Raw genomic sequence first — 57,671 nt, 5'->3', positions numbered from 1 at the left:
CGATTTTTCGCCAATTATCGGTGACAGAAATTCATGCTTTTCGTCAACAACAGGGAATTTCTCCAGAAACCCTTTGTTTATTAAATGTTGGTAGTAATCATCCACGTAAAAATCTTTCCACCATTTTACAAGCACTAAAAATAGTGAAATCCCAAGGATTACTATATAAATTTTGGAAAGTCGGTTCTGATTTTACAGAAGTGCAAAAACAATTTATTTCCAACCACAAACTAGAGGATAATATTCATTATCTAGGACAACCAAATAAAGCCCTTCTGCTCAAATTGTATAATGCAGCCGATATTTTATTAGCACCATCGTTACACGAAGGTTTTGGCATTACATTAATTGAAGCAATGGCTTGCGGAACACCCGTAATTACCTCCAATACCTCCGCAATGCCAGAAGTAGTCGGAAATGCAGGTATACTAGTAAATCCAACTAATCCGGAAGAAATTGCATCAGCCATTTTCTCCTTACACCATGACCAAATATATTATCGCAAATTAGTGACAGAAAGTTTATCTAGAGTCAAAAATTTTCACTGGGAATTTATTGCTGAAAAAATAGCTTTTACCTACGAAAAAGTTATCATGAATCAGGTGTGATGTGATATGAAAATACTTATTTCTGCTTATTCCTGTGAACCTGGTCGTGGTTCAGAACCAGGTGTTGGTTGGAACGTTGCTAAAGAAGTTGCAAAATATCATCAAGTTTGGGTATTAACTAGACCAGATGAAAGTAAAGCAATCATTGAAGCTGAATTAGCACGTCATCCAATTCCCAATTTAAATTTTGTTTACTTTACCCTACCATTTTGGCAGAATAGTTTACGCTGGGGGCAATCGGGGGCAATTCAAATCCATTATTATCTCTGGCAAATTCAAGCCTATTTTGTTGCTCGCAAATTACACCAACACCTTCACTTTGATTTAACCCACCATGTCACCTTTGTCAAATACTCTAATCCCAGTTTTCTCTCCCTTTTACCCATACCCTTTATTTGGGGTCCAGTGGGAGGTGGTGAATCCGCACCAAAAGCATTTTGGCAGGATTTTAGTTTGAGGGCTAAGGTATATGAAATAAGTCGAAATTTCATGCGTTGGTTGGGAGAAATTGACCCCTTTGTAAAAATTACTGCCACAAAAAGTTGTTTAGTTCGTGCGACGACTGAAGATACAGCAAAACGTCTTCAGTATCTGGGGGTAAAGAATATTCAAGTAATTAGTGAATCAGGTTTACCAAAGCAGGAAATTATTAGTTTAGGTAAGTATCCAATCCCTAATGAACGGGTGACAAAATTTATGAGTATGGGTAGACTACTACATTGGAAAGGCTTTCATTTAGGAATACGCGCTTTTGCGACAGCTAATCTACCCAATAGTGAATATTGGATTTTAGGTGATGGACCAGAGAGACAAAGATTAGAAAAATTAGCAATTGAATTAGGAGTGAGAACAAAAGTGAAATTTTGGGGTCGATTACCCCGTTCCCAATCTTTAGAAAAACTGAAGGAATGTATTGCTTTAATTCATCCCAGTTTGCATGATTCTGGTGGTTGGGTATGTTTAGAAGCAATGGCAGCAGGTCGTCCAGTCATATGTTTAGATTTAGGAGGACCAGGTGTGCAAGTGACATCAGAAACTGGTTTTAAAATCATAGCAAATACTCCAGAACAAACAGTACAGGACTTAGCAGTAGCAATCACTCGTTTAGGATATGAACCCCAGTTGAGATTAGAAATGGGTCAAGCCGCTAAAAATCGAGTTCGAGAGTTATTTGACCAGGAAAAAATGGGTAGAAATTTAGCCCGGCTTTATCAACAAATTGTTGAACAATATCATCAAAAAATGCAGTTAGAGAATACAGGATGTAGAATACAGAATACAAAGTAAAAAATTAAATTTTCTGTGAAGTGAAGCTAGAAGTCGGGTTTTGTCGATAAATTTATTTACTTTAGCCATAGATACTATTTCTCAAAACTCGATTTCTTTTTTTGATAACTATTTCAGTCAAAAAACAAAAAATATTAATCATGAATATTCTCAGTATTCACAATCGCTATCAAATTCGAGGAGGGGAGGATGAATGTCATCAAGCTGAAGTTAACTTACTCGGAAAAATGGGGCATCAAGTAGATGTTTATATAGAAGATAACTGGCAAATCCATAATTTAACTAATTTGCAAAAAATTCAAAAAACAATCTGGTCAAAACAAGCATACCAAACAGTAAAAAATTATCTCAAAAAACAAAAATATGATGTAGTTCATATCCATAATTTTTTCCCCTTGATTTCTCCTTCAATTTATTATGCAATTCAAGCTGAAGGTATACCAATAGTTCAGACATTACACAACTATCGTTTACTATGTCCCAATGCTCTATTTTTCCGTCAAGGTCGTGTTTGCGAAGAGTGTCTGGGGAAAAAAATTCCCTATCCCGGAATAATTAATGGTTGCTATCGGGATAGTAAAATCGCGAGTGGATGCGTAGCTACCATGCTTTCAATACATCATGCATTGCAAACATGGAAACAGAAAGTTAATACCTATATTGTGTTAACCGAATTTGCACGTCAGAAATTCATTACAGGTGGTCTTCCTGCTGAAAAAATCGTTGTCAAACCCAACTTTATCGAAGATTCTGGTCTGGGTGCAGGAAGTGGTAATTATGCTCTATTTGTTGGCAGATTATCACCGGAAAAAGGTATAGACACCCTACTGACAGCTTGGAAGAACCTCAGCGATCGCATACCCCTAAAAATTATTGGTGATGGACCCCTAGCCAGTCAAGTCCAACAAGCAGCAAACCAGCAAAAATCCATCGAATGGTTAGGACGCAAACCCATCGAAACCGTACATACCTTGATGGGAGAAGCCAAATTCCTAGTATTCCCATCCCAATGGTACGAGACTTTCGGCAGAGTTGCCATCGAAGCTTTTTCCAAAGGGACACCAGTGATTGCTGCAAATATCGGTGCGATCGCTGAACTTGTCACCCACGGTAAAACGGGATTACTGTTTCAAGCGGGTGATTCTCTAGACCTCACTAAAAAAGTTGAGTATTTCCTGACCAATCCCACTCAAGTAATTCAAATGCGTCACACCGTCAGAAAAGAATTTGAACACAAGTATACAGCTACTCAAAATTATCATTTATTGATGGATATATACGCTCAGGTATGTAATTTAAACAACTATTAATCTTATTTTAAGACGCTCATCAAAATGAACACACTATTAAATCTTTCCCTCAACAAACAACCATTACTCAAAAATTCCCAACTAATTATCATCGCTTTTGCTACCGCATTCTTCCCTCGCATCATCAACACTATCGGCTTACCAGCAACAATTAACTTTATCCACTTCGCTCTAGTTCCCCTATGTTGTGTGATAGCAATTTTGACTACTAAAATTAAGTTGAAAAAACAAATTTTTTTCTGTAAATCTCTTCTGACCTGTCTATTCTTATTTTTGATACTTATAACTATCAGCGCTTTACTCAATCAAGCAGGCATTATCAATATCATTTTGTCATTTCTCTTGCTCACGGAACCCTTTATTCTCTTGCTAGCAATCATCTGCCTACCCATATCTACCACAAGTCTAGAAAATTTCCGAAATTGGATTATTTATTTTGGTATTATTAATATTGTTTTAGCCCTGTGTCAACATTTTTTGATTACCACTGGACTCCTTCCCGTCACATTCATGCAACCAGAAGATAATGTTCAAGGTGTATTTTATCTATCCGGTTCAGGTCACGTTGTCAGTGCTTCTGTTTCCATGTCCTTAGCTTTATTTAATTTTAGTAGCTACAATAATCAATCTTTATTGATTAAGATTAGTATTTTTGTTGCAGCTTGTATGCAGCTTTTATTTGCCGATGCCAAGCAAGTTATAGTCGTATGGTTAGCTGCTTGGTTAATGTTAATACTAATTAAATCAAAAGACTTAAAGACAGCTTTACAGTATCTAATTGCCGCAATAATAGTTATTTGGAGTCTCTGGTGGTGTATTGATAATTTGCCAATATTTTCAGCATTTAAAGCTTGGATTAGACCAGAAATATATGGCTTGAATGGAGTTGCTACCCAACTAAAAACTGCCCCATTCCGAATTATTCCTACATACTATCAATCATCCTGGAATTGGTTATTTGGTCTTGGTCCAGGTCATACAATCGGTCGATTAGGAGGATGGATGCTTCAAGATTATGCATCCTTATTACAACCATTAGGTGCAACAGTTCACCCAGCAAGTTTAGCAGTTTGGCAAACCTATATTGGTCATTGGTTGGATTCCACTTTTTTTTCTCCCTTGTGGGGTTGGGCTGGAATTTGGGGTGATTTTGGTTTACTGGGTTTAGCTGCTTATTTAGGCATCATAATTCTGATTTGGCAATATATTTGTAACGATGATTTTTCTCGATTTACAATTTTGACAATGATGATTTTCGGTTTAATTTTAACTCAAATGGAAGAGCCAGGCTATATGCTGTCGATGACAACTTTCATTGGTTTGAAATGGCATGAAAATCAAATCCATCGCCATCCCTATTTATCATAAACGTATCAAGATTATAGTCTCTTGTGTAGGTGTAGTATTCGCGTGGGGAAGGTTTATACCCAACCAAACAAGAAAATAACTCATTCCTACTTCCTACTCCCTATTCCCTACTTTCTAATCAGGGATGAAAAAGTATAAAAATCAAACCGTTAATTAAGGGTGACAACTCAGTCTTTATAAATCCAGAGTAATGCTCGCAGCACATACTCTTTTTACTTGTTAATTCAACCAACTCAAATTTTTATCCCCATGATGAATTCAGAAATTTCTTCCCCATCCCATACACATCCATTCCCTGAAAATGAAGAAGGTGGATTAAACCTAGGACAGGTTTCTGCAACTTTACGTCGTCGTAGTTTATTAATTATGGGAATTACCGGAATAGTTGCTGCGGGTGCGGTCATTAAAGCAGAACAAGACCCGTTAGTATACCAAGGTAAATTTGAAATTCTCACTAAACCATTTTCCGCAGAAAGTCAGGTGACAGCAAATGTTCCCCAATCCCTAGGTAGTATAGGTAGTAATCAACAAGTTACACTTCCTCCCTCATCAGAAAACGATATTAAAACGACTATCAAAGTTTTGCAAAGTCCAGGTGTTCTTTCTTCAGTTATCCAAAAACTCAACTCCCAATATCCCGATTTAAATTATGAATCCCTACTAGAGAACTTAACCATTGTGACAACAGAAAAAAATATCCTAGAAGTTGAGTATAGGTCTGAAAATCAACAGCAAACACAACAAGTTATTCAAGCTTTAGCCCAAGCGTATCTGGATTACAGCTTGAAAGAACGTCGTGCAGATATTGAACAAGCAATTCAATTTGTTCAAGCTCGTATTGATGAAGAAAATGGACTCAAATCTCAAGTTGAATTATGGCAAAATAAATTGGCAATTTTTCGCCGTATCAATAATTTAGTCGAACCGGAAAAAAAGGTTGCTGAAGTTTCTAGTCATATTGCCTCTTGGACACAGCAACAATTAGAAAATAAGGTGCAACTAGAGCAAATGCTTGCTCAATATCAAAACTTGCAGCAGGAATTAGCTCAACAACCTACAGAACGAGCGGGTAATTCTGTACTTTCTGCAAATACTCGTTATCAAAAGATTCTGGATGCAATTCAAGAAATCGAAATAGAACAAAAAAAATCATCGGCAGTGTTCACAAATATAGTCCCGACGATTCAGACCTTAAATCAGAAAAAAGCTAACTTACTACCCATGTTGCAAGCAGAAGAACAGCGAGTTTTACGAGATTTTCAAAGTCGAATTGCTGAACTGGAAGCACGAGATCAATCTATTCAACAGAAAATTAATGCCCTCAATAGTTATTTAAAAAGATTAGCAACCCTAAGTCGAGACTATGACCGAATTCAGCAAGAGCTAAAAATTGCCAATGATAATTTGAATCAATTTTTAGCTAAACGTCAAGCACTGCAAATTGAACTTTCCCAAAAACAACAACCTTGGAAATTACTTAACCCCCAAGCAGTGGAACCAGAAGCTTTTGAAGTAGAGGGTCTATCACCGAATGCAAAAACAAATCTTGCCTTGGGAGGAATGCTGGGTTTACTATTAGGAACAGGAGCGGCTTTATTAATCGATAAACTTAGTAATCTTTTCTATACGACTAAAGATATTAAAGAGGTGACAACTTTACCTTTATTAGGGGTGATTCCACTACAAAAGGAATTACAAAATTCAAATATCAAAGACCAATCTTTCAAATTGCCGCAGTTTTTTGAAGTATTTCGCTCCCTATACACAAATATTCTTTTACTTGGTTCCGATAGTACCATCCGTTCTTTAGTTATTAGTTCCGCAACCCCAGGAGAAGGTAAATCCACCATTGCCATTCAATTAGCTCAAGCAGCAGCAGCAATGGGACAACGAGTATTGTTAGTAGATGCGGATTTACGTTTTCCGACATTACATAAACTAGTTGGTTCGATGAATATTCAAGGTTTAACGGATGTAATTTCCCATGACCTAGATTGGCAAAATGCTATCGAAAAATCACCGCAAGAAGAAAATCTGTATATTATTTCTGCCGGACAAATTCCTCCCGACCCCATTCGTTTGCTTGCATCACAAAAAATGCAGGATTTAATGGATGAATTACAAATTAATTTTGATTTAGTTATCTACGATACGCCTAATTTATTAGGTGTGGCAGATGCAAATTTATTGGCAGCCCATACAAATGGGATGATACTAGTCACGGAATTAGGTAAACTTAAGCGTACCCTATTTCAACAAGCCCTGGAAGAATTACAGATAGCGGGTACACCAATGTTAGGGATTGTTGCTAACAAATCTAAGGAAGATATTCCCGCAACTTCTATTTATTATCGACAGTATTATCAACAAAAAATGAGTGTAGAAAAAGTGGAAATGAATGCAGAGATTAGTAGTAGTTAATATTAATTTCACTGAATTCACTATTAGATTAAGCACAGGCATATATTTCCTCTAATTTTTTCTGTGCTTTAACTTTCACTAATCTTGGTAATTTACAGCTATTTGCAGACGGAGATATTCTCCTTCGACTTACTCCTAAAACAGGCATTTCTTGCCAACAATTGCGACAAAACCAGTACGTTTCGCCTCTGCGAACATGTTGCAGTAATACATCAGAACAGCAAGGACAGTAATTCATAGATCCCCCCTAACATTTCCACCAGCTTTGCTCCACTGGTTTGTGATGATTTCACCATATTGGGGGAATGTGAGGAAGTTGTGAAGATTGTGATTTTCTGCAATTAATAGCAATAAAAGTTTACTTATGTTTACTTTTCGCTTAATAAGTTAGGTACGCAAAATTATTTGATACATTTTCTTTACCTGCATCCCCTGCTCCCCTCAATGTATCAACAGTAAAGTAAAACAAATGAGATGCTCCCCTGAAATCAGCATGAACAGGAACATATTTCCGATTTACTAGTAGTCGAATGAAAAGGCGATAATCACCGGTGCTGAAGCGTTGTTAATTGTCTCCCAACCGCCTTGATTTTGGGGATAGGATGTGATTGATACTGCCATATCAATCAACAAGTTAGGTTTAGGCATAGTTTTGAGCTAAAGCAACAGCTCGACGGACAGCAGCATCTGCGTTAATCAAACCATGACCATAGAAGCGGTCGTATCCAGGATTACCCAAATCATAGGCAGTTTGGGAAATGATATCTTTAATTTGGGTGGCAGTAAAATTACTATTTGCGCTCCAGACTAAAGATGCAATACCAGTCACCATTGCCGTTGAGGCAGAAGTTCCATTAAACTTATCGTGGTAGCTATGGACGAATTGACCGCTACCATTACGATTGGAGGTTGCAGCGATAAATTCACTGGGAGCCATTACCGTGAGGGGTCTATTACCAGCATTAACATTCTCATCGGTAGTGTAATTAGAACCCCACCAATTGGTATAGTTAATGCGATCGCCTGGGGTTTTGGCGTTTCCATACCAATCGGTTCGACCCCAAACAGAACCAACAGAAATTACATTACCATAGGATTGGGCCCAAGCTGCGGGATTCACAATACTGCTAGTATTACCGTTTCCTGCGGCCATGACGAATAACACATTACTTTGGTTATTGGCCACAAGTTGACGGAACGCATCGGAATCACCACCTGACAAACTCAGGTTAATCACGACCTTTTTCCCTTGACCGATGGCATTGTCGATAATTGTTTGGGTTCCACGAGCTAAATCGTAGTCATTACCATTTCCACCCAAAACATCAATATGCCATAGGGGAGAACCCCAATTTATCCCGGCAATACCGATATTATTATTAGCAGCAGCACTGATGGTACTTTGAACCCGTGTTCCGTGGGAAAAATCCGTCGATTCATCAGCAATATTATTGCCATCCCAACTCGTGGGACGCAAATCTGGGTGAATGGAACCATCTGCGGCAAATCCCAATCCAGAATCTTGGATACCAACGAGAATGTTACTTGTCCCCGATGTGAATCGCCAAGCATTGTGGACACCCGTCATGTGAAGGTTCCACTGCTGGTTAAATTTTTCATCGTTGGGAACAACAGTACCCTTGATACCCACACCCGTGTTCGTGACACCAACATTATAGGTAGTTAAATCAATCGTAGTATCGGTAAACTCAATCCGTTCAATCCCTTCAAACAGAACTTTGCCACCATTATTCAGGGTAATTGCATCAAACATCCGGTTTCCATTACCCGGATTATAGGCTACACCACCTCCAGTCGCGATCGCCCAATTAAAGTTGACTTGATTGGAACTAATTCCCGCAGTTCGGAAATTGAGGGTATCCCGACTACCATTACCAAAATCTACATTACCGTTACCGGAAAAAATCGCTTGACCAGTTGTTAATTCATAGGTAAAAGTATCTGCACCTAAAGTTCCCACCCGCGTATAAGATATAGAACTTTCCGCAACAGGAATACTTGCTGGGGGAGTGCTACTGTCTGTGGTAATTGTATCTGTAGTATTTGTATCTGTGACTGGTTCTAACCAATCATCCCTTCTACGCGCTCTCCTCCCTCCTACACTTGCAGCTTGGGGGATACCACTGGAAATTTCCACGGGGGAAATTTCCACATTCAATTGATAATTAGTTTGAATATTGTCGTAGGAAAATACACGGATGTAGTAAGTACCTACCCCTAATTCCCGATTAATAAATTCATTGCGACGATCAGGAGCGCGAGAAGCTGCTATCACCTCCCCGGTATCAACTATACCATTCCCATTCCCATCGCGAATTAACTCAACATCCGCATCAGCCCTTAATCCACTTAGTTTTAGATTTAAACTACTACGGGCATTTAAGCTGAATCTGTAGTTATCTACTGGCTCCAACGGATTGATGCTTTCCGTAAAAACACTTACCCTTTGAGATGGGTTAACCTCGATTGCTGAACTAAGTATGTTCCCCGGAACATTAGATGACATATATTAGACCTTGATACGGGCAATACTTCTTATATCAAAATCGATAATTAGTTCCTTTGCGAACAAAAAAAACGTAAAGTTACAAAATTAACTAAATAATTACAGTCCATTCACGTAAGCTTTAAAGAAGGAAATATTTGACCAACTCGAATATGTCGTGCATGGAAAGGGAATGGGGAGTAGGGAGTAGCTCTACCACATAAATTCAAAATTTTAGTGAAATGGTATCAGAACTAATGCGATGGATTACCATAGCAATCCGTTAAGGATTTGTAAAATCTTACATATAGGGTTGTTGACTGTTAACTGTTGACTGCCATAGGCATAGGCTCTACGAGAAGTCTTACCCTAGGGTACAGCCAAAACCGATATTTTTCACAACTGAAATCGGATTGCGATAGATTACGAATATGGGAGTCAAAAAAGAGTAGCGACCAAATTTCAGTTTCTTCCCCTTCTTGGCAAAAATCAAACACGAGAGTGAAGCTTGTGGAGACAAAATTCGCTATCTTGAGGGTGATAAGGCCAGGTGTGGTGGAGTTGGTTAGATGCCAGAATTATTAGAACAATTGAAAGAATTAAACCCCTGGATCATGGCGGTGGGATTGAATACACTATTGTTGGTAGTCGCTGGGGTTGCACCCAAAAAACTATTGACAACGGCTGGTTTAGTTCATGCTTGGGTGCTGGGGGTGTTAATTTGGGGAACCTTGGGTTGGCCAGGATACGTAGTAGTGATGTTTTATTTTCTGGTTGGTTCCTCAGTGACAAAGTTAGGTATGGCACAAAAAGAAGCCGAGGGAATTGCGGAGAAGCGTTCCGGAACTAGGGGACCAGAAAACGTTTGGGGTTCCGCTTTTGCCGGTGCAGTGTGTGCTGTGGGTGTAGGTTTAGTAAAAGCGGGATGGGTGGAGTCTGTGATACCAGTCTCGTTATTATTACTGGGTTATGCAGCAAGTTTTGCCACCAAATTGGCAGATACCACAGCCTCCGAAGTGGGAAAAGCCTACGGAAAGCGAACTTATTTGATTACAACCTTGCAACCCGTACCTCGTGGAACCGAAGGAGCAGTAAGTTTAGAAGGAACACTAGCAGGAATTGGGGGAGCGATCGCGATCGCAATTGTGGCTTGGGGTGTAGGATTAATTGATATCTGGGGAATCGTTTGGTGTGCGATCGCAGCTTTTATTGCCACTAACATTGAAAGTCTCATCGGCGCTACATGGCAGACAAAATATACATGGCTGACCAATGAGTTGGTTAATGTGATTAATACCTTAATTGGGTCAATTACCGCAATTATACTTGCTTATATTGGAATGCTGGCTTAAAGGTGGAGGGAGTAGGGAGTAGTCCGTGGAAATGAGCTATTTTCTCGTTTTCTTGTGTCCAAGCGACATGGGGGACTAGCTGGAAGGTAGAAATTAGGGAGCGGGAAAAACCACTTCCATACATTCCGGTGTCAGCCATACATCTAGACTACTCCCTGTTCCCCATTCCCTTCCTGATTCAAGTAAGCATTGTTACTTGAAATCCCTGACAATCCCAAGTTGTCGTTTCCAGTCATCAGGGCTTAGTATAGCAATGACTCAATCCTTAGCACATACAATTGTACCTCTAGAAAATTAGGCAACAAATGGAATTAATAAAATTATCTTATTGCTACATATAACTTTCGTTAAAACGTAAACCCAACCAAAACCAACAGCTATTACGTAGCGAGCTTCCCCATAGCCGGAATTACGTAGACGCGTAGCGGCTTGCCGTAGGCTATTACGAATTACGAATTGGTATTAAAACACTCTTTGTCGGCAGAAAAATTAGTATAATTTGTGGGCGTATTTTTACGTATCTAGTTCATGGAATCTTTATCTTTTTTAACCGTTGACGAACAGGCCATTTCCGTAGGACAAGCTGTCAAATACCTACAAGCTTCCGGCAAACTAGGTCAATTTATCGGCGATATCCTGCGACAATATGTGATTGAACAGGAAATTAAGAATCGGGAGGATTTAGATATTAGTCCGGCTTTGACAGAGCAAGCGATTGTGGATTTCCGTTTAAAAAACCAATTGACAGAACCAGCTAAATTCCAAGAATGGCTGAAAAACAATGGTTTAGCCTACGATACTTTTCATGCATCGGTGGCTTTTGGTTTTAAACTGGAAAAACTCAAAGCGGCAATTTCCGAGCCAAAACTCCAAGAGTATTTTATCGAACGGAAAATTTTCCTGGATCGGGTAGTATTATCACGAATAATTGTTGCAGACCGGGAGTTAGCGGAAGAATTGCAAGCCCAAATAGAAGAGGGAAATAGTTTTGAGCAAATTGCCCGGGAATATTCGATTGCGGATGATAAAGTGGTCAACGGGATGATGGGACCAGTAAGTCGGGGAACTCTACCGGATGTGTTACGTGCCAAGGTTGATGTGGCTAAACCCGGTGATTTAATACCCCCTTTAGAACTAGATGGACGATTTGGATTGTTCCGTGTTGAACAATTCCTCAATGCCTCCCTTGAAGATAACCAATTAAAGCAAGCATTACAAAACGAGTTGTTTGAGAAATGGCTAGCAGAGAAGATCCAAAAGCTTACAGTCAAGCTGCAAGTGAATTAAACGCGGTTGATGGTGAAGAACTCCGAACCCAGGTGCTAGCATCTTTGCCGTGGGAGGAACCCCCTTTTCGCTGGTTGACCAATGACCAAAAGCAGCAGTTTCGTACCCAAGCCGAAGTTTGTCGCTATGGTTTAGGGGAAAAAATCTGGAACCAGGAAAATCGTGGGTTTTTGTTTTTACTGGTTGCGGGAAAGGTACGTGTCCGGGATGAGGATACAAGTAAACCTTTAGCCACCCTACAACCCGGTGATTGGTTTGGAGATATACTTTCACTATCGGTTAACTGTAAAGCTGTTGCTGCTAGTAAACATGCGATCGCAGTCCAGTGGAATGCTCAATTGTGGGAAAAGGTGACAAATCCCCAATTGCAGGAGTTCTGGTCCCATATGGAGGCAGAAATTGGGGTGGCGAATACGAACGTGAGCCAACTCCCAGCTACCATTAATCCCTGGGAAAAAACTTCCACCACGACCAATGGGTTAGATAAGGGGAATGGAAGTGTGGTCAATTCTGACCCACCACAGAATTTAGCTAATCGCAGTTTAACGGGAATTCGGGATACCGCCAGTCAGGTATCAGATACTACTAATCCCCCTCCCTCTCCCTCCGCTATACCTATTCCCAATTATTCCCTCTACCCCTTCATCACCAGTATGAATGCGGGGGCAGCCTGTTTAGCAATGGTTGCCCAGTACTTACAAAACCCGGTAAATTTGGAATGGGTACAGCGTCAATTGCGGGGTCAAAGTCCCAAACATCTAGTGGAAGGGGCAGAAAAATTAGGGTTTATCCTGCGTAAACTCAAAGTGGAGTGGACTGACCTTCGTCAATTATCCTTTCCAGCCCTACTCCAATTGCAAGATGCACCCAATCGACCAGGGAACTGGGTGGTAGCCTATGCCCTCAAAGGTAATAGTTTAGTGATTGCCAATCCCTACAACCCCCAACAAGGAGTCGAAACCCTACCCCAACAAACCATCCTCAGCAAATGGAACGGGGAACTGTGGCAAGTCGAAGTTACTTCCAAACAGGAAAAATTTCACCTGGGTTGGTTTGCTCCAGCGGTCTGGAAATATCGCGGACTATTAGCAGAAGTATTATTAGCCTCCTTTACGCTGCAACTACTAGGCTTAACCACACCCCTGATTACCCAGGTAATCATCGATAAAGTCATGGTGCAAGAGAGTTTAGCCACCCTGGATGTCATGGCGATCGCTCTGTTATCAGTGGCAATTTTTGAGGCGCTTCTCGGTATTCTGCGTTTATTTATCTTTACCCATACAGCCAGACGCTTAGATTTAAGCCTATCTGCCCAACTATTTCGCCACTTAATGCGTCTGCCCCTAGCCTACTTTGAATCACGTCGTGTCGGCGATACGGTTGCTAGGGTACAGGAGCTGGAACAAATCCGTCAATTCCTCACCGGGACAGCCTTAACTGTAATTTTAGATAGCATTTTCGCCGTAGTTTACCTGGGGTTAATGTTCTATTACAGTATTCCCCTCACCTTTGTTGGTCTGGCGGTACTACCCCTATTTGCCACCCTGACCCTAATTGCCACACCAATTCTCCGCAACTGGCTCAACGAAACCTTTAACCGCAGCGCCGACAGCCAATCCTTCCTCGTGGAAACCATTACCGGTATCCACTCCGTTAAAGCCCATGCCGCCGAACCCGTTGCCAGAGACCGATGGGAAGGTTTATTTGCCCGCTTTATTCGCACCGGCTTTAAAGCCTCCACCACATCCAATATTAGCAGTAATATTGGTGACTTTTTAACTAACTTTTCCAACTTACTCATCCTCTGGTTTGGAGCTAAACTAGTCATTGAGCAAAAACTCACCGTTGGACAATTAGTTGCCTTTCAAATGCTGTCTGGACGGGTGACAGGTCCATTATTGCGATTAGTCCAGCTATGGCAAAATTTACAACAGGTGCTACTATCAGTAGATCGAATCGGTGATATCCTCAACGTTGCTCCCGAAGCCGAACCCGGAACAGGCTTAGTTTTACCACCCCTCAAAGGACAAGTCACCTTTGAACAGGTATTTTTCCGCTACCGTCCCAACACCGAACCCGTCCTCAAAGGTATCTCCTTCGATGTCCAACCAGGGCAATTTGTGGGAATCGTCGGTCGCAGTGGTTCCGGTAAAAGCACCCTTTCTAAGCTCCTCCAGCGCCTCTACACCATCGAATCCGGACGCATCCTCATCGACGGCTTCGATATCAAAAGTGCAGATATCGCCTCCCTCCGCCAACAAATCGCCGTAGTCCTCCAAGAAGATTTTCTCTTTAATTCCACCATTCTCGAAAATATCTCCCTAGGACACCCCGATATTAGTGCCGAACAGGTCGTCGAAGCAGCTCGTTTAGCAGCAGCCCATGACTTCATCAGTGACCTGGTAAACGGCTATGAAACCAACGTTGGTGAACGCGGTACAGCCCTATCGGGAGGACAACGACAACGAATAGCCCTAGCCAGATTATTCCTCTCCCAAGCTCCAATTTTAATCCTGGATGAAGCCACCAGCGCCCTCGACAGTGAAACTGAACAACAGGTACTACAAAACCTCAAATCGGTATCCAGTGGAAGGACTGTATTTTTAATTGCCCACCGCTTTGCACCATTAAAACGGGCAGATTTAATTCTGGTGATGGAAAAAGGTGTAATTGCGGAACGAGGAACCCATGAGGAACTATTACGGCAAAAGGGCTTGTATTGGTCCTTATATCAACGTCAGCAAGCGAATATTTAGGGTCTGCTGAATAAGTCTTTGGTAGGGAATGGGGAGTAGGGAGTAGGTACAGACGACCCGTCGGGTCGTCTGTAGAGGGAGCGATATATCGCGTCTGTACTTTTAAACTAATAATTCCACTTTTCAAAAGACCTAAAAAAATTACAAATGCCAGATTTTGAAGTTTGATATACCCATGTATTTGCACTTTTTTTCAGCCAAAATAGCCTCAACAACTGACGATATGTAAAGTCTAACTATTTTTCAGTAAGCCCTATTTAGTGGGGGTAGGATTAATTTTTGGAGAGTAAGGTGTCTTCAGTCACTTTACCATCCTCCATGCGCAAAATTCGGTCAGCCACATCCAAAATACGACTGTCATGGGTGACAAGCAAAATCGCGCTTCCCTGTTGTTTCGCTAATCTTTGCATAATATTCACCACATCCCGACCCGATTTACTATCCAAAGCTGCGGTCGGTTCATCTGCAAGCACTAGTAACGGTTCCCCCACTAAAGCACGGGCGATCGCAATGCGTTGTTTTTGTCCTCCCGAAAGTTTATCTGGATAGTAATCCATACGTTCTCCTAAACCGACAGATGTTAAAATCGCTTGGGATTTGTAAATGCGATCGCTAAGTGATAAATTTTGATGAAGTCGCAGGGACATTCCCACATTTTGCCGTGCAGTTAGGGATGGCAGTAAATTATGGGACTGGAAAATAAAGCCTATGGAGGAGCGAATTTTCACCAGTTGGGATTTACTCGCACCAAATAACTCCTGATCAAATACGCGCACACTACCGGTTTGAATTGAGCGCAAAGCACCAATCAAGGTCAGCAAAGTGGTTTTTCCACTCCCCGACGGTCCTTGCATAATCACAATTTCACCCCGGTAAATATCTAAATTGACATCATCTAAAACTAATTTACGCAGGTCACCTTTTCCGAAAGCATGATCAAGATGACGCACAGTGACGACAGATTCCATGATTTTGGGAGTAGGAAGTAGGCAAAGAATATCAAAATACATCCGCAGGGTCAGCAGATTGCAACTTCCGCATGGCGATCGCGGCGGAAATTATACACATGAGGATGGTAGCAATTACTACTTGAGTGGCAACTGTTGCCTTCATGGTCAAAGGAATGCGCGTGAGTTGGCCCAGTAAACCGTACATGCCAATGGAGGTAATATATCCGGGTAAAAAGCCGATGATAGCCAGAATAATCCCCTGTTGAAAAACGACCCCTAACAAACTTTGGTCTGTAAATCCCATTGCTTTTAAGGTGGCATACTCCGCTAAATGGTCACTCACATCTGTGTATAAAATTTGATATACAATCACAATCCCCACCACAAAGCCCATAATCGCCCCGAAGTTAAAAATTGTCCCTGCGGGGTGTTCATTTGACCAAAAGGCAATTTCCGATGCTTTAAATTGCTGGCGATTGAAAACCCTGATATCACTGGGTAATCTCGCTTGTAAATTTTTCGCCACCACTTCTGGATTGGCTCCCGGTTTTAGCTTCAATACACCGATATGTACTTGATCGATACTGTTACGTCCAAATAGGCGTATGTAATTTTGGTCACTAGTCACAATATGGCCACGGATAAACATGGTACTTCCTAGGGTGAAAAGTCCACCTACCCGGACACGACGACCAGAAAACTCCGTGGTGACGGTTTCCCCACCCTCAAAAGCTGCGACAACTTGACCTGCGGTGGGTTGGGATTTACGGTCAAATAGGACGACATTTGGTAATTTGATTTTGTCTAACTGCTGATTCAATTCCGGTAAATTAAACACTGGACGCACCGGATTAAAAGCAATGACAGCAACCGGAGCAATTTCTTTTTTCCAAGGATTGACCCAAGCACCAAAGGAGTAGTACAAAGGACTAGCTGTATCCACCCCCTCCACATCCCCAGCTTGGTAGAGGTGAGCAGTGGGAAAACCCTTAGCTTCAAACAGGGTTTTTGTCCGCTTACTGACTAAAACCAGATCCGCATCCAAATGTTCATGTACCAGAGTCGAACCATCAAACAACATTGACTTGAACCCCAGCATCATAAAAATCAAGATATCTGCAAAGGCAATCCCAGAAATTGCCACTAACAAACGTATCTTTTTATGACTTAACTGAGACCAACCCAGAGGAGGTTCCTGGGAAAGTTTCTCCCAAAGATAATTAAATAAACTCATGGGATTTTAGATTTGTATCACGGCTAGCACTTTAATCAAACCCTAAAAATATGAGGAATCTGTGAGGTTAGTTAAAAGGGAATAGGGAATAGTTAACTGGTGACTGTTAAGCATGTTTTCGGAATTATATTTCGGGCATTGCTAAATTTAGGCATGAATTATAATTATCTACATTTTGTATTAAAATCAAAATCACCCTAGAGACCTAGCGATGCTACGTCTCTACACAACGTCAAATTTTCAATTCATATTTATATTTATTTATTTATTTATATTTAGCAACGCCATATTTCCTATCTCCTGTCTCCTAACCACCCCATTCTCCCGATGACATTTACCAACATAGTTGCATTATTTACCGTAATGCTTTTCCTCGCAGCCATCCCTAGTATCAGTGTCTTGACTGTTTCCACTCGTTCTGCGTCCTTGGGATTGATTCACGGTGTTTTTACGACTATTGGTATTGTTATTGGTGATATTTGTTTCATCATCCTTGCCATCGGTGGTTTATCATTTTTAGCCAGTCAATTAGCAAGTTTATTCCTGATTTTGAAATATCTAGGGGGAATTTATCTGATATTCTTGGGAATCAAATTCTGGCGTTTACCAGCTTTGCGGATACAAACCCAATCACCAGATAAATCATCTCTTGTATCCAGCTTGCTGATGGGATTATTAATTACCTTGGGAGATCAAAAAGCCACCCTATTTTACTTGGGTTTTTTCCCAGCTTTTGTGGACATTGCTCAAATCACCCTACTTGATACCATCACCATTATTGCGATCGCCGCAGTTACAGTTGGTGGTGTGAAGTTGACCTATGCATTGATGGCAGATCGGGCTAGACTACTGGTAAATTCCCAATTCAGCACCATCGGGAATAAAATTGCGGCTTGTATCATGATCGGTGTTGGAATATTTTTGGTAATTCGTAATTCGTAATTTAAAGGCTTCTTCACTTATCAAAATGAATGTGGTGGAGTGCTAGTGGTCTGACAAGTTAACGAAATCTTGGTGAAAAAAGGCACGTAGTAGCCCTAGTCTACGACAACCCTGCGGGTATACCTAAATTTCTCACAAGGGAGTGATAAACCTCGAGTAATGGGTTAATTTTCCTACTACTCCCTGCTTCCTACTCACTGAAAGCTTTAGGAGTTTGTGAGAAATCCGGATATAGCGCTTTTATACTAAAGCTTTTTCTCGGTTAGAGCCACTACTACAAACCCTGCATTTTTGGGTTGTTAGACCACTCGGAATCGAAATGGGGGACGGGTGGATTAAGGAATTCGGTCGATATGGGTAAAAGGAAGCAAATAAGTGCGTCGGAAACTGGTTTGTAACAAATTCTGTAACGGAGCTACAGATTCATCTGCAATTTGTTTAGATTAAAACAAAATCGCTCCGCGTAATTCCCCATGAAAACTTAAATAATCTTAAATGAATCAGGTTGCTATTGCGTCATCTTCCAATTCATGGGGTTTTCTCGCTTACTAACTAGATATCAACAATGCAGCTAACTGATGCACGGGACTATCAAATTATTTTCTTGGCTTTGTTTTTGGTTTTGGGAATTGGGACACGGGATTGGACACTGAATCCAGTTTTTATTGTGGTCACGATTATTACTTGTATTTTTACGCAAGTATTTTGTGTTTTGGTTGTAAATCGAAATTTTTTTCATCAACAGGAGGATAATCAATTTTCTTTCCCCCTGAGTTGGGGAGTTCGCAGCGCCTTAATTACTAGTTTAGGATTGAACTTACTCTTGAGGGCTGATTCCCTCCCGACTATCATCCTTGCGAGTGTGAGTGCGATCGCGAGTAAGTTTCTGTTTCGCTTTGGTGATAAACACTTTTTTAACCCGGCTAATTTCGGTATTATTACGGCTTTGATTTGCAGCCAGGATGGTTGGGTATCACCGGGACAATGGGGGGAAGATTGGTGGTATGGTTTGTTGTTTATTGGTTGTGGTGGAATGCTGCTGCAACGTATTGGACGTTGGGATACTTCGGCTGTATTTATGGCGGTATATGCGGGTTTGGAAGCTGTTCGTAATTTGTGGTTGGGTTGGACTTGGGATGTGTATTTCCATAAGTTAGCTAATGGTTCCCTGTTATTATTTGCCCTGTTTATGGTGACTGACCCTCGTTCTATTCCTAACACCACAGAGGGAAGAATTATTTGGGGAGCAATAGTTGCCTTAATTACTTTTTACTTCCGTAATTATTTGTACATTACCACCGCCCCATTTTGGGCTTTGTTTATCCTTGCACCCCTGACTCCCCTAATTGACAAGTTGCTTCCGGGAAATCGATTTACTTGGCAAAGCGGGAGTTAGTTGTCAAAAGTCAATCTATTCCTTCTGTATCCTGTATTCTGAATTCCGTATCTATGAAAATCATCTCATTTTTCCTCGCTTGTCTGCTTTCTCTGTTTTGCTTTATACCACCAGCCTGGGCATTTTGCGGATTTTATGTTTCCAAAGCCGATGCCACACTATATAACCAAGCATCTCAAGTTGCGATCGCTCGTGATGGTGATAAAACCGTGGTGACGATGGCTAATGATTACCAAGGGGAGATCAAAGATTTTGCGATTGTTGTTCCTGTTCCTACAGTTCTGACAAAAGAACAAATTCGCGTCGCGAAACCCCAAATTATCCAACGTTTGGACGCATTTAGCGCACCCCGTTTAGTAGAATACTTTGATGCTAACCCTTGCGAAGAACGGGTATTCTGGGAATCACGACCTCAATTAGCGACATCACCTGTTGCTCCTACTTCCTCATCCCGACCATCAACCCAAAATTTGGGTGTGACGGTGGAAGCTCGTTACAATGTAGGTGAGTACGATATTCTCATTCTCAGTGCGAAAGAATCCGATGGATTAGCAACTTGGCTGCATCAAAATGGTTATAAAATGCCACGTGGTGCAAATACTTTGCTTAAACCCTATATTCGCCAAAAAATGAAATTCTTCGTAGCTAAGGTGAATCTGGAAAAATTTACCACTAACGGTTACGAGTTTTTACGTCCTTTGCAAATAAGTTATGAATCGTCTCAATTCATGTTACCGATTCGCCTGGGGATGATGAATGCCAACCAAGCTCAGGATTTAATTGTATATATTCTTTCACCCCAAGGTCAAGCAGAAGTAACCAACTACCGGACAGTCAAAATCCCTTCCAATCTCAACCTTCCTGTATATATTAAAAGCGAATTTAAAGACTTTTATAAATCCATGTTCCAAACAGTCTATACCAAAGAAGATCGAAAAGTCGCTTTTTTGGAATACGCTTGGGATATGGGTAGTTGTGACCCCTGTTCTGCGGAACCTTTATCACCAGAAGAATTAAAAGAAGCAGGAGTATTTTGGTTAAACCAACCTCCCGTGACTACACCCGGTGGAAATCAAAACTCTTTCCCTTCCTTCCCACCCAACTTCAATCAGAATAACGTATACATTAGCCGTTTACATGTACGTTATACCCGCGATAAATTCCCTGAAGATTTAATCTTTCAAACCACATCGAATCAGGAAAACTTTCAAGGACGTTATATTTTGCAACATCCTTTCACAGGAAAAGTTACATGTGCTGCTGGAAGACGTTACAAACAAACCCTACGTCGTCGCTTTGAACAGGAAGCACAAACCCTAGCGAAATTAACAAATTGGTCTATCAATGATATCCGTAAAAAAATGAAAATTGACCACCAAGTTAGTTTATCCTGGTGGCAGCGATTGTTAGCTTGGTTATTTAGTTAAACTCCAATTTTTAGCAATGCGATCGCGCTGTGACTTCAAGGGAAGCATCCCTAGAAATTTGGATGTTAATACATCTAAACCTCACCCTCCACTTACGAGATTTTCTCCTTTGAGCATCCGGGAAGCAGCTTCCAGGAGAGCTTCCTCCAGATAGGGTTTGGTAAAGTAGCCACTAGCACCTAAACTAATAGCCATTTGTCGGTGTTTATCCGCACCACGGGATGTGAGCATGGCAATGGGGAGATGATTGAGGGTGGGTTCCTTTTGAATGCGTGAAAGTAGCTCTAAACCGTCGCAACGGGGCATTTCAATATCACAGAAAACGATATCGCAGGGGAGTCCCGAACGGAGTTTATCCCAAGCTTCCTGACCATCACGGGCTTGTTCGACTCGATACCCAGCCTTACTGAAGGTGAGGGAAAGTAATTCGCGAACGGTGATGGAGTCATCGACGATGAGGACGGTGGGGTCAATTTTCCCTTCAGTATTTTCCAAGGTATTATTAGTCGGTGGTTCCCAACTAATGGAACTTTGTTTCGAGGTGCGTCCTTGGAAGATATCGATAATTTCCAAAACATCCGCGATCGCCATAATTCTACCATCACCAAGGACGGTGGCTCCAGCAACACCGATGGGTTTGGGAGCAGGTCCTTCAAACTGTTTAATTACGATTTCCTGTTCGCTCAATACCTGGTCAACTTGCAGGGCTAACATCGTATTACCGGAACGAACGACCACCACCGAAATCATGTCATCATCACGGTTTCCTCCGTAGACATTACCGCGGCTTAATTGACGGTTGAGGGTGAGTAATTCCTTCAGGGGTTTAAAAGGTAATTGGCTGTCGCGCCAAATGATAAACTGTTTATTATCGGGGCCAGTTTGGATACTTTTGGCTGGTATATCGAGGGTATCTTCCACCCCATCCATCGGAAAGGCAATGCGAGCGCGGTCAGAAACACAACACAGGGCTTTACAGATACTCAGGGTGAGGGGGAGACGAATTGTAAAGGAAGTGCCCTGATCAATGCGAGAATCGGTGGTAATAGTCCCGCGAATTTCACTAATGCTGGTACGCACCACGTCCATTCCCACACCCCGTCCAGCTAAATCATCAGCTTGATCCTTGGTGCTAAACCCGGAATGGAATAGTAAATCGTATACCTCCATCCGCGACATGTTGGCAGCTTGAGTGGGGGAGATTAGACCGACCTGGAGGGCTTTATTTTTCACTTTTTCTGGGTCGATACCAGCTCCATCATCGGCAACGGAAATCACCGTTTGGTTTCCTTGGTGGAATGCCCGTACCGTAATTATACCCGTTTCCGGTTTCCCTTTAGCTTGTCGTTCTGCGGGTGTTTCAATTCCGTGGGCGATCGCATTATTTAGCATGTGGGTCAAAGGGTCGGTCAAATGTTCTAATATCATTTTGTCGATCAGGGTATCTTGACCTTCAATAACCAATTCCACCTGTTTCCCACATTTAATCGCATTATCCCGAACACCGCGACGCACCCGGTCAGTCACCTGGGAAAAAGGAACCATTCGCGCTCTAGTTAACCCTTCCTGTAACTGGGTAGTAACTTGACGAAATTGTCTTGCAACCCGTTCATTTTCCTCGGTGACAAAATCAATATCGCTTGCAGACTCCCGTACCCGGACGATTAACTCAATCATTTCCTGGGACAAAATATGGAAAGGGGTAAACCGATCCATTTCCAACTCACTAAAACCGCGATCGCTGGAAGAATCTGGGGGTATATTTCCGGATGCATCGGTAGGATTTGGGTTTTCCCGATGGTTTGGGGTATCATGACGATGGCTAAAACTATGGGAACGACTAGCTAATAAGGAAGCCTCCAATAGCGATCGCTCGTACAATTCCTGCATACGCGCTCCCACATCCGATAGTTGCTGCACCTGGTGGAGCAGGTTGTCTAGGGATTGACGCATCCGTTCCTGGTCTTGTTCGAGGGTATTACGGTTGACAACTAATTCCCCGACCAAGTTGCTTAAATCGTCCAGGTGTTTGACTGGAACTTTCATCAGCTGTTCAAACCGGACACTACGACGGGGAGGTGTACGTTGGGGAATCGGTACGTTTGCTGGGATGGAAGAGGAACCCATTAATTGATCCGCATCTACCAACATCCGTTCTAACTCGCTAAATTCGTCGCTGAGTGTATCTTTGGATGGGGTTGGTGGTGGTGCTGGTTCTAGTAGCTGTTCTAAAGCTGCAAATTCCGAATTTAGAACCGTGTCTGGATGTTCCTGGGTATCTGGTTTGGTTTCTAGCAAAGCATCAAGTTCTGCAAATGCATCAGCTGTTTTGCTGTCTGTTTGTAAGTCTGTAGCAGGATTGGTAGAGGATGGGATTTCCTTGAGCATGTCGTCCAATGCTGCAAATTCCCTATCTGTATTATTTTCCGTATTATCTAAAGTTTGATTGAGGTTATCTAGTTCTAAGGGAGGTGGGACTGGGTTATTTGCAACAGGTTCACATGAAAGTTCCCCAGTATTTAAGCTATTTAATTGATTTTCTGACTGATTTTCCTCTTCATTGTCCCTAGTCGGGAATTCTGAATTTAGGTTACTATCTTGAATATTATTGGCGAGTTCAGTTGTCCTCTGGAAATCTGGTGGGGTATTTACGGTTTCCTTGGGGGATGGGTGAGGTTGACTAAATTCCTGGGTGAGGAAATTCTCCCCTAAATCCTGGTTAGTCAGGGGAAGTTCTTCAGGGAAATTATCTGCTAAATTTGCTGTTGGCGAAATGGAGGCAAAAATATCATCATTTTGGTCACTATCTGCGGCAAATAATTCACCCAAAAAGGGATTTTCATCAATCTCTAAATCTAAGTTGAAAATATCATCATTATCATTGCTTATTAAATTATCTAGATTGGTGATATTTGCAGATACATCGGTAAATTCATCTCTGCTACCGCCATCTAGTTCCGGTAAATCTAATTCTGTAGTTGCTGGATTTTGAATGGCAAAATTATCAGAATCATTGGTAAATTCGGGGGGAAATTCCAGAGTTTCTGGCGATTGAGCATGGATGTTTGGCGAACTTTCCGGAGGATGATAATCAACAGCTTCAACTGGTGTGAATTCGGCAAAAATATCATCATCAACTCCTTGGTCATCCAAGTTATTTAAATTTAAACCTATTACCAATTCCTGATTTAAATCTAAATCATCATGGTGCAAATCATGACCATTGACAAATTCTGGAACCGAATTATTTAATTGCTTATCCCCCGTAGCTGCAAATAAACTTGCTTCTAAAGCTTTCCCAATATCATCCGTCTCCCCATCCAGATTCTGACTTGTATTCTGGGAAGAAGCATCCGTACTTTCTGCTAATTCTTGAGACCAAAACGCTTCAAATTCATCTGCATTCGTATCTAAAAAGCTACTAGTTGTTAGTTCCCCATCAGACGAAAGTTCAAATAAACTATCTAACTCCGTATCCACACTTCCTAGCTGAGTATCACTGACCCCATCTAGTTCAGAAAGAAAATCATTCTCCTCCCCATTTATATCCCCATTCTCCAAATCATTAACAGAGGATTGATCTAAACCTTCAGTCAAGTTACTATCAGCAAGGGGGAACAATACGGTTCTTTCATGGTCATTTGTTTTATCTATTTGATCTATTTGCTCGATTTCACCCGAACCATTCGTATCACCTGCTGTCCCTAACTGACTATCCTCACTTTCTTCCTCCTCAAAATCTTGATCCAGGAAATCCCCAAATAACTGAACAACAGTCATTTCCTCACGACTAACAGGTTGACGAGTCCGAATGCTAGTTATATCTTCAACCTGCAATAAATCGTGGACTTCGCTATCGATATAGCTGTCAGTTTTGTCTCCACTATCTTGATTGTCCCCACTACCGTGTAATTCATCCCTAACAGTCTGACCATCCCAACTTTCCTCCAACTCCGGTGTATCGTCCTTAAACAACTCATCTAATTCGGTTAATTCCTCAACACCGACTTCTGGTCCATCCAGGTCTAAAGTCGCAACCGAATTTTCCTGGGAGTCTTGACTGACTGGATGTAATTCATCATCATTGACCTGACCGGATAACTGGGACAAATCCTCAATCGTATCTATTAAACCAACATCAACAGGAACATTGTTGACATTTTCGTATTCCCCAATCTCCGAGACAAAAGGTATTTCCGCAGATGTTTCCCCAACCTGTTCTTCTTCTACAAATGCCAAACTATCCAGTTCAGTTAAACTAGTAACTTCATCATGATTGCTAAAACCTTCCACCTCACCTTGATTATCAGCAAAATCCAACTCCGTTAAACTACTAACTTCCTCACCCGGACTGGAAGTATCAATTTTATTATCATCCGCCAAATCTAACTCCGTTAAATTACTACTTTCATCCTCCGGATGAGAAGTATTAGTTTCATCAGCAACTGCTTCCGAAATCTTCGCAGAATTTTCCCCAGGTGCTGACAAATCAAACAAATCAGCATCAAGTTCCAACAACTCAATTTCCGGAACTTCCACTAGTGCAGCTAACTGGGGACTAATGACAATATCGCGATCGCGTCCTGCCATTACCAATTCTAAAGCCTGCTTAATTTCCGTGATAATAATTTTTGCTAAGTGTAAATAGGTATGGTCAGGGTTAATTACAGCACTTGCAGCCGCATTACACAAATCACACCAGTTAGTTAAATTTAACTTATCACCACTGACAACCAAGCGATCGCAATAGGTTTTGAGTTCCTGACGATTTTCGGGTGTAGCAGGCTGCTTAAATATCTGCAACATATCCCGTAGGGTTTGTAGTACCTGGGTTTGTAACTGCTCGTTGGTAATTTGGGGTGGGGTGGGTTTGGGGGAAACGGGTTGGGGTCGAGGTGCATCCGTTTCCAATTTTCCACCCTGTTGGAGAACCAATTCCTCTAGGTGTTCATGTAACCAACCAAACACAGGTTCAGTTTCCGACATTAGGGTATTGGCGATTTCCTCGGTCAATCCAAAGGGACTGCTTAAATGTTCCAATAATGCCTTGAGGGTATCGGAAACCCCTAAAAAGAGGGATTCTAATTTTTGGTCAACTTGAATAGGGTTTTCCTTCAGAACTTTAAAACAATCTTCTAGTCGGTGGGAAGTGCGTTGAATGCTTTCTAAACCTAGCATAGCTGCACCCCCTTTAATTGAGTGAGCAGCTCGAAATACCTCATTAATCATCTCTGGGTCATTGAGGGTATTTTGCAGGTTTAATAGACCCTGTTCAATGGTGTTGAGATGGTCTCTAGCTTCTTCAATAAAGTAACCTAAAATGCGTTGTTGTTGTTCTGATAACATAATACTAAATTTATTGGTTTTAGGAGTAGGGAATGGATATTTGGGAGACAGAATACAGGATTAAATTCGGGAATATTTTTTATTTGTTTTCTGCTATCCACTTGATTTTTGTATAGGTAATTAGAGGAAAGTTGATGCTTGTTAGATAATTTTGGAGACAAAAAATAAATATAAATTTGGGTTTAAGCTGGTTATGAAAATTATGATATAAAACAGTAATTTGGACACTTGGTGATTAATTAAAGAAATCTCAATTAAATAAAAAGTAATTTGAAAATAACCATTTATTTAATTGACTTTCAGAAACAATCTCCCTAGGACTTACGCAATTATGACGCTAAAACAAGACCTTGAGATTGCTACGCAAGCAAGAAGCCGCTGCGCGTCTACCCAACGACCCTACAGTCGATCCATTACGCAAAGAATTACAATGAAGTAACTGCTCCCGTAATTGCGTAAGTCCTGCTCCAATGAGATTAAATAAACATAGTATAAATAAAATAGCCAAAACCTCCACCAAATTCTCTGTGACACCTGATATTTGAGACCAATTAAACAAGATATGCTAGATTAATTAGACTAGCCCAGAATCTGAGAAAAATCATCATTCAAAATCCAAAATCCATAGACGCACGTAGTGCGGATCGACCGAAGAGTAATCCAAAATCATCACACCTCATCTTGTTTCCGCCGTTTCCACTCGGAAACGTTCCACCGATGCAATCAAATCGCGGGAGACACCAACCAGATTTTGTAGTGCCCCCGATACCCGTTGAGCTTCCTGGGAAGTTTCCTGGGCAGTTAACTCCACCGATTGCATCACCTGGGCAACCGCACGGGAGGTTTCCGTTTGATCCACCGTATCAGCCGTAATAGAGCAAACCAGAATATCGATGCGTTTAGCAACCTGAATAATATTGTCAAGCGATCGCTTGGCTTCCTCCGCCAATTTTGTACCTTTAATAACCTGCTGTGTTCCCTCCTCCATTGCAGTCATCACCGAACCAGTTTCACTTTGAATCTGCATCACAATCTGCTCAATTTCCTTCAAGGATTTAGCAGACTTATCCGCTAACTGTCGCACCTCATCCGCAACGATAGCAAATCCCCGTCCCGCTTCTCCCGCTCTTGCTGCCTCAATACTGGCGTTTAAAGCTAGCAAGTTAGTCCGGGAAGCAATCTGGGAAATCAAGGCAACAATTTTCGAGATTTCCTGGGATGACTCCGCTAGACGCTTAACTTTACGGGTGGTTTCCGCCACAGTTTCCCGAATCTCTAAAATTCCCGCCACCGTATTTTCCACAGCTTCACCCCCCTTGACGGCAATATCGCTAGCATCACGGGCGACAATTTCCGCTTCCCGCGCTGCTTCTGCCACCCGTTGGATGGAATCCGTCATAATTTGTACCGAATTGAGGGTGACGGCTAATTCCTCAGCTTGTCGCAAAGCATCACTGGATAAAGCACGGGCAAAGGTTTCCGAATTAGTCGCGCCTTTAGTTACTTCCCGAGCTGCTACTTTTACCTGTTGGACAATATCCCGCAGGTTTTGAATCGTTAAATTAAAGGCATCGGCAACCGCTCCTAAAACATCGGCGGTAACTTCTGCTTGTACCGTTAAATCTCCCCTAGCTGCACCTTCCACATCGTCCAGCAAACGAATTACCTGGCGTTGTAAATTTTCCTTCGCTTCCTCCTGTTCGTGGGCTTTGCGGGTAGCCTCACTAGTTGTTGTTAAAATTACCCGGGCCATTTCGTTAAATCCAGCCGCCAACTGGCCAAATTCATCTTCGGAATAGACGGTGGCTTGGACATTTAAATTACCTTGACGAACTAAATCAAATTGGGTTTGTAAGTCCTTAGTAGTGCGGCGAATTTGTCGAAAAGTCAAACTACCCATGACCCCCGCCGTTGCTCCACCAGCAATCCCTGCGGCCAAAGCCATTGCCCAGCCTGTATTACGCACTACAGCCCGTTGTTGGGGAGGCGAAAAATTACTCACACCGTAACTAACTAAAGCTGCCATCACCATTGAGGCAATACCGACAGCACCAGCCATAAACCAGTGTTTCTGATCTAGGGAAGCATTTTCTAAAAGTGCAAATACGCCTTGCTCACCACTGACTTGGGGTTGAACCCGGCTGATATCCGGTTGGGAAAAAATCGGCACAGCATCGTGGGGGGATGTAATACTGAACAATTCCTCATCCCTGGGGGTAGAACTTCCCACTCCATCTGTGTGTCCTAATTTGGATTTGCTTTGGGTATTTTCTGTGGATTTACTGGTAGAACTGGTACGATAGCCTGTACTATGGAGAGAAGCTGATTGTAAATCGGGCTGATGGAACAATTGCCCAGAATTTAACTGGGAGTCGGCTTCGTAGGAACTACTAGATAAATCAAATCCAGGAATATTCCCCAGGTCGTCAAATTCGTCAAAATCGTCCAGGAATTCGATATTGTTTTGATTGTCGATGGAGGTAGTTGGGGGTGGGGTTGCACCCATACTACCCTCGCTTAAATCCTGACTCGGAGAATTATCATTGTCACTGAAATTGCCAAAACTGGAATTATCTAAACCAAATGCCGATTCAAAGGCTTCAAAATCAAAAGCATCGTCGCTGGTGACGTGACCGTTGTTAGCGCTGGTTGAATTGGCGGATGGGGTAGTACTTGCCGACATTTCAATGCTAAAGGTGGAGAATTCGCCGGGGGATTTGCGTCCACCCGTCACCGATTCCGGCATATCTGTGGATGTATCGCTAGCATAATTACTATTCCCCATAATTGTGGAATTGGGGGGGACATTATTCAAAAGAGTTTCGTCATCCAGACTATCCCCTAATGTCTGGAAATTAAAACTTAAATCCCGACGATTGCTAGTGTCAGCCTGACTATCGCCATCGGTATCGCTAAAAAATGCTGATGGTAACTCTAACTCACCCATTGAGTCATCTTCATCCGTCGGTGCATCCGTTTCCGGGGATGGCGTTGCTGATAGGGGTTGAAAGGGAGAATCGGTCGGTATGCTGCTGACATCTGCCCCATCTGGATGATTCGCATCTTGCCAAAAGGGAGGTAATTCCCCATCCTCTGGCGAATCCTCTCCATCCAGGGTACCAGGAGAAACCGTAAACGGGTTATCACCACTACCTAAATTAAATTGGGTATTTGCCGAAGCCGCAAATATCGTCGTATCACTTGGTGCATCAAACGGGGTCTCCATTGACCCATCTCCAGTCGCTTCTGGGGAAATTGCCGCACCTAGCGAACTTAAATCAAAACTACTATTAATTTCCGATAGGGAAGGTAAATCATCATCCTCGGCAAACAAAGAGATCGATTCCCCAGATGCGATCGCGCCTTCTGGTAACATTGTATCCGTATCGACTTCGTAAGCATTGGCTTGGTACTGGCTGACATTATCCAGACCGTTTTTGGCAAAACTCATAATTTCCGGGTCATCGGTTAAATCTAAAACCCGTTGATATTCGCTTTTGGCAATATCATATTTCTGCAAAACATAATAAATATGACCCCGTAACAAATGGGTATTCGGGTCATCAGGTATATTTGCCACCACCGTATCAATTAAACTGGCGGCTTCTTGATAATTCTGCTGGGCGTAGGCTGTTAACGCCTGCTGATAAACTTGTGTAAAATCTTCTATACTTGCTGCCATTTTCTCTCTCCGTATTTCATCCTACCCATCGGGCACTGCGTAAAATTGCGGTTTGGTCTAATAGCCGCAAACATTGGGAAACTTGCTGGGGTGGTGATTCTCCCTTTGAACTGGTTTTTCCCTGGGTATTGTCTCGATTTAGCCTCCACTCACCCCGCAAAAACGGAGCCATCGTATCGGGAACGTTACTCGGTGGTACTAAATTTTGCATATCCAACCAATCCATCCCGCCAATTTCATCCACAGCTAAACCAACAATTGTATCCTGCTCCTCAATGGCAATTACGGGTATCTCCGCTCGATCTGTATTTAGTGAGGTTGGTTCCCCCAAAAATTGTCCTAAATCGGCAACCCAAATTACCCGTCCTCGTAAATTGAGAGTACCCAACAGTAAAGGAGATGCATTTGGTATTGGTGTAATCCGGTCAGGACTAAGTTCAATTACCTCCCGAATCCCGGTAGCTAATAGGGCAAATTCCTGGTGGGAGGGAATCAAGAATCTTAAGTGTAATTCACCTTCAGGACTTTCGACCTGAAATTCGGGACGAAATTGTTCTTCACCACTACCGGGGAAAAAATCTGGTTGAGTCACCATCATCTCCATGTACCTCATCATCCACGCAGCAGTTGTTTCACAGTACCAACTAATTCCGTTGGTTGGAATGGTTTGGCAATATAAGCATCCGCACCTTGTTTCATTCCCCAGTAACGATCAAATTCTTCGCCCTTTGACGAACACATGACCACCGGGACATTTTGAGTTTTTGGGTCAGATTTCAGCCGACGACAAACTTCGTAACCATTCATCCTCGGCATGACAATATCAAGTACCACTAAATCTGGAGGTGCGGTTAAAATTGCTTCTAACGCTTCGACTCCATCACTTGCATGTGTCACCGTTAATCCACTCGCTTTCAGGAGGTCGGTAATCATCTCCCTTTGGGCGATACTATCTTCCACAATCAGCACTGTACTCATAAATGCTTATCTACCTCCTGATGTAGATGTCCCATCTGGACATTCCCTGATTTCCCCGCCAGCATTTTGTGCATTTAATGTATAAATTAATTTTATTAGTTGACTTTTTGATACTTAACCCGTATTTCTCACGAATCTCTTGAATATCGAGAGGGAGTTGGGAGTGATGAGTGGGGAATTAGGTAAAATCCGTTACTCAACACTTGCTATTTGCTCGTGGCAATCCAGGTTACGCAATCATTACAAATAGGGCGTTAGGATTACTACCTTACCTATCAATGACGTAAATAAACCTCGTCCATAATCAAAACAGGAGTTTTCGTCATGGCGACGGTAGCAATCTCATAATCGCGACTAGGAACTACGGTTTTCAAACTGGATAGGGTTTAGTTAGTCTGTGGATAAGTTTTGTTTTTTTAAACAGTTATCAGTTATGAGCTATTAGTATCAGATGATGTAATCAAGACTGATAGCCATTCAATGCAGCCTGCTCCCGTGAGCCTACCCATTTATACTGTTTACTGTTAATACAAGGTTTATGTCACCACTGATTGATTCTGTGATAACATTTTTTACTTTATATTGACCGCAATCGACAAGTGTTGGTTTTGCTGGACATGGTTATGAACATGATGGTTAAGGTGTTTTTCAATTAACATAATCAATTCACTGTCCTGACAGGGTATAGATAAAAAATCCGTGGCTCCAGAGCTTTGAGCGCGGACACGATTAATATACCCATCTTCGGGGCAAAGTATAATAATGGGAACAAATTTAAATGTTTGGGAGTAGCGTAGCATCCCACAAAGGTCATAAATTTTATCATCACAAACACTGACGTGTAACAGTATGAAATTTGGCTGGATATCGAATAATCGCAGGAGGGAATCACTGGAATTCGGAATTGCGATCGCCTGATAACCTTTGGCTAGGAGGATTGATTGCAGAGATTCTGGTATGGGTTCACCCAAGCATAGTACACGACGGGATGGTTGGTCATGATGGGACGGGAAATTGGCAGATAATTGATAGGAGGATGGGGGAAGCAGTTGTACAAATCCCTGTTGAACGTAGGGATAAATCGCCTTCCCCACCACAAGGATATCGCGATGTAGCATTCGCGACAAACGACGGAGGGATGTTTTACCATCAGCCCATCGTTGCAATTTTTGGACTGTATTAGCTGGTAAGGAAGCTCGAACCCGTTCTGGATTCCGCAGTTGGGGTAACTGCTGGGGTGATTGAATATGGGGAAATAACAGTTGCCAATTGCGTAGTTGCTGATTCATCTCTTGGATGAGGGGAGTAATTTCCCAAGCGTCTAATTTCGGTGTTAATTTTATTCCTTCCTGAAAAACAAACTTTCCCCCCCTAATATCCAATAACTCAAAAATTGTTTCCCGAATCAACCCTGTTAAAATGGTTCGGGCTTGGTTTGTATTGATGATATCTTGGTTCAACAACATCCACAAATTCTCATATTCGGGTGCGTTGAAGGGAAAATCATCTTGCCAAGTAGATGCTGACTGGATGATGGGTGATGGTAGCTTAACTCGATAGTGACGCAAATAATCATCTAAACGGGAATGACTGCTATTTACTGACCCATGAAAATCAGTAGCGTAAATTATTTCACCGCGATCGCAAAATATCAACCATGAGAGATGGGATATTTGCCTAGGGGTATTTATTAGTAGCCGATATTGCCGTAAGTTAATTGAACGCTGACGGGAATTAGGCTCTAAATCGGCTTCTATATACAATAATCCCGTACGTTGACCTAATTCGATTAATTGCAGAATGCTACAAATATCTATCTCATTCAAATTTCCCTGCATTGATTTTTCCGGCACTCCTTCCATCCCCGTAATGTCCTGTGTTCATTGTGCCCATCTATTCATCAAGGATTAACTTTTTGGCGAAAAAAACCGGAAAAAAGGCGATTACAGTACAGACGACCCGACGGGTCGTCTGTACAGGGAGTAGGGAGTAGTTTTCCTGGATTTCTCACGAGTAATATCGATTCTCTTTTACTTTGAAATAAATGAAACTAGAATAATCAACGGTTATAGCTCCTGATATCTAGCAACCATTAGCGTAAATGATAATACTCCCCCCACTCCCAACTCACTTTATTTACTTTAATAAAGCTTGAAATTTGGGGTGGTTGCGGATTTGATGGAAATCACCGTCAGTTTGGGCGAGTTGAGTATATTTACCAGGTGCTAATTGTATCGCTTTTTGCAGGTTGGTGATGGCCTGTTCTGGTTGATTTTGCAAGGCATAGGCACAGGCTTTATTGTAGTAGGCTAAATCTTGATTGGGTTTGATGTGAATGGCTTGGTCGTAAGCTGCGATCGCCTGTTGATATTTTTGGATTTTCGCGAGGGCAATACCTTTATTAATCCAAGCTTCGTGCTTTTGAGGTTGAATCTTGATTGCTTGTGTGTAGGATGCGATCGCTTGGTGGTATTGTTGGAGAGAACTCAAGGCATTGCCCCGATTATACCAGGCTTCTTCCATTTGGGGATTGTACTTGATGGCTGTTTCGTAGGATGCGATCGCTTTTTCGTATTGCCGTAAGGCTGTAAGTGCGTTGCCGTGATTCACCCATACCCGATCATAGTCTGGTTTAATTGCTAGGGCGCGATTATATAATTCTATGGCCTCTGAATATTTTTGAGCTTGTAATAAATCATTTCCCTGCTCAAATAAAACTTTTGCGGTTTGTTTTTGTTTGGTTTCGTTAATTAATTGGGATACATTCGACTTTTGTACTACTTCCTTGGTGTCGCTTTTTGGATAATTATCTCCCTCTGTACAACCAATAATTAATAGTACAATCTGTCCAAGGCATAAAGCTTTCCTGAATAGGTTTTGGGGTATCAATCCTTTCCATCTGATTCTGTCAGTTAAAAGGCGGTTATTATCACTGATTTTTATTATCTTCATACTTCGATCCTAAAACTGGTGGGTAAATAGGAAAAGTATGAATAACTACGGTTTATTGTAATTTTAAGAAAACTTGATGGAAAGTATTTTTAAAGAATACAGGAGACGAAATAGGCTAATAGAACTTGAGTACTCCTACGAAGAAGCTTGCTACGACGGTTTCAAATAACCCCTCTTGAATCCCCTTATATAGTTTACGCTAATCCTTGCTACATATCAGGGGCTGTAGCCGTTGATTATTTTAGTTTCATTTATTTCAAAGTACAAGATAATCGATATTACAACAACTGGGAAAGGCTTTGGAAACATTGATTTTTAGTTACAACAACGGATTTTCCCGTCCCTCTCCGTAATATCGGAGAGGGATTGGGGTGAGGTTCATCGAAGCTAAGTTGTACTAGTACTCCATGTCATTAATTTTAATGGGTAAAAAAAGGCACGTGGTAGCGCTAGTCTATGACAACCCTGCGGGTATAGGGCCTTTATATTAAAGCTTTTTTGGAGCTAAAGCTACTACTACAAACCCCTGAGAATCAACGTGTTCGAGTGTAACTTAATGTAAAACGACTCCAAAACCTGCATTCATTTCATCGGGGGTAATTTTACCATCTTTATCAGTATCTAGGGCATCAAAAACCGCATCCGTACCCATCCACTCTTCCCTGGTAATATAACCGTCACCATCCAAATCATAAACGTGGAAAATATCTTCTGTGGCATGATGAATAATACTTTCACCACTCAACTTAGCCAGGCGTTTTGCTAACAAAGACTCCAGATTTTCTAAAGCCTTTGTAAACCCCTTAATACCTTCATCAAGTTTTGCCGATGCCATTTCATCCTGTGCGTGCATAGTCGCAAATACAGATGCATCCATCGCAATTTTGCTGATATCCATTTTTTGGGCTTGATTCCCATCTAATTTTCTTGGTAGCTCTTCAACGGTTGCTGCTAATTCTCCTAATAAACTGGGGGAAATTGTTAATAAATCGCAACCTGCTAACTCACGAATTTCCGAAATATTGCGAAAACTTGCACCCATTACCTCGGTCTGATAACCAAATTTTTTGTAATAGTTATAAATCTTAGTCACCGACTGAACACCAGGGTCATCTGCACCCACATATTCCCGTTGATATTTTTGTTTGTACCAATCCAAAATTCGACCGACAAAGGGGGATATCAAAGTTACACCAGCTTCTGCACAGGCGATCGCTTGATGTAAACCAAATAGTAAGGTCAAGTTACAATGGATACCCTCCTTTTCCAATTGGGAAGCAGCTTGAATACCTTCCCAGGTGGAAGCGATTTTAATTAAAATGCGATCGCGGTTAATTCCGGCTTTTTCGTATTCGGAAATTAAATAGCGGGCCTTTTCCACAGTTCCATTGGTATCATAGGACAAACGGGCATCCACTTCCGTCGAAACCCGTCCGGGAATAATTTCTAAAATTCTCTTCCCAAACGCAACCGCTAACCGTTCAAAGGCTAAGGTGACAACATCTCCATCCTTTGCACCCGAACCCGCATCGGCTTTAGCTTGTTTCAGGGTTTCATCCACAATTTCCTGATATTGTGGCATTTGTGCAGCCGCAGTAATCAAGGAAGGATTAGTAGTTGCATCCTGCGGTTTAAACTGCTCAATCGCTTGAATATCTCCTGTATCAGCCACTACAACGGTCATTTCCCGTAGCTGTTCTAGTAAATTCCTAGTCATAGCGTTCCCCAAAGGATTTTAATTAATTATGTTCACTACCAGTATCGAAAATTTCTGATGCGTATACTATGACCTTCAGTATTAATTTAGCTTAATTCAAAAATTGCAATTTGGGTGGACGTTGCTGAATTGGGACAGTAGAGACGACCCGACGGGTCGTCTCTAAAAAACCGACTCACCAACCCCTCTCCAGAATGGAGAGGGGCAGAAAATTCATAGTTTTCAATCGTTCGATGAACCTCACCCCAAGGAAGAGAGCTTTGGAGAGGGATTCTTTGAGCGCTGTCGAATTCACGCTAATCCAAAATCTAAAATCCAAAATCCCATCACGGTGAAACCCGCCAAATTTTAATTGTGCCATCCTTGCTACCACTGGCTAGAATTTTGCCGTCGGGACTAAAGGCGATCGCATCTACCCGGTCTGTATGTCCGGTGAGGGTACGTATTTCTTCTCCATTGAAGGGATTCCAGAGTTTAATACTATCATCGCTACCACCACTGGCTAACATGGTGGCATTCATGCTGTAAACCACCGACCAAACCGTACCTTGGTGACCTGTAAGGGTGCGAATTTCAGTTCCGTTGGCAATATTCCAGATTTTAACGGTATTGTCGCTACTTGCACTCGCTAGGGTTTTACCATCGGGACTAAAAGCCACATGCATGACATTATCTCCATGTCCTCGGAGTGTGCGAACTTCTTCACCTGTAAAGGGATTCCATAATTTGATGGTGCGATCGCTACTACTGGTGGCGAAAATTTTCCCATCGGGACTAAAAGCAATTGACAACACCCGGTCTGTATGTCCGTGAAAGGTGCGAATTTCCTCCCCCGTACTCAGGTTCCATAGTTTAATAGTGGTATCGTAGCTGGTACTAGCTAAAACTCGGTTATCGGGGGAAAATGCGACATCACTGACAGTTCCCGTATGACCGCGAAATACTCGTAATTCCCGACCCGTAATCGGATTCCACAGCTTGACGGTTTGGTCGCTACTTGCACTCGCTAAGGTTTTCCCGTCAGGACTAAAACTGATATGGTTAATCGTCTGGTCATGACCCGGAAAAGCTTGCATTCGTTGACCTGTATCTAAATTCCATAAAATAATATTGCGATCGCGGTTAGCGCTAGCCAAAATATTGGCATCGCCACTAATTGCTACGGATATTACCCCCCCGGAACCTGTAGACAGGGTTTGTTGGAGAAACATGCTACTTGGCAAACTGCGAATCAAAAAACTTGGTGGGGAAGGAAATACACGATACCGCACATAACCATAGATTTGCGAACCAATCACACTCACTAAAATCACCAATCCACTAATAATTAGGGTTTGTATTAATTGGTGCTGACCTAAAGACTGAATAAAATTTAATTGTTGCAGTTGACCATTGAAGGGGAAAGAAAATAACTTTAACCGATTTTGGGAGGATTTGGAAAGCGATGAGTTAGAAGCAGAGGGTAGGGGAAGTTGAGGGGTAGCTTGCAAAGAAATGGCAATATTTTCTAAATCTTCTAATACCTCATCGCTACAGACATAACGTTCCTGAATATCTTTTTTGAGTAATTTATCCAGAATATACCCAAATTCTTGACTAACTGGATATTTTAAATAGTTACGCCAATTATGAACCCAACCATAACCATACTCAGCCCATAATTGAAAGGGAGAAATACCACTCATCAAATGGAAACAAGTGGCTCCTAAACTAAATAAATCACTACTGGGATAGGCTTCCCCTCCATTAATTTGTTCAATCGGACTGTAACCAAAGGAACCGATTGTCGTTCCTGGTTTCGTTTGTACCGTCGCTGTTAATTGTTTAGAAGCACCAAAATCAATTAATACTAATTCGCTGCTATTATTAGCTTGATTATTCACCAGAGAATACCGCCCATAAGCCTGTCCAGGTGGTTTACTACCACGGGAAACATTGAGAAGAGAGCGACGCATGATATTTTGCGGTTTTATATCACGATGAATAACTCCCCGGTCATGGATAAACTTTAAGAGGGGAAGAACATCAACTAATACCTGATGGATTTTTACTTCATCAAAGCAACCATATTTTTGTAACTCTCGAAACAAATTTTCCCCTTCAATAAATTCTTGCACTAGATACAAATACCCATCGTATTCAAAATAAGCTAAAAGAGTAGGAATTTGTGGATGTTGACCCAATTCTTGCAAGCGTTTAGCTTCTTCCTTAAATAATTCAATTGCTTTGTTTAAAGCCCAAGTACCCTGCACCTTTGGTGCTAATTGCTTAACCACACAGTTCTCATTTAATTTATCAACATCATGAGCAAGATAGGTTCGACCAAATCCTCCCTCATCAGACAGTACTTCTGTAACACGATAATGTCCACGTAAAAGAGGAGTCAGAGGAGCGCTGCAACTCTGACAGTATTGATTTCCGTCAGGATTTATGGGATGTTGGCAATCGGGATTAAGGCAGCAAATCATCTTGGCAACAGAGGTGACGGTATGGCCATAATCATAACTCTGTCTTTGGTTTTAAACAGGCAAGTTTGCCTAATTTTTAAGAATTAATTTTGCTGAAAAATAGTGGATTTGATTACAGTTTTTATCAACAATATGGAAATTACTGAATGTGGGAATCAAAAGACAATATATGGGAATACATAATACCGAATATAGTTACGGTTATTCTATTTTGGATTTTAGATTTTGCGGAAAGTTGGGGAAGAGAAGTTACCGGGAAGATTTTCTTTCCGGTAATCTTTTTATAATCTCGCTACCATTAAGTTGTAGAGATTAGAAGTTACCACAAATGTACAATCTGGAAATCCCTATATACGCTATTGATAAAACTATGGCAATGCTTATCGGGAGTCACAAAAGCGATCGCGTAGCGGATTCATGGGAAGCGATCGCCCCTAGGAAAAGATGAATTTCTTCCAAAAACCCAATATGTTACAAAAAGCAGAGGGTAATTACTGATAAATATGGCAAAATTTGGAGGAAATTACCAAACATCAAGGAAACATCAATATGGGACTGTTTGATCAAATTCTCGGTGCTGTTGCCAATCCCACTCAACAAGGTAGCATGGAACAAATTGGTAGTATTCTGAATATCGTCCAACAAATGAGCGGTAATGTCGGAAGCGACCCATCCTCCATGCAATCAGTAATGTCCGTCGTTGGCGAACAAGTACGCAACGTCCTACAACAAAAATGCGCTAGCGAAGGGGAAGGAGCAGTCCAGTCATTAGTTAACCAATTTGCAGGAACAACAGCGAATCCCCAAGCGGTTTCTTCTCTGTTCACGCCAGAGATGCAACAGCAAGTGGCACAAATGGCTGCTCAACGTACAGGCTTAGATGTGTCGATGATTCAACAAGCCCTACCCACCATTGTACCAATGATATTGAATTTACTGAATACAGGTGCTAGCAATCAAAATCCAGAACAGGGTGGCAACCCGGTTTTACAAAGCTTTTTAGACGCTGATGGGGATGGAGATGTGGATATTGCCGATGTGATGCGTCTTGCTAGCCAACATCTTGGTAAATAGGGTCTGCGGTTCGCCTGCAAGCGCTAGCTGTGAAAGTCTGAAGCGTGAGGGTAGGGAGTAGAAGAAAAATCAATCCGTTACTCAAGGCTTACAACTTACTTGCTCAAAATCCAGGTAAAGTCAAACAGGATAAAAATGGATTCCCAATCCAAAATCCGTCTGGGAAAGTTTGGCGGAAGAATAAATCTCCCCCGAAGTTTACCGGAAAGCGCAAAGTCTGCGGGGGATACTCCCCGTAGAACTTTGTCAGCAGAAAATCTTCTTGGTAACTTCTCTTCCCCAAATTTCCGCAAAATCCAAAATCGCACTATCTTCTCAAACGACCGCAATACATTCAATTTCCACTAGCACATCCTTGGGTAAGCGGGAAACTTCCACACATGCACGTGCAGGAGCAGACTCAGGGGAGAAATACTCACCATAAATCGAATTTACCGTGGCGAAGTCATTCATATCCTTGAGAAAAATGCTCACCTTTGCCACATTTTCCCACTTAGCACCAGCCGCAGTTAATACCGCTTCCAGATTTGCCATCACTTGTTTGGTTTGAACTGCCACATCATCCGCACCGACAATACTTCCCGTATTTGGGTCAAGGGCAATTTGTCCAGAGACAAAAATCATTTGTCCAGAAGCTGCGATCGCTTGATTGTAGGGACCAACGGGTGCAGGTGCATTATTTGTATGAATGATTTGGCGAACCATAGATAATTTCAGATAATTAATAATCTCAGGAATTATACAATTATTTGTTTCTGTTTGTTTCCCACCCGTGCTAACTCGGTAATCATCCCTTGATGAATATGACCATTGGTTGCCAAAATCCGACCGGAGGAGATATCCAAAGCAGAACCATCATAGGCAGAGACCATCCCCCCTGCTTCCCGCACTATAATCACACCAGCAGCCATGTCCCAAGGGGCAATTCCCCGTTCCCAATATCCATCTAATCTACCACAAGCCACATAGGCTAAATCCATCGCCGCTGCACCACTACGTCGCACCCCTTGGGTCAGATGGGTAAAATGGCAAAACTCAGCATAGTTATTATCAGTGGTTTCACGACGGTCGTAGGCAAAACCTGTTACTAATAAACTTTGTTGTAAACTCTGGGTTGGAGATACCCGAATTGGACGACGGTTACATGTAGCTCCCAATCCCTTAGCTGCCCGAAATAGTTCTTGACGGGATGGGTCATAAATTACACCAACTTGCGGTTCTCCGGCAACTAATAAACCAATGGAAACCGCGAAGACGGGATATTGATGGGCAAAATTGGTTGTTCCATCCAAGGGATCAACAGCCCAAAGGTATTCATGGTCTTGATTTCCCAAAGCGCCTGATTCTTCCGCGAGGATGGAGTGTTCAGGTAAGTGACGGCGTAAAGTTTCTAAAATCACCGATTCTGAAGCCTGATCAGCAATGGTGACTAAATCACCAGGACGACCCTTTTCGACAACAGAATCAGCTAATTTGCCTAGATAACCTTGGATGACTGCACCAGCAGCTAAAGCAGCTTCAGTGGCAATATCTAAATATTTTTGTAGGTCAGACATGTTGATGGAAAAAATATAGAGGATATTAGGCAAAAGGCAAGGTTTATTAATTAACTGAAAGTGAGTGGGTAATAGTGAGTAGGGAGTAGGGAAAAACCATTATTTATCCGTATATAAGGCGACTCACTGTTTACTAACTTCTCCAAAAGCTTGCCAAGCCAGGTCTATTAAGGCATCCATAATAGCTGTGGCAACCGTTGGATTTCCTTTGCGTCCGTTGATGGTAATATTGGGGACGGATGATTGTTTTAGGTCATCTTTGACTTGCTGGGAGTCCAAAAAACTGACTGGAGTGGCAATAACTAGGGCTGGGTTAATATTATTTGATTGGATTAGTTCCACTAGGGTCGTTAGAGCTGGAAAAGATTGCCCGATGATAAAAATCGCTTCTGGATGGCGTTTGGCTAGAACTTCCATTCCTTGTGCTGCTTTTGTTTGGGTAGTAGTTGGGGAAGTTGCTAAATTTTTCACATCCAAACAGCAATAAATTGGATTGACAAAGGTGTGCTGAATCTCCTCAGCAATTCCGACTTGCACCATTGGCACATCAACTATAATTACAGAACGGGCAGCAAGAGCTGCCGCAGCTGAGACTAATGCACGTTCGGAAAAATGAATTAGGGTTTTGTAATCTAAATCAGCAGTCCGATAAATTACTCGACGGACTATCTCATATTCGGAGGGAGACAACAAGCGATCACCGATTTCTCGATCGATAATTGCGAGGTTTTTTGCGTCTGTTTCATGCCATTCCATTTTTAGCTAGTATTCTGGTGGGTATCTAAAAAACAGCCAGGGACTTGCGAATAACATCCCCGGCATCATACCACGAATTAAATTTGATTTGATGGTTGATTCTGTTTATCGACCTTATGATTCTGGATTGGACGATGGACGCATAAATATCGGTGATAAATAGGCGACTAAAGCCCCAATAGCAAAAGCCACAATATTACGGACTAGGGGCAACCATTCCGATGTGCGACTTACTACAGGCCCAATACCAAAGGCGATGAATAAAATACCCCACAATGGTGAAAAAATTAATGCCCACTGCCATGCGATCGCCTGGCCTTCTCGACGCGGTTGGGCTGCAAAACCGCAAACTACACCCCCAATTAGGGAGGTAATTAGGGTCAAAATCCATTGTTCGTCTGGTAGTCCAGGAACAACTTTGCAGCCTCCCTTCAATAAACAGGTCTCTAAGGTATTGATTGTTTCTAGTACGGCTTGGTCTTCCCCATGTTCACGCACGTAGTATAAGTTACCAAATCGAGTTTGCAACTCAATCCAAAAGGTACGTGGCAATAAATTATACACCGCATCTCCCACGCTAAAACTGAGAATGTTCCCACCCCGCGCATCGGCAACTAACAAAATACTTTTATCGTCAAGTCCCCAAAAGTTAATTACCGCTCGACCAGGGGTGCGGTCATATTGGGTCAAAACCCGTAATTTCCAACCCGTTTTATTTTCAAAGTCATTTAATTCTTGAACAAGCTTACTTTCCTGGATATCCGTAAAGGTTTTGGCTAAATCTACAACTGGAGTGACTACATCCGGTAAAACATCTGGATTCTCATAGGCGTAAGCACTCGGTGGGTGAGTCACCCAAACAGAAACCCCTACCCACAACGCTGTCACAAACACCAGAATTCGCCGCCAAAAACCTTGTTCCATAGGACTTAAGCTCATCACAACTTCCCAACTAGCAATGCACATCCCCACATAAATGTGAGTGTGTTCTCTCAATATATGTTTACAATTTTTACTTTAACAGAAAATCATCACAAGTTCTTAAGGGGTGGGCTGTGTGGTGGTGATACCCGAATTATTTACAGTTGGAGAATTTGCAGAAATTGTAGGGATTGGGGTATGGGGTAAAATCAGCCAAAATTCATTGTTGTGTAGAGAGGATTAAAGTCAGTAAAGGAGTCGCCCCCTCTACTGCTCTCCAAAACGGAACGTGACAGTTTCCCGTCATTCCGCTCCTCAGTAATACAGCACTTGTCATGTGTACGTCATTACCAACATATCATTAACCCAAATATAATTATTTAGGTCAATCAGTGGCTTCGGGTTAGCACTGTTACAGCTAGATTTATTCCCAAGACTGCCATCCGTAGCCGTCTTTTTATCGTGACAATGCCGATGGAGTAATTGCCAGTTTTTATATTCATCTTTTCCCCCTAAGGTTTTCGGGGTGATGTGGTCTATTTCCATGACATCTCCATCTTTGAAGGTTAATCCGCACCATGGGCATTTTCCTTTTTGCTTTTTGAGTAGTATTGCTACTCTAGTAGGCATTTCAGGATGAGAACCCATTCTTGTACGCATTTGGCGATGTCAGCATCTAATACATACTTTGCCTTTTGATTAATGGCTGTGTATATTGCTGCTATCGCATCATGGCATGAGCGTCCCGGTCTAAATCCATACGAGTTGGGTTCAAAAATGCCCTCCCATTCTGGTTCTAGAGCCATCTTGACAAGAGCTTGTACTGCTCGGTCGTACATTGTCGGTATTCCTAAAGGTCTTTTCTCCCCGTTGGGTTTGGGTATCCAAACCCTCCGTGTTGGTTTAACCTTTGCCCCAAGTTTGAGATTCTCTACCAAGTCAAGACGTTCTTTAGGAGTTAATGCTTTTATTCCATCCACTCCTGCGGTTTTCTTCCCTTGGTTATCTTGGGTGACACGACGTACTGCGAGTGTTTTTGCACTTCGGGACTTCATCAGTGTTTTTTGGAGCCTGCGAACTTTCTTGACATCTCCACGACTAGACGCTCTGTAAATTTGTTTTTGTAGCTTATAAACCTTCCGTTCTAACTTCTTCCAATCCGTTAGTTCCCAACGAAGGAAAGCATCCGTTTCTTCCGAAGATAGGATATTAGGTTGGTCACATCCTACAGTATTCTTTCTTGAATCTGTTTTAGGCATATCTACTACTACTCTCAACTTTACACTCTGTATTACCGTGAGTCCGTCTGCATATCTCTGCTATTACCACAGAGCGTTCGCTTCTGACTCAATCTCTTCCACCAATAGCCTGCTTTACCAGATGTTTCGTCTTAGCTGACTACTCAGGTTATCGACCAATCCTGAGAGCTATAGGTGGATTACTTCGTTCCACATAATCTTTGGTTTGTCCACTATAGGATGATACTCTCCATCGAGTTTTCGGGTGACGCTGTTAAGTCGATTTAAATCCTCTTAACTCCCTAACTATTGCCCTTTTGGGACTCCCAGTGTGTCATCCTTATTTCACTGGTTTGCAGTAACGATGGTTCAGACGTATCTTTGCTTACGCTATCCGTATGGACTTGCTCACGGGCTTTGGGTTAAGGTTACCCTCTGCTTTCCGCTTTTAACCCCGCTTTACGGATTGATGGCTAGTCTCTACCGTAGGGGTTATGCTTTCACCTAAGCGTCTTAGGGATGAGACTTGAACTTTCTAGGATACTTGTTCTCACTCATAAGATTATGTAGTTGTCATCTCCAAAGGATTTAAGTGCGTACTCAACCTATTGGTTACTTTGGAGAGCCAGTCGTCCCCCGATTTCTCGGTTTAGACTGAACGAATCGCACTTAATTGCTGCATCTTGACCTCTATTTATCACAAGTAAACGGTAAGCCTTGAGTAACAGCTTTATTTTCTTTCTATTCCCTACTCCCGTCACGGACTATTCTTTAGAAGCTTGGGGGATTTTTGAGAAATCCGGGTTTAGACAACATAAATCAACTCATATTTGTATTCAGCAAAGTTCCTGTTTCCTGTTCCCAATTTTCCAGTTAGAGCTATAATCTCAGCATTTCAACAGAGATACACCCATGCATACAGGTAGGTATTTTTTCTATCTCACAATGGCTGTCACTTGGGGGACAAATTTAGTTGCTCCCTTAATTGCGATCGCATCTCCCAATAACCGTCTGGAAGGTTGGCGATTTTCCCCTGATTACCAACAACTCGATTTTGTCCTCTCTGCACCAACCCAACCTAGTGTATTTTATTTACGAGAACCATCCCGTTTAGTGGTGGATTTACCGAATACTAAATTGGGAATGGTTGACACTCGCCAAGATTATCCTGGCTTGGTACAACGGGTGCGTGTATCCCAACTCAACGCCACCGATACCCGTATCGTCATGGACTTAGCACCTGGTAGCCCTTTTAACCCGGCTCAGGTTCAAGTCCAAGCCCTTTCCACGACTCAATGGTCAATTCGTCCCTTCACCAACATCTATAGCAACACTCAAATTAACCCTTCCGGGAATTCCCCATCCCAATTCTTACAAACCCAACCAATGGGTAATCCACCCGGATATAATCCTTCCCCTCAACCTAATACTCTGCCACCAGGGGTGTATCCTCCGTCACCACCGACGAATTATCCTGGTAATAATCCTTGGAAGGGAATGCAACCTACGAATCCGAATAATCCCAACTTTCCCAATTCCAGCCAGAACTTCCCCAACCAATCACCCCCCACGGTTGTAGTTCCCCCTATCACCCCAGTAAATAACAATCCCGGTGGATTTCCCAATAATCCCCTTCCTCCACCCCTATTTCCTAATCAACCCGGAACTTGGCCTAATCCCCCTCTAATTACCCCCAACCCACCCAGTCAACCCCCCCTATTTCCTAATCAACCCGGAACTTGGTCTAATTCCCCTCTAATTACTCCCAACCCACCCAGTCAACCCCCCCTATTTCCTAATCAACCCGGAACTTGGTCTAATCCACCAATTTACCAACACAACCAACCCGGTCAACCAAATCAAATTCTGGAATTACCACAGCAACTACCACCTGCTTCACCATAGGTAGAAGTTGCACCTATACAACAAGAAATTTTGACTTGCAAAAGTCGGATTTTTGTCGAGATTATCTGGTGAAATCAGACTAATTTCCTAGATCCGACTTCACCTAACATCTTGTATCTTAGGGGCATTCACAATAAATTTAACTAGTGTATGCTCCAATTATTCAACTACGCTGCCGTCCGCCAACAGTGTAAGTCCATATCAAATGGACCACAAATACAACATAAACAGTGAGAGTAATTAATTACACATCTAATTCGTTTGTAACTTAAATACCCTCCTCAGCTTAAAAAATATATATAGAGACGCTATATATCTCGTCTTTACTATTCTTCAACAAGCCCTAGATTATAGTTATTCACGTATTAATTTGTCAGGCGCAAGACTGGAGTTCACCTGACAAGTCTACACTAACCAGAAAAAGGTAAGTAGCCAAAAGTGTGCTGCTGACACCATAAGTGTAGATGGGCGTAGCGCAGCTTCTCGAAGAGATGAAAGTAGTTTTTCCTTACTCCCATCACGGACTACTCTCTTTCAAGCGAGCGTTTTAGAACCTTTCCGTTTCAATTTGTGGTGCAACAGCACCTTCGGAATTGAGGAAAAAGTTTTGAGCAGCTTCATTTTGATATATACAACGGATATCTGGTTTGCCACCGTCTAATTTACCCGTATATCCAAAGGTATTTAAACGATTTCTACAATCCCGCACTTGATCTGGGGTAATAAGTTTACGTTGCTCCAATATTGCCCAGTTGTTTTGACGAATCACGCATCCTGGACGAATTGAAGGTTGCGCTACATAGACATTAAAGGGGTTGAGGGTGACAAATAGCCTCGCATCCATCACCATTGAACTCGCACCATATTGGATACAAATTTCTGGGTCGGGTGCTTTTGTATCGATAAATTCTCTGGATGCAACGTTTGTGGGGGTGAGGGTGGTTGTAGAACTAAAAGCAATACCAATCCCAATTCCTAATACGAATACACCTCCGAGGATGGCAATCGTTGTCAGGTTAAACAATGGGTTCTGAAATATTGAGGGTTTGGATGTTCCGGTTCTTCCTGGTGGTCTACGTTTCATAATTTTTTTGAATAGGTTTGAATAGGAATATATGTTTATTTATGAGGATTTACGCAAAAGTAACGCCACTGCGACTAAAACGTAGCAGATCGACTCCAGGGTGCGATCGCAAAGTAATCTCTCACCTAGCAAGCTTGCTGCGTAGACGCGCGTAGCACGGTGCAAAAATCCTGCGGTTGCTTCCCGAAACTGCGTTTCGGTCGCTGCGGACAAATCTTCTTTGCGTAAGTCCTGTTTATATGCTGCTTCCGGATACAAGGATATTAACACTTCGGAAAAATGTGAGTTTTTCCAGCGTTAAATATTTCCAATTCTAGCGATATCGCCAAATATATTTTGTAATCCTAGGATAGCTCAAACTTGTCTGTTGTTGTAGTTGTGTTGCAGTTAAAGGATTTAGGATACATTAGTCTTACTAATTACAAGTTTTGGATTGTCCTGAAGGTGTTACATTAAATTTTGGCAAATTTTCTCTCATGGCGATAACTCTCCACGCTCAACTGTCAACAACCCAATGAAAAATATATCAGCGTGCAAAGTATAACGACCCTATCCTCTCTTCTATCTCTCTTTACCTCCAGATGTCTAATTCTTTGATTTATCAGTATCCACCTTTATTCTCCGGTGTTTTAATTCAACGTTATCAGCGGTTTTTTGCGGATATTCAACTTGACAGTGGAGAAGTGATTACCGCTCACTGTCCGAATACCGGTCCAATGACTGGTGTCTGTGTGGTTGGTAGTCCTGTTATGGTATCAAAAAGTAGTAATCCCAAGCGCAAATTGGCTTACACATGGGAATTAATTCAAGTTAATGATAATCAACAACCAACCTGGGTCGGTGTAAATACGGCTTTACCGAATCAAGTGGTGAAATTGGCTTTGGCAAAGTATTTATTTCCCAGTTTGGGGAGTTATCTACAAATTAAGGGAGAAGTTCCCTATGGTGCGGATAAGAAAAGCCGCATAGATTTTCTCTTGACGGGGAATGACACAGATAAACCAATTTACTTAGAAGTCAAAAATACAACTTGGACAAACGGTAAAATAGCTGTTTTCCCAGATACGGAAACAGCCAGAGGGCAAAAACATCTACGGGAATTAATGACCCTATTGCCCCAGTCGCGGTCTGTGATGTTGTATTTTATTAATCGGGGTGATTGTGATAAATTTGCACCCGGTGATACGGTCGATCCTAAGTATGGTCAATTATTACGTCAAGCGGTGGAAATGGGTTTGGAGGTGTTACCCTGTATTTTTGAGGTGACTCCTGTGGGAATTAGTTATCGGGGTTTAGCTGAGTGCGTGTTTTGATTTGTTGTGAACTACCCACCACTGACGGGTGGAATTAATACCACTTCATCTCCATCCTGAAGGAGAGTATGGGGTGCAACAAAATTGAAGTTGATTCCAAATCTGGTGACATCCTGCCATTGGGATAACTCAGGATGTTCCGCGATCGCGCGATCGCAAACTGCCTTGACTGGTGTATCTTGAGGAAACTGCCATTTTAATTCCGATACTCCATAGGCTTCCTGATAAGCAGCAAATAACTTGACGGTAATATTTATAATTTCTGACATAATTCGATTTCCAACAGCAAATAATTCTGTTTCCTATCTCCTGTATTCTTAACCTATCGTAAATTCTGAACTTGCTGCATCAATAAACTCGTTCGATTTGCCCATTCTTGATTATTTTGCATTTGGTACAAATCCCGTGCATACTGAAGAACCTGTAATGCATTTGCATATTGTTTTTGTTGGATAAATACCAATCCGGCTCCATAGTAAGCATTGGCATAATTAGGATTAGATTCTGCCGCTTTCCTAAAGGCATTCAAAGCATCTGTAAACTTATTTTCTTGAAATAAAATAGTCCCTAGACTGTAATGGGCTTCGGCATATTGAGGATTAATTTTAATTGCCCGTTGAAATGACTCTCTGGCTTGCTTGACTCTATTTTGTTGCAGATAACAATTCCCCATATGGAAGGCTGGTTCCGGGGCATTCTTACTTAATTCTAACGCTCTTTTAAAGGATTCTATGGCCTGATTACAATCATTTTGTTGTTGTCGTAATAGCCCCATATTATAATGGGCTACTCCCAGGTTACGGTCAAGTTGAATTGCTCTTTGTAAATAATCATTTGCCTGTTGAAAATTCCTTCCCTCCAACAAAGCACCACCTAAATTGGCATAGGCGAGGGCGAATTTCGGGTCAGCAATAGTCGCTCGATAAAAAGCCATCGCCGCCATTTGTAATTCTCCCACCTGACGAAATGCCAAACCCAAATTATAGTGGGCTGGTGCAAGATTTGGGTCTAATCTGATGGCTTGCTGAAAGGATTGAATCGCCTCCTGGGTTCTACCAGCTTGAATTAATTGTAAACCATTGTTAAGGTAATCTACAGCATTTCCTTGTGTACCTGGTATAAACTGGGTAAATCCTGGTGATGAATATAAGCATAGAATTAGTGGAGTGGATGCGAATAAAATACCACCCATTAATAGCCAATTGAATAATTTGAATAGTAAGGGGTGGGAAGTGGGGAGTTGAGAAAAGGAATTAAGTTTTTTCTGGTTTATTGGTGTTTCTGTCTCGTTGATAACTAATCGAGAAATGTAGGTGTTTTTGTCTGGTAGTTGCATAATGAGATTTTTTTATTTCTTCTTTATCAGTGATTTATTTATTGGTTTATTGGTGATTATTGATGTTCAGACTTCAACAAAGTGTCAACAATCATGATAATTTTTGGTTTGTAGTCAGTTTTGATCACCTACTCCCTTCAAGGAAATATAATTCACGTACTGACATATTCCCCTCGTGATTTACTGATAGTTGACCTTCAAGCATTTATCTCAACGAAAAACTCAGTTCATCAACGTGAAAAATAGAGATTCAAAACACAAATCATGATTGACATAATTCATATATATTAATTGATATATATATTTTGCTATGCTTACCCTCAGATTCACTTATGGTTATTTTCTAATCCCTACTCCCTATTCCCGACTCCCTCCAGTTAGATTATTTTCTACTCCCTATTCCCTCCAGTTATAGATTTAAAAGTCACAGCTAATTCCCCAGTATGTGTATTTATCGTAAAAAAACTTTATCTAATGAGATTTTTTGAGATTAAAAAAACAAACTTGTGGAAAGAAATATTACAACAACATCACATTTTAGATAGTGGTAATCCCAGCAGGATAAAGTTAAACCAAAGGCGGGATAAGGTGACACAGCATAAAGGTTATCCCGAATACTGAAAAGATGCGGGGAAAGAGAATCACCGCGAAGGAGGTTTTTATGACCAACAAAGTGCTATCGGGTTTGCGAAATGTGGCAATTGTCGGTCCGTATTCGAGCGGAAAAACTACTTTACTAGAAAGTTTATTGTTTGTCACGGGGGCGATTTCACGGAAAGGTAATATTAATGACCGCAACACCGTAGGTGATAGTGCGCCAGAAGCACGCGATCGCAGCATGAGTGTGGAAGTAAGTGTGGCAAGTTGTGAGTACGAAAACATTCTTTTTACCTTTATCGATTGTCCTGGTAGTATCGAATTTGCCCAAGAAACCTACAATGCTCTCATCGGTGTCGATGCGGCAATTGTCGTTTGCGAACCCATCACTGACCGTGTGCTGACGTTAGCGCCACTATTTAAGTTCCTGGATGATTGGGAAATTCCCCATCTAGTTTTCGTCAATAAGATGGATCGGGCAAATATCAACGTCTTGGATACTTTACACCTACTCAAAGCCGTCTCTAGTCGTCCCCTGGTGGCTCACCAATACCCAATTATGGCAGGGGAAGAACTCACCGGATTCATTGACTTGGTGACGGAGCAAGCTTACAAATACCACCCCGGTGCAGCAGCAGATAAAATACCTTTTCCCGAACACCTGAAAGCAGAAGAGCATGCAGCGCGGAATGAGATGTTGGAAGCGCTAGCAGATTTTGATGACCATTTACTGGAAGAACTTTTAGAAGATATTGAACCCTCCCAAGAGGAAATCCTCACCGACCTGAAATTAGAGTTAGGAGCAGATTTAGTTGTACCAGTATTTTTTGGTACAGCGATGAATGACTACGGTGTCAGACCTTTATTGGAAGCTTTATTGCGGGAAACTCCCGAACCAGAATCTACAGCCATCAAACGGGGTGTCACAAACTTTGGTGATACCCCGTTAGCACAAGTACTAAAAACCTTTTATACTCCCCAAGGTGGTAAAATTTCCCTGGTGCGGGTTTGGAATGGCCAACTCACTGACGGAATCGTTTTAAATGGTGTGCGGACTGGTGGCATTTATCGGTTGATGGGACAACAAACCCAGAGTCTCAATCTTGCAAATGCGGGAGAAATTGTCGCCTTAAGCCGGATGGAAGGAATCAAAACGGGCGATATTCTCACCAATAATGGGAAAACCATTGAAATTAAGCGTGCCAATACCCTCAAACCAGTTTACGCCTTGGCAATTACCCCCGAAAAGCGCAACGATGAGGTCAAACTTAGTAGCGCCATCACTAAACTTCTAGAAGAAGACCCATCCCTCGCTTGGGAACAACACGGTGATACCCACGAAGTAATTCTCTGGGGACAGGGTGAAATTCACCTACAAGTCGCTCTAGACAGGTTGCGACGCAAATACAATCTTCCCATGTCTACCCACCTTCCCCAAGTCCCCTACAAAGAAACCATTCGCAAACCTGCTTCTTCTGTCCACGGACGTTACAAACATCAAAGTGGTGGTCACGGTCAATTTGGGGATGTATATTTAGATATTGCCCCCACTCCACGGGGTGAAGGCTTTAGTTTTAGTGAAACCATTGTCGGTGGTGTTGTCCCCAAACAATACATTCCTGGGGTGGAAATGGGTGTGCGGGAATTCCTTAACCACGGACCCTTGGGTTATCCTGTGGTGGATGTCGCTGTCACCCTAACCAACGGTTCCTACCATTCCGTTGATAGTTCTGAACAAGCCTTTAAACAAGCAGCGCGTTTAGCAATGCAAGCAGGAATGGGACAATGTCAACCCACCCTGTTGGAACCCATACTACGGATTCAGGTTTCGACACCCAACGAGTTTACCTCGCGAGTCTTGCAAATTCTCACGGGAAATCGGGGACAAATTCTGGGTTACGAAAGTATCCATGATTGGCCAGGTTGGGATTGTGTAATTGCTTACCTCCCCCAAGCAGAAATGCAACACTTTATCATTGAACTGCGATCGCAAACTTTAGGAGTCGGTACATTTGAATGGGAATTTGACCACCTCCAAGAAGTACCAGAAAAAATCTGTAACAGCATCCTTACCAACAATGGTGGGAATGGCAGTAAATAATAAATAGGGGGAAGTTGGGAATCGGGAGTTGGCAGTAGTCACCGGATGAAAATCACTAACTTTTCCTTTTCCCCTATCAGTTCCCAATCCATCGAGAAAAGTTTGGGGAAATAGTCAAATTCAGCATATCTCCTACCTGTTTTGTTCCCACGTGGAGGTTTGGGAATGAGGGAAAGTCCTGATGAAGAAGGCTTACACCTACGTTAGGGATTGCAGAAAAATCGTAAAGACGCGATATATCGTGTCTCTTTATTATCTTGTAGGCGTTAGAGGCTATTTCGCCAATGGAAACAAATAGGCGTATAGAGCTAAAAAACCTTGTATCTGTAATTTTTAGCCTCACAAAAAGACTTTTTCCCCAGACCCGACGTAAAAAAATAATCCAAAATCCAAAATCCCTTGACTGAACAAACCTACTACATCATCAAACGTCCTAACCAGACATGCGAAATAGTCCCCAGTCAGCAGCTGACCGAGGAGGATTTACAAACCATCGAAAAATGGGGGCCATTTGCCAATCAAAATGAAGTGATCGCCCGTCGAGTCGGGTTAATTAGGGCTGGAAAATGCCAACCCCAATAACCTCGCTTATTTAGCAGTTTCAGCTCGTCGCGACCCTTGAGCAGCAATCTCTTGACCTAAAACCTCAATTGCTTTCGCAAACTGAATATCCTCCATCGTACCCAACTTATCACGATTGCGTAGCCATAAATCCTGACGTTGCTCATCCGTCAAATTCACAACCACATCCGGGTCAATCCCATGTTTATTAATATCCCGACCATTAGGAGTGAAGTATTTCGCAATCGTTACAGCCACACCTGAACCATCACTCAACGGACGCACCGACTGCACCAATCCCTTACCAAAAGTTTGCATCCCAACTATCTTAGCCCGTTTATTATCCTGTAAGGCTCCAGAGACAATTTCGCTCGCACTCGCCGAACCCTTATCAACCAATACCACCAAAGGTTTATCCGTTAAAGCTCGACCATTAGCGACTTCCCGTTCCTGTTCCCCCCGACGGTCCTTAGTCGAAACAATCGTTCCACTTTGCAACCACATCCGAGCAATATCTACACTCGCATACAACAGACCTCCGGGATTACCCCGTAAATCCAGCACATATCCCGCCACATTCTTGGCTTCTAAAGCCTTGATTGCGTCTCGCATTTCCTTCGAGGCATTGGCACTAAACTGGTTCAAACGTATGTAACCGATATTACCTACTGGTGTTTGTCGCTGGGAGAACTTAACCGGGTGTATTTCAATTTTTGCCCGTTCGATTGTATAGGGAATTTGCTTACCACCCCTTTCAATCACCAAATTGACCTTTGTTCCAGGTTCCCCGCGAATCAAGGAAACAGCTTGGTTGGTGTCCATTCCCTCAGTACTTTTACCGTCGATTTTGATAATAATATCTCTGGCGGTAATTCCAGCTTTAAAAGCGGGTGTATCCTCAATCGGAGAAATAACCGTTAATTTTTTCGTCTTCTCATCCAAACCAATTTGGATACCAATACCAGTTAATTCCCCAGAGGTATCCACCTGCATATTCTTGAACTCTTCCGGGTCCATAAACCGGGTGTAGGGGTCTTCCATCTTTCCGACCATTTCCCGGATTGACTTATATGCCTCTTCCCTACTACTGTAGGACTTGCTTAAGTACTCCCTGCGAACAGCCAACCAATCAACTTGGTTAAAAGTTTCATCCACGTATTGGCGATAAATAATCTGCCAAACTTCGTCAACCAATTCTTTGGGGCTTTCTTTAAATAATGCTTGTCCTTGTGAGTGGATACCAAGGCTAGTCACAGCAACTGTCGTTAAAGTAACAGCCGTAGCGCCCAAAACAAGTCCTCTTGTTGTAATTACCATAAGAACAACTGCGCCAGAGGGGAAAAAATAAAAGTCAATATGCTCAATCTAACACACGTAATCGGGTGAAGGGTAAGCCTATTTTGTATTTCCTATAATTTTCACCTAAATCCGGCCAGATAGGTGGTCAAAGATACAATCTTTACAAATCTTGTTTTGTTGATCGGGTGAGTAGGGATTAGGGAGTAGGGAACAGTCATCAGAACTATTTAGACATTCCTGTATTCTGTCTCCTGTCTCCCTTCTATATCCCAATCCAAAATCCCAAATCTAAAATTCAAAATCCCCTCACGGTTCGACCCAACGACCGTCGGCTTTGATCAAATTGATTAATTCTTCGACTCCTTTGTCTTCCGGGACTTTTTTGATTTCCTCCCGTCCGCGATAAAGGGAAATATAACCAGGGGTTTTACCCACATAGCCATAGTCCGCATCAGCCATTTCCCCAGGACCGTTGACAATACAACCCATCACCGCGATATCTAAACCTGTGAGGTGTTTGGTTGCTTCCCGAACCTTGTGTAAAACCTCTTCCAGATTAAATAATGTTCTACCACAGGAAGGACAAGCAACGTATTCCACCATTGTTTTGCGTAATCCCAAAGCCTGTAAAATACTATAGCAAACGGGAATTTCCTTTTCTGGTGGTTCTGTCAAGGAAACACGAATCGTATCACCAATCCCATCCGCGAGCAAGGTCGCAATTCCCGCAGTGGATTTAATCCGTCCATATTCCCCGTCACCAGCTTCGGTGACACCTAAATGTAACGGGTAGTCCATCCCCAATTCATCCATCCGTGCTGCCATCAAGCGATATGCAGCAATCATTACCGGGACACGGGAAGCCTTCATGGAAATGACGATATTGTGAAAATCCAAGGATTCACAAATCCGAATAAATTCTAAAGCCGATTCCACCATCCCTTCCGGGGTATCTCCGTAGGTAAATAACATCCGTTCTGCGAGGGAACCATGATTTACCCCGATTCGCAAAGCTTTATTTTGGTCGCGCAGGGAAATTACCAGGGGTTCCAAAGTTTCCCGGATTTTCTCCCCTATTTCTATGAATTCTGCTTGAGTATATTCGGTGCGGTTGGCATTTGGCTTTTCAAATACGTATAAACCGGGGTTGATCCTCACCTTTTCGATATGCTTAGATACCTCAATGGCGATTTTCATCCCATTATGGTGAACATCAGCCACCAACGGTACATCCATGTAGGTTGACTTCAATTTTTGTTTAATTTCCGCCAACGCTTTTGCATGTGCCATACTGGGAACCGTGACACGGACGATTTCGCAACCAATTTCGTGCAAACGCCGAATTGCAGCCACAGAACCATCAATATCGAGGGTATCTTCGTTAATCATCGACTGCACAACTACCGGATGACCACCGCCAATGGTGACATTTCCCACCTGTACAGGACGGGTTTTGCGACGTTTGATGGTGGTGTCAAACGCAGGTAGTTGGGATGCGGTATTTGAGTTTGTAAGCGTAGGCAGAGTTTGCATAACCTATACGGGTAATATCTGTAGCGAAAATATCAAATTTTTCAACATTCTGCTTCCTAGGTTGCCATAGATGGGGTACTTTTAGGTGACGTTTTTGCAGAAAATAACGATAACACTGCAAAAAGTTGATTGGATTTGGTTAAAAGCTGGATAATTTAGAGCGATTGATTGAGATTTGTTATTTTCACCATTACTTTTGTTGTGTGCAGGAAGTGGGAAGTAGGGGGTTCGGGGAGAGTGCATGTCCCAAGGTCAATTTACTGTCGTTCATTCGATTCTTGATGGTGCTGATTTTATCCGTAAGGTCTGTGTTCACTATCCCATCGGCCAGGTGACTGAGTGCAAATTATACAAAACAGGACTCCATGATACGTATTTAATCATTACAGATACTAATCAGTATATTTTGCGGGTTTATCGTCATCATTGGCAAAACCAAAAAGCAATTAATTTTGAGTTAAAAGTTTTAGATTTTTTGCGTCAACATCAACAACCAATTGCCTATCCTCTTACCCGTCATGATGGTAAATTGATGACTGAAGTTTTGGCTCCGGAGGGGAAAAGATACGTAGTTTTATTTGTGTATCCCCAGGGTAAAGTGATCAAGCGGAAATTAGATGTTGTTCAAAGTTATCTTTTAGGGCGTAGTTTAGCGAATATACATAATTATTTAGATAATTTTTCCCATAGTTATCAACAAGTTACTGGGGTCAGAAAATTAAATACTAGATATTTATTGGATTGGTCCATCAAGGGTATTAGTAATGTATATCCCCACCTTCCTGAGCAAATTAAATTTTTAAAAACCACCAATTTAACTTTAAAAAGACAAATTCAACAGTTAAATTTACCTGCGATCGCACCTGAATTTGGTCTCTGTATGGGGGATGTTCATACTGGCAATGTTCTCTTTAACAATTATAATCAAGTGACTTGGTTGGATTTTGAGCAATGTGGTTATGGTTGGCGAATCTTTGATATTGCCAAGTTTCTACAAACCTCGATAGAAATGAAGATTGATTTTGAGGTGAGAAACTGTTTTGTGGATGGTTATCAAGATGTTAGGGAGTTAGGTGATGGGGAATTAGCTGCAATTCCCGTGTTTGTGAAAGTAGCCCATATTTGGATGATGGGAATAGCCACCCATATGGTAGGTAATGTGAAGGGATACGCTGATTTTGATGATGATTGGTTAGATACTAAGTTAGCAACGTTGGAGCAGTGGAGTTTATAGTACGGCAGATTTCAGTTGTATAATGGACTTTATTTCAATTTTCCAAGCTTGATGAAAATGGGTGTATCCCAGCTTTTATCCCTTGGTGACAGAATAATCTGAATCATTGTATTAATTGTATTAAAAGTCTAACCTTCAGCAATTGATAGACTCATTCTGAGTGATAGATTTTGCGATTATTACTTTACAACCCTGCGGTCGATCCGCTACGCGTCTATGCAATGACAAAATATGTTTTTACATATTTGGAATGCTCCCGATAATTTTTTTGACGAATGTATCCTTCTTAAATTATGCTGTAAATACTTCATAATGATTAGTCACGAAAATTGAATGGATGAATTCTGGAGCGATTTTTTCCGGTAAAAAACACTCGGACATGATTTTCCGTTTTGAACCATCAAGCTCATTCCACCAATCATTTTGAATAATGTGCCATTGCTGTTTGAGAACTTCTAAACCTTCTTGCACAGGGTAAATTTTTATCGATTCATTCGCTGCGTTACCGTCAGTAATAAATCCCCCTGTTAAATTCAAGACACCTGGTTTTATCCCTATTACAGCAATATCTTTTTTGTCCAGATTTTTTTCACTCATAACCCGATACATCATGGGGTTGCGAGGTTGAAAATATAAGTTTGCATAATCCCACAAACTACTTTTCTCTGGTGTAGATTTATCTTTTCTACGATTAATTACTCCAGAATCATAAATTGCTGTATAGGAAATCCCCAATTCCTCTACTTTTCGATGGGATAGAATTACTTGATTCAAGATTGCAATATTGATGGTAAATTATTAACATGGGTTATATAGTAGAGACTTCTAATATTTTTGAGGTTTGTCATAGCTATATCTAAACCAAAGCAGGAGGGTAGGGTTTATTTTTGATGGTTCTGATGCTTAATTTCTTGTCTTCGCGATCGCTTGCTGACGTATTACTATAAATAGTACAAGCAAAAACCCTAAACCCATCACTCCTGCTAGGGGATTATCATTAACCCCTGTCACCCAAACGGGAACTGTACGGGTATATTTAATCAGTTGACCAACATTCAGGACATACCATCCCCAAATCAATCCTGCATGAATACCAATCGGTAAACCTAAACGTCCGCGACACAGGTTTTTCCCCCAAGCACATAGTAATGCCAGTAAAAGTAAACCAAAAAACTG

At 42.0% G+C, this 57,671-nt stretch carries 43 protein-coding genes (2 of these 43 running past the window's edge); 17 read left to right on the top strand and 26 right to left on the bottom strand.

The window, feature by feature from the left end; all coding sequences use genetic code 11:
- The 5 genes from CDC37_RS16935 to CDC37_RS16915 all read left to right on the top strand — a co-directional run.
- Nucleotides 1–608 carry the 3' portion of a glycosyltransferase family 4 protein gene (locus CDC37_RS16935; protein ID WP_096623410.1) on the top strand. The gene continues 508 nt to the left of window position 1, outside the view, so only the last 608 of its 1,116 coding nucleotides appear in the window; its start codon lies beyond the left edge, outside the window; its stop codon occupies nucleotides 606–608.
- A gap of 6 nt (nucleotides 609–614) precedes the next feature.
- On the top strand, nucleotides 615–1,895 hold the full coding sequence (locus tag CDC37_RS16930) for a glycosyltransferase family 4 protein (RefSeq protein ID WP_096623408.1): 1,281 nt from the start codon (nucleotides 615–617) through the stop codon (nucleotides 1,893–1,895).
- 140 nt (nucleotides 1,896–2,035) lie between these two features.
- Nucleotides 2,036–3,205, top strand: a complete 1,170-nt coding sequence (locus CDC37_RS16925) for a glycosyltransferase family 4 protein (protein WP_096623406.1) — start codon at nucleotides 2,036–2,038, stop codon at nucleotides 3,203–3,205.
- Nucleotides 3,206–3,229: 24 nt separating this feature from the next.
- Nucleotides 3,230–4,573: a hypothetical protein gene (locus tag CDC37_RS16920; RefSeq protein WP_096623404.1), complete on the top strand. Its 1,344-nt coding sequence runs from the start codon at nucleotides 3,230–3,232 to the stop codon at nucleotides 4,571–4,573.
- Nucleotides 4,574–4,822: 249 nt separating this feature from the next.
- The gene (locus tag CDC37_RS16915) at nucleotides 4,823–6,994 is read left to right on the top strand and encodes a GumC family protein (RefSeq protein ID WP_096626331.1); all 2,172 of its coding nucleotides are present in this window, start codon (nucleotides 4,823–4,825) and stop codon (nucleotides 6,992–6,994) included.
- A gap of 519 nt (nucleotides 6,995–7,513) precedes the next feature.
- On the opposite strand, the gene CDC37_RS25580 is transcribed toward CDC37_RS16915, so the two are convergent.
- Both CDC37_RS25580 and CDC37_RS16905 read right to left on the bottom strand, forming a co-directional pair.
- Nucleotides 7,514–7,642, bottom strand: coding sequence for a hypothetical protein (locus tag CDC37_RS25580; RefSeq protein ID WP_255408818.1), 129 nt, complete (start codon nucleotides 7,640–7,642; stop codon nucleotides 7,514–7,516).
- Nucleotides 7,635–9,521, bottom strand: a complete 1,887-nt coding sequence (locus tag CDC37_RS16905) for a S8 family serine peptidase (RefSeq protein ID WP_096623400.1) — start codon at nucleotides 9,519–9,521, stop codon at nucleotides 7,635–7,637. The genes CDC37_RS25580 and CDC37_RS16905 overlap by 8 nt, the downstream gene beginning before the upstream one ends.
- Nucleotides 9,522–10,069: 548 nt before the next feature.
- Between CDC37_RS16905 and CDC37_RS16900 the strand changes: the two genes are divergently transcribed.
- The 3 genes from CDC37_RS16900 (at nucleotide 10,070) to CDC37_RS16890 (ending at nucleotide 14,895) form a co-directional block, all read left to right on the top strand.
- On the top strand, nucleotides 10,070–10,852 hold the full coding sequence (locus tag CDC37_RS16900) for a TIGR00297 family protein (protein ID WP_096623398.1): 783 nt from the start codon (nucleotides 10,070–10,072) through the stop codon (nucleotides 10,850–10,852).
- 528 nt (nucleotides 10,853–11,380) lie between these two features.
- On the top strand, nucleotides 11,381–12,139 hold the full coding sequence (locus tag CDC37_RS16895; RefSeq protein WP_096623396.1) for a foldase protein PrsA: 759 nt from the start codon (nucleotides 11,381–11,383) through the stop codon (nucleotides 12,137–12,139).
- Nucleotides 12,088–14,895: a peptidase domain-containing ABC transporter gene (locus CDC37_RS16890; protein ID WP_096623394.1), complete on the top strand. Its 2,808-nt coding sequence runs from the start codon at nucleotides 12,088–12,090 to the stop codon at nucleotides 14,893–14,895. Before CDC37_RS16895 ends, CDC37_RS16890 begins: the two co-directional genes overlap by 52 nt.
- Before the next feature lie 272 nt (nucleotides 14,896–15,167).
- Here CDC37_RS16890 and CDC37_RS16885 read toward each other — a convergent pair whose 3' ends face one another.
- Together CDC37_RS16885 and devC are read right to left on the bottom strand one after the other, a co-directional pair.
- Nucleotides 15,168–15,863, bottom strand: coding sequence for a DevA family ABC transporter ATP-binding protein (locus CDC37_RS16885; protein ID WP_096623392.1), 696 nt, complete (start codon nucleotides 15,861–15,863; stop codon nucleotides 15,168–15,170).
- A 31-nt stretch (nucleotides 15,864–15,894) separates the two neighbouring features.
- Entirely contained in the window at nucleotides 15,895–17,079 is a 1,185-nt protein-coding gene (gene devC / locus CDC37_RS16880) for an ABC transporter permease DevC (RefSeq protein ID WP_096623390.1), read from the bottom strand.
- 327 nt (nucleotides 17,080–17,406) lie between these two features.
- Here devC and CDC37_RS16875 point away from each other — a divergent pair, with 327 nt between their 5' ends.
- The 3 genes from CDC37_RS16875 to CDC37_RS16865 all read left to right on the top strand — a co-directional run bounded on the left by CDC37_RS16875 (nucleotide 17,407) and on the right by CDC37_RS16865 (nucleotide 20,844).
- A complete protein-coding gene (locus CDC37_RS16875; RefSeq protein ID WP_197707019.1) occupies nucleotides 17,407–18,021 on the top strand; it encodes a LysE family translocator in 615 nt (204 codons plus the stop codon).
- Between the two features lie 565 nt (nucleotides 18,022–18,586).
- Complete coding sequence (locus CDC37_RS16870; RefSeq protein WP_096623386.1) at nucleotides 18,587–19,417, top strand: RnfABCDGE type electron transport complex subunit D; 831 nt, start codon at nucleotides 18,587–18,589, stop codon at nucleotides 19,415–19,417.
- Nucleotides 19,418–19,470: 53 nt separating this feature from the next.
- Nucleotides 19,471–20,844 carry a DUF2330 domain-containing protein gene (locus CDC37_RS16865; RefSeq protein ID WP_096623384.1) on the top strand — a complete coding sequence of 458 codons (1,374 nt, stop codon included), beginning with the start codon at nucleotides 19,471–19,473 and terminating at the stop codon, nucleotides 20,842–20,844.
- A gap of 81 nt (nucleotides 20,845–20,925) precedes the next feature.
- On the opposite strand, the gene CDC37_RS16860 is transcribed toward CDC37_RS16865, so the two are convergent.
- From CDC37_RS16860 to CDC37_RS16825, 8 genes are all read right to left on the bottom strand, one after another.
- Nucleotides 20,926–26,190: a hybrid sensor histidine kinase/response regulator gene (locus CDC37_RS16860; protein WP_096623382.1), complete on the bottom strand. Its 5,265-nt coding sequence runs from the start codon at nucleotides 26,188–26,190 to the stop codon at nucleotides 20,926–20,928.
- 676 nt (nucleotides 26,191–26,866) lie between these two features.
- Nucleotides 26,867–29,872, bottom strand: a complete 3,006-nt coding sequence (locus CDC37_RS16855) for a methyl-accepting chemotaxis protein (protein ID WP_096623380.1) — start codon at nucleotides 29,870–29,872, stop codon at nucleotides 26,867–26,869.
- A 16-nt stretch (nucleotides 29,873–29,888) separates the two neighbouring features.
- The gene (locus tag CDC37_RS16850) at nucleotides 29,889–30,467 is read right to left on the bottom strand and encodes a chemotaxis protein CheW (RefSeq protein WP_096626329.1); all 579 of its coding nucleotides are present in this window, start codon (nucleotides 30,465–30,467) and stop codon (nucleotides 29,889–29,891) included.
- 17 nt (nucleotides 30,468–30,484) lie between these two features.
- Entirely contained in the window at nucleotides 30,485–30,850 is a 366-nt protein-coding gene (locus CDC37_RS16845) for a response regulator transcription factor (protein WP_096623378.1), read from the bottom strand.
- Between the two features lie 572 nt (nucleotides 30,851–31,422).
- A complete protein-coding gene (locus tag CDC37_RS16840) occupies nucleotides 31,423–32,703 on the bottom strand; it encodes a response regulator (protein WP_157780771.1) in 1,281 nt (426 codons plus the stop codon).
- Between the two features lie 283 nt (nucleotides 32,704–32,986).
- On the bottom strand, nucleotides 32,987–33,802 hold the full coding sequence (locus CDC37_RS16835; protein WP_231943093.1) for a tetratricopeptide repeat protein: 816 nt from the start codon (nucleotides 33,800–33,802) through the stop codon (nucleotides 32,987–32,989).
- 553 nt (nucleotides 33,803–34,355) lie between these two features.
- Complete coding sequence (locus CDC37_RS16830) at nucleotides 34,356–35,519, bottom strand: transaldolase (RefSeq protein ID WP_096623374.1); 1,164 nt, start codon at nucleotides 35,517–35,519, stop codon at nucleotides 34,356–34,358.
- Nucleotides 35,520–35,845: 326 nt separating this feature from the next.
- Nucleotides 35,846–37,987, bottom strand: coding sequence for a serine/threonine-protein kinase (locus tag CDC37_RS16825; RefSeq protein WP_096623372.1), 2,142 nt, complete (start codon nucleotides 37,985–37,987; stop codon nucleotides 35,846–35,848).
- A gap of 549 nt (nucleotides 37,988–38,536) precedes the next feature.
- Here CDC37_RS16825 and CDC37_RS16820 point away from each other — a divergent pair.
- Nucleotides 38,537–39,061 carry a hypothetical protein gene (locus CDC37_RS16820; RefSeq protein ID WP_096626325.1) on the top strand — a complete coding sequence of 175 codons (525 nt, stop codon included), beginning with the start codon at nucleotides 38,537–38,539 and terminating at the stop codon, nucleotides 39,059–39,061.
- 315 nt (nucleotides 39,062–39,376) lie between these two features.
- Here the strand turns inward: CDC37_RS16820 and CDC37_RS16810 are convergent, their stop codons facing one another.
- The 6 genes from CDC37_RS16810 to CDC37_RS16790 all read right to left on the bottom strand — a co-directional run bounded on the left by CDC37_RS16810 (nucleotide 39,377) and on the right by CDC37_RS16790 (nucleotide 43,553).
- The gene (locus CDC37_RS16810; protein ID WP_096623368.1) at nucleotides 39,377–39,766 is read right to left on the bottom strand and encodes a RidA family protein; all 390 of its coding nucleotides are present in this window, start codon (nucleotides 39,764–39,766) and stop codon (nucleotides 39,377–39,379) included.
- Between the two features lie 32 nt (nucleotides 39,767–39,798).
- Nucleotides 39,799–40,617 (bottom strand): inositol monophosphatase family protein, encoded by an 819-nt coding sequence (locus CDC37_RS16805; RefSeq protein WP_096623366.1) that lies wholly within the window; start codon nucleotides 40,615–40,617, stop codon nucleotides 39,799–39,801.
- Nucleotides 40,618–40,740: 123 nt separating this feature from the next.
- Entirely contained in the window at nucleotides 40,741–41,373 is a 633-nt protein-coding gene (locus tag CDC37_RS16800) for a precorrin-8X methylmutase (RefSeq protein ID WP_096623364.1), read from the bottom strand.
- Nucleotides 41,374–41,487: 114 nt separating this feature from the next.
- The gene (locus tag CDC37_RS16795; protein ID WP_096626323.1) at nucleotides 41,488–42,297 is read right to left on the bottom strand and encodes a TPM domain-containing protein; all 810 of its coding nucleotides are present in this window, start codon (nucleotides 42,295–42,297) and stop codon (nucleotides 41,488–41,490) included.
- Nucleotides 42,298–42,627: 330 nt separating this feature from the next.
- Nucleotides 42,628–42,924 (bottom strand): HNH endonuclease, encoded by a 297-nt coding sequence (locus tag CDC37_RS24995; protein ID WP_231943073.1) that lies wholly within the window; start codon nucleotides 42,922–42,924, stop codon nucleotides 42,628–42,630.
- Nucleotides 42,909–43,553 (bottom strand): reverse transcriptase N-terminal domain-containing protein, encoded by a 645-nt coding sequence (locus tag CDC37_RS16790; RefSeq protein WP_197707015.1) that lies wholly within the window; start codon nucleotides 43,551–43,553, stop codon nucleotides 42,909–42,911. Before CDC37_RS16790 ends, CDC37_RS24995 begins: the two co-directional genes overlap by 16 nt.
- 891 nt (nucleotides 43,554–44,444) lie before the next feature.
- Between CDC37_RS16790 and CDC37_RS16785 the strand changes: the two genes are divergently transcribed.
- Nucleotides 44,445–45,437, top strand: a complete 993-nt coding sequence (locus tag CDC37_RS16785) for an AMIN domain-containing protein (RefSeq protein WP_096623362.1) — start codon at nucleotides 44,445–44,447, stop codon at nucleotides 45,435–45,437.
- A 547-nt stretch (nucleotides 45,438–45,984) separates the two neighbouring features.
- On the opposite strand, the gene CDC37_RS16780 is transcribed toward CDC37_RS16785, so the two are convergent.
- Both CDC37_RS16780 and CDC37_RS16775 read right to left on the bottom strand, forming a co-directional pair.
- Nucleotides 45,985–46,521 (bottom strand): DUF3172 domain-containing protein, encoded by a 537-nt coding sequence (locus tag CDC37_RS16780; protein WP_096623360.1) that lies wholly within the window; start codon nucleotides 46,519–46,521, stop codon nucleotides 45,985–45,987.
- A 39-nt stretch (nucleotides 46,522–46,560) separates the two neighbouring features.
- Nucleotides 46,561–46,791, bottom strand: a complete 231-nt coding sequence (locus tag CDC37_RS16775) for a hypothetical protein (protein ID WP_096623358.1) — start codon at nucleotides 46,789–46,791, stop codon at nucleotides 46,561–46,563.
- Nucleotides 46,792–47,102: 311 nt separating this feature from the next.
- Here CDC37_RS16775 and sfsA point away from each other — a divergent pair, with 311 nt between their 5' ends.
- Complete coding sequence (gene sfsA / locus CDC37_RS16770; protein WP_096623356.1) at nucleotides 47,103–47,834, top strand: DNA/RNA nuclease SfsA; 732 nt, start codon at nucleotides 47,103–47,105, stop codon at nucleotides 47,832–47,834.
- Nucleotides 47,835–47,845: 11 nt separating this feature from the next.
- Here the strand turns inward: sfsA and CDC37_RS16765 are convergent, their stop codons facing one another.
- Both CDC37_RS16765 and CDC37_RS16760 read right to left on the bottom strand, forming a co-directional pair.
- Entirely contained in the window at nucleotides 47,846–48,103 is a 258-nt protein-coding gene (locus CDC37_RS16765) for a MoaD/ThiS family protein (RefSeq protein ID WP_096623354.1), read from the bottom strand.
- 53 nt (nucleotides 48,104–48,156) lie between these two features.
- Entirely contained in the window at nucleotides 48,157–49,026 is an 870-nt protein-coding gene (locus CDC37_RS16760) for a tetratricopeptide repeat protein (protein WP_096626321.1), read from the bottom strand.
- 805 nt (nucleotides 49,027–49,831) lie between these two features.
- Between CDC37_RS16760 and CDC37_RS16755 the strand changes: the two genes are divergently transcribed.
- A complete protein-coding gene (locus CDC37_RS16755; protein WP_096626319.1) occupies nucleotides 49,832–51,868 on the top strand; it encodes an elongation factor G in 2,037 nt (678 codons plus the stop codon).
- 399 nt (nucleotides 51,869–52,267) lie between these two features.
- Nucleotides 52,268–52,450, top strand: coding sequence for a DDE transposase family protein (locus tag CDC37_RS16750; RefSeq protein ID WP_096623352.1), 183 nt, complete (start codon nucleotides 52,268–52,270; stop codon nucleotides 52,448–52,450).
- Nucleotides 52,451–52,456: 6 nt separating this feature from the next.
- Here the strand turns inward: CDC37_RS16750 and ctpC are convergent, their stop codons facing one another.
- A complete protein-coding gene (ctpC, locus tag CDC37_RS16745; protein WP_096623350.1) occupies nucleotides 52,457–53,746 on the bottom strand; it encodes a carboxyl-terminal processing protease CtpC in 1,290 nt (429 codons plus the stop codon).
- Nucleotides 53,747–54,034: 288 nt separating this feature from the next.
- Nucleotides 54,035–55,261 carry a (E)-4-hydroxy-3-methylbut-2-enyl-diphosphate synthase gene (gene ispG, locus CDC37_RS16740; RefSeq protein ID WP_096623348.1) on the bottom strand — a complete coding sequence of 409 codons (1,227 nt, stop codon included), beginning with the start codon at nucleotides 55,259–55,261 and terminating at the stop codon, nucleotides 54,035–54,037.
- Nucleotides 55,262–55,502: 241 nt separating this feature from the next.
- Between ispG and CDC37_RS16735 the strand changes: the two genes are divergently transcribed.
- The gene (locus CDC37_RS16735) at nucleotides 55,503–56,495 is read left to right on the top strand and encodes a phosphotransferase (protein WP_096623346.1); all 993 of its coding nucleotides are present in this window, start codon (nucleotides 55,503–55,505) and stop codon (nucleotides 56,493–56,495) included.
- Nucleotides 56,496–56,786: 291 nt separating this feature from the next.
- Here CDC37_RS16735 and CDC37_RS16730 read toward each other — a convergent pair whose 3' ends face one another.
- Nucleotides 56,787–57,269, bottom strand: coding sequence for a DUF4433 domain-containing protein (locus tag CDC37_RS16730; RefSeq protein ID WP_157780770.1), 483 nt, complete (start codon nucleotides 57,267–57,269; stop codon nucleotides 56,787–56,789).
- Nucleotides 57,270–57,398: 129 nt separating this feature from the next.
- Nucleotides 57,399–57,671, bottom strand: the end of a protein-coding gene (locus tag CDC37_RS16725; RefSeq protein WP_096623342.1) for a CPBP family intramembrane glutamic endopeptidase. 564 nt of this gene lie beyond the right edge of the window; only the last 273 of its 837 coding nucleotides appear in the window; the start codon falls outside the window, past its right edge — the gene reads right to left on this strand; it ends in the stop codon at nucleotides 57,399–57,401.

Source organism: Calothrix sp. NIES-3974 (assembly GCF_002368395.1).
In the GTDB taxonomy this organism is placed as follows: Bacteria; Cyanobacteriota; Cyanobacteriia; order Cyanobacteriales; family Nostocaceae; genus NIES-3974.
Note: the sequence above shows the minus strand (reverse complement) of the source record. Positions and strands in the feature narration are given on the sequence as shown.

Bases quoted from the DNA above. Each gene is read 5' to 3' on its own strand.
- CDC37_RS16930 (WP_096623408.1), top strand. From the start codon at position 615: ATGAAAATACTTATTTCTGCTTATTCCTGTGAACCTGGTCGTGGTTCA.
- CDC37_RS16925 (WP_096623406.1), top strand. From the start codon at position 2,036: ATGAATATTCTCAGTATTCACAATCGCTATCAAATTCGAGGAGGGGAG.
- CDC37_RS16920 (WP_096623404.1), top strand. From the start codon at position 3,230: ATGAACACACTATTAAATCTTTCCCTCAACAAACAACCATTACTCAAA.
- CDC37_RS16915 (WP_096626331.1), top strand. From the start codon at position 4,823: ATGATGAATTCAGAAATTTCTTCCCCATCCCATACACATCCATTCCCT.
- CDC37_RS25580 (WP_255408818.1), bottom strand. From the start codon at position 7,642: ATGCCTAAACCTAACTTGTTGATTGATATGGCAGTATCAATCACATCC.
- CDC37_RS16905 (WP_096623400.1), bottom strand. From the start codon at position 9,521: ATGTCATCTAATGTTCCGGGGAACATACTTAGTTCAGCAATCGAGGTT.
- CDC37_RS16900 (WP_096623398.1), top strand. From the start codon at position 10,070: ATGCCAGAATTATTAGAACAATTGAAAGAATTAAACCCCTGGATCATG.
- CDC37_RS16895 (WP_096623396.1), top strand. From the start codon at position 11,381: ATGGAATCTTTATCTTTTTTAACCGTTGACGAACAGGCCATTTCCGTA.
- CDC37_RS16890 (WP_096623394.1), top strand. From the start codon at position 12,088: ATGGCTAGCAGAGAAGATCCAAAAGCTTACAGTCAAGCTGCAAGTGAA.
- CDC37_RS16885 (WP_096623392.1), bottom strand. From the start codon at position 15,863: ATGGAATCTGTCGTCACTGTGCGTCATCTTGATCATGCTTTCGGAAAA.
- devC (WP_096623390.1), bottom strand. From the start codon at position 17,079: ATGAGTTTATTTAATTATCTTTGGGAGAAACTTTCCCAGGAACCTCCT.
- CDC37_RS16875 (WP_197707019.1), top strand. From the start codon at position 17,407: ATGACATTTACCAACATAGTTGCATTATTTACCGTAATGCTTTTCCTC.
- CDC37_RS16870 (WP_096623386.1), top strand. From the start codon at position 18,587: ATGCAGCTAACTGATGCACGGGACTATCAAATTATTTTCTTGGCTTTG.
- CDC37_RS16865 (WP_096623384.1), top strand. From the start codon at position 19,471: ATGAAAATCATCTCATTTTTCCTCGCTTGTCTGCTTTCTCTGTTTTGC.
- CDC37_RS16860 (WP_096623382.1), bottom strand. From the start codon at position 26,190: ATGTTATCAGAACAACAACAACGCATTTTAGGTTACTTTATTGAAGAA.
- CDC37_RS16855 (WP_096623380.1), bottom strand. From the start codon at position 29,872: ATGGCAGCAAGTATAGAAGATTTTACACAAGTTTATCAGCAGGCGTTA.
- CDC37_RS16850 (WP_096626329.1), bottom strand. From the start codon at position 30,467: ATGGTGACTCAACCAGATTTTTTCCCCGGTAGTGGTGAAGAACAATTT.
- CDC37_RS16845 (WP_096623378.1), bottom strand. From the start codon at position 30,850: ATGAGTACAGTGCTGATTGTGGAAGATAGTATCGCCCAAAGGGAGATG.
- CDC37_RS16835 (WP_231943093.1), bottom strand. From the start codon at position 33,802: ATGAAGATAATAAAAATCAGTGATAATAACCGCCTTTTAACTGACAGA.
- CDC37_RS16830 (WP_096623374.1), bottom strand. From the start codon at position 35,519: ATGACTAGGAATTTACTAGAACAGCTACGGGAAATGACCGTTGTAGTG.
- CDC37_RS16825 (WP_096623372.1), bottom strand. From the start codon at position 37,987: ATGATTTGCTGCCTTAATCCCGATTGCCAACATCCCATAAATCCTGAC.
- CDC37_RS16820 (WP_096626325.1), top strand. From the start codon at position 38,537: ATGGGACTGTTTGATCAAATTCTCGGTGCTGTTGCCAATCCCACTCAA.
- CDC37_RS16810 (WP_096623368.1), bottom strand. From the start codon at position 39,766: ATGGTTCGCCAAATCATTCATACAAATAATGCACCTGCACCCGTTGGT.
- CDC37_RS16805 (WP_096623366.1), bottom strand. From the start codon at position 40,617: ATGTCTGACCTACAAAAATATTTAGATATTGCCACTGAAGCTGCTTTA.
- CDC37_RS16800 (WP_096623364.1), bottom strand. From the start codon at position 41,373: ATGGAATGGCATGAAACAGACGCAAAAAACCTCGCAATTATCGATCGA.
- CDC37_RS16795 (WP_096626323.1), bottom strand. From the start codon at position 42,297: ATGGAACAAGGTTTTTGGCGGCGAATTCTGGTGTTTGTGACAGCGTTG.
- CDC37_RS24995 (WP_231943073.1), bottom strand. From the start codon at position 42,924: ATGCCTACTAGAGTAGCAATACTACTCAAAAAGCAAAAAGGAAAATGC.
- CDC37_RS16790 (WP_197707015.1), bottom strand. From the start codon at position 43,553: ATGCCTAAAACAGATTCAAGAAAGAATACTGTAGGATGTGACCAACCT.
- CDC37_RS16785 (WP_096623362.1), top strand. From the start codon at position 44,445: ATGCATACAGGTAGGTATTTTTTCTATCTCACAATGGCTGTCACTTGG.
- CDC37_RS16780 (WP_096623360.1), bottom strand. From the start codon at position 46,521: ATGAAACGTAGACCACCAGGAAGAACCGGAACATCCAAACCCTCAATA.
- sfsA (WP_096623356.1), top strand. From the start codon at position 47,103: ATGTCTAATTCTTTGATTTATCAGTATCCACCTTTATTCTCCGGTGTT.
- CDC37_RS16765 (WP_096623354.1), bottom strand. From the start codon at position 48,103: ATGTCAGAAATTATAAATATTACCGTCAAGTTATTTGCTGCTTATCAG.
- CDC37_RS16760 (WP_096626321.1), bottom strand. From the start codon at position 49,026: ATGGGTGGTATTTTATTCGCATCCACTCCACTAATTCTATGCTTATAT.
- CDC37_RS16755 (WP_096626319.1), top strand. From the start codon at position 49,832: ATGACCAACAAAGTGCTATCGGGTTTGCGAAATGTGGCAATTGTCGGT.
- ctpC (WP_096623350.1), bottom strand. From the start codon at position 53,746: ATGGTAATTACAACAAGAGGACTTGTTTTGGGCGCTACGGCTGTTACT.
- ispG (WP_096623348.1), bottom strand. From the start codon at position 55,261: ATGCAAACTCTGCCTACGCTTACAAACTCAAATACCGCATCCCAACTA.
- CDC37_RS16735 (WP_096623346.1), top strand. From the start codon at position 55,503: ATGTCCCAAGGTCAATTTACTGTCGTTCATTCGATTCTTGATGGTGCT.